The sequence below is a fragment of the Streptacidiphilus sp. EB129 genome (assembly GCF_041262645.1).
In the GTDB taxonomy this organism is placed as follows: Bacteria; Actinomycetota; Actinomycetes; order Streptomycetales; family Streptomycetaceae; genus Streptacidiphilus.
On the sequence record NZ_JBGCCS010000028.1, the window covers coordinates 57,128 to 103,195 of the forward strand.

At 72.1% G+C, this 46,068-nt stretch carries 44 protein-coding genes and 2 pseudogenes (1 of these 46 running past the window's edge); 27 read left to right on the plus strand and 19 right to left on the minus strand.

Annotated elements, in window-relative coordinates; genetic code table 11:
• From ABH925_RS27820 to ABH925_RS27840, 5 genes are all read left to right on the plus strand, one after another.
• Positions 1-275 carry the final stretch of a trans-aconitate 2-methyltransferase gene (locus ABH925_RS27820; protein WP_370152009.1) on the plus strand. The gene continues 526 nt to the left of window position 1, outside the view, so only the last 275 of its 801 coding nucleotides appear in the window; its start codon lies off the left edge, out of view; the stop codon is at positions 273-275.
• 130 nt (positions 276-405) lie between these two features.
• A complete protein-coding gene (locus ABH925_RS27825; protein WP_370152012.1) occupies positions 406-729 on the plus strand; it encodes a WXG100 family type VII secretion target in 324 nt (107 codons plus the stop codon).
• 102 nt (positions 730-831) lie between these two features.
• Complete coding sequence (locus ABH925_RS27830; protein ID WP_370152015.1) at positions 832-1,797, plus strand: hypothetical protein; 966 nt, start codon at positions 832-834, stop codon at positions 1,795-1,797.
• A gap of 83 nt (positions 1,798-1,880) precedes the next feature.
• Positions 1,881-2,699: a hypothetical protein gene (locus ABH925_RS27835; protein WP_370152018.1), complete on the plus strand. Its 819-nt coding sequence runs from the start codon at positions 1,881-1,883 to the stop codon at positions 2,697-2,699.
• Between the two features lie 199 nt (positions 2,700-2,898).
• A complete protein-coding gene (locus tag ABH925_RS27840) occupies positions 2,899-4,227 on the plus strand; it encodes a lipase family protein (protein ID WP_370152021.1) in 1,329 nt (442 codons plus the stop codon).
• 197 nt (positions 4,228-4,424) lie between these two features.
• Here ABH925_RS27840 and ABH925_RS27845 read toward each other — a convergent pair whose 3' ends face one another.
• Entirely contained in the window at positions 4,425-5,153 is a 729-nt protein-coding gene (locus ABH925_RS27845; protein WP_370152023.1) for a trans-aconitate 2-methyltransferase, read from the minus strand.
• 139 nt (positions 5,154-5,292) lie between these two features.
• Entirely contained in the window at positions 5,293-6,132 is an 840-nt protein-coding gene (locus ABH925_RS27850) for a helix-turn-helix transcriptional regulator (protein ID WP_370152026.1), read from the minus strand.
• Between the two features lie 412 nt (positions 6,133-6,544).
• Here ABH925_RS27850 and ABH925_RS27855 point away from each other — a divergent pair, with 412 nt between their 5' ends.
• Positions 6,545-7,645: a metallophosphoesterase gene (locus ABH925_RS27855; RefSeq protein ID WP_370152107.1), complete on the plus strand. Its 1,101-nt coding sequence runs from the start codon at positions 6,545-6,547 to the stop codon at positions 7,643-7,645.
• A 96-nt stretch (positions 7,646-7,741) separates the two neighbouring features.
• Positions 7,742-8,701 (plus strand): prolyl aminopeptidase, encoded by a 960-nt coding sequence (gene pip, locus ABH925_RS27860; RefSeq protein WP_370152028.1) that lies wholly within the window; start codon positions 7,742-7,744, stop codon positions 8,699-8,701.
• A gap of 105 nt (positions 8,702-8,806) precedes the next feature.
• On the opposite strand, the gene ABH925_RS27865 is transcribed toward pip, so the two are convergent.
• From ABH925_RS27865 to ABH925_RS27875, 3 genes are all read right to left on the minus strand, one after another.
• Positions 8,807-9,715: a geranyl diphosphate 2-C-methyltransferase gene (locus tag ABH925_RS27865; protein ID WP_370152030.1), complete on the minus strand. Its 909-nt coding sequence runs from the start codon at positions 9,713-9,715 to the stop codon at positions 8,807-8,809.
• Between the two features lie 18 nt (positions 9,716-9,733).
• On the minus strand, positions 9,734-11,005 hold the full coding sequence (locus tag ABH925_RS27870; protein WP_370152110.1) for a family 2 encapsulin nanocompartment cargo protein terpene cyclase: 1,272 nt from the start codon (positions 11,003-11,005) through the stop codon (positions 9,734-9,736).
• A 394-nt stretch (positions 11,006-11,399) separates the two neighbouring features.
• Positions 11,400-11,978, minus strand: coding sequence for a LysR family transcriptional regulator (locus ABH925_RS27875; RefSeq protein ID WP_370152031.1), 579 nt, complete (start codon positions 11,976-11,978; stop codon positions 11,400-11,402).
• 148 nt (positions 11,979-12,126) lie between these two features.
• Here ABH925_RS27875 and ABH925_RS27880 point away from each other — a divergent pair, with 148 nt between their 5' ends.
• On the plus strand, positions 12,127-12,660 hold the full coding sequence (locus tag ABH925_RS27880; RefSeq protein WP_370152034.1) for a YcxB family protein: 534 nt from the start codon (positions 12,127-12,129) through the stop codon (positions 12,658-12,660).
• Positions 12,657-12,875, plus strand: a pseudogene (locus ABH925_RS27885) (alpha/beta hydrolase-fold protein); the annotation flags it as partial. The gene ABH925_RS27880 and the pseudogene ABH925_RS27885, both read left to right, overlap by 4 nt.
• Positions 12,876-13,441: 566 nt before the next feature.
• Here the strand turns inward: ABH925_RS27885 and ABH925_RS27890 are convergent.
• Positions 13,442-13,945: a hypothetical protein gene (locus ABH925_RS27890; RefSeq protein WP_370152036.1), complete on the minus strand. Its 504-nt coding sequence runs from the start codon at positions 13,943-13,945 to the stop codon at positions 13,442-13,444.
• A 202-nt stretch (positions 13,946-14,147) separates the two neighbouring features.
• Here ABH925_RS27890 and ABH925_RS27895 point away from each other — a divergent pair, with 202 nt between their 5' ends.
• The gene (locus ABH925_RS27895; RefSeq protein ID WP_370152040.1) at positions 14,148-16,511 is read left to right on the plus strand and encodes an ATP-binding domain-containing protein; all 2,364 of its coding nucleotides are present in this window, start codon (positions 14,148-14,150) and stop codon (positions 16,509-16,511) included.
• 75 nt (positions 16,512-16,586) lie between these two features.
• Here ABH925_RS27895 and ABH925_RS27900 read toward each other — a convergent pair whose 3' ends face one another.
• Complete coding sequence (locus ABH925_RS27900; RefSeq protein WP_370152043.1) at positions 16,587-16,805, minus strand: hypothetical protein; 219 nt, start codon at positions 16,803-16,805, stop codon at positions 16,587-16,589.
• A gap of 190 nt (positions 16,806-16,995) precedes the next feature.
• On the opposite strand from ABH925_RS27900, the gene ABH925_RS27905 reads away from it, so the two are divergent.
• The gene (locus ABH925_RS27905; protein ID WP_370152046.1) at positions 16,996-17,568 is read left to right on the plus strand and encodes a hypothetical protein; all 573 of its coding nucleotides are present in this window, start codon (positions 16,996-16,998) and stop codon (positions 17,566-17,568) included.
• Between the two features lie 309 nt (positions 17,569-17,877).
• On the plus strand, positions 17,878-18,051 hold the full coding sequence (locus tag ABH925_RS27910) for a hypothetical protein (RefSeq protein ID WP_370152049.1): 174 nt from the start codon (positions 17,878-17,880) through the stop codon (positions 18,049-18,051).
• A gap of 80 nt (positions 18,052-18,131) precedes the next feature.
• On the opposite strand, the gene ABH925_RS27915 is transcribed toward ABH925_RS27910, so the two are convergent.
• The 3 genes from ABH925_RS27915 to ABH925_RS27925 form a co-directional block, all read right to left on the minus strand.
• Positions 18,132-19,577 (minus strand): glyceraldehyde-3-phosphate dehydrogenase, encoded by a 1,446-nt coding sequence (locus ABH925_RS27915; protein WP_370152052.1) that lies wholly within the window; start codon positions 19,575-19,577, stop codon positions 18,132-18,134.
• Between the two features lie 117 nt (positions 19,578-19,694).
• A complete protein-coding gene (locus ABH925_RS27920) occupies positions 19,695-21,245 on the minus strand; it encodes an ATP-dependent DNA ligase (protein ID WP_370152054.1) in 1,551 nt (516 codons plus the stop codon).
• 181 nt (positions 21,246-21,426) lie between these two features.
• Positions 21,427-23,034, minus strand: a complete 1,608-nt coding sequence (locus ABH925_RS27925) for a phytoene desaturase family protein (protein ID WP_370152057.1) — start codon at positions 23,032-23,034, stop codon at positions 21,427-21,429.
• 187 nt (positions 23,035-23,221) lie between these two features.
• Here ABH925_RS27925 and ABH925_RS27930 point away from each other — a divergent pair, with 187 nt between their 5' ends.
• Positions 23,222-23,917 carry an SHOCT domain-containing protein gene (locus ABH925_RS27930; protein WP_370152059.1) on the plus strand — a complete coding sequence of 232 codons (696 nt, stop codon included), beginning with the start codon at positions 23,222-23,224 and terminating at the stop codon, positions 23,915-23,917.
• Between the two features lie 19 nt (positions 23,918-23,936).
• Here ABH925_RS27930 and ABH925_RS27935 read toward each other — a convergent pair whose 3' ends face one another.
• The 3 genes from ABH925_RS27935 to ABH925_RS27945 all read right to left on the minus strand — a co-directional run bounded on the left by ABH925_RS27935 (position 23,937) and on the right by ABH925_RS27945 (position 25,263).
• The gene (locus tag ABH925_RS27935; protein ID WP_370152062.1) at positions 23,937-24,197 is read right to left on the minus strand and encodes a hypothetical protein; all 261 of its coding nucleotides are present in this window, start codon (positions 24,195-24,197) and stop codon (positions 23,937-23,939) included.
• A gap of 143 nt (positions 24,198-24,340) precedes the next feature.
• The gene (locus ABH925_RS27940) at positions 24,341-24,586 is read right to left on the minus strand and encodes a hypothetical protein (RefSeq protein ID WP_370152064.1); all 246 of its coding nucleotides are present in this window, start codon (positions 24,584-24,586) and stop codon (positions 24,341-24,343) included.
• Complete coding sequence (locus ABH925_RS27945; RefSeq protein WP_370152067.1) at positions 24,586-25,263, minus strand: RNA polymerase sigma factor; 678 nt, start codon at positions 25,261-25,263, stop codon at positions 24,586-24,588. The genes ABH925_RS27940 and ABH925_RS27945 overlap by 1 nt, the downstream gene beginning before the upstream one ends.
• Before the next feature lie 200 nt (positions 25,264-25,463).
• Here ABH925_RS27945 and ABH925_RS27950 point away from each other — a divergent pair, with 200 nt between their 5' ends.
• Positions 25,464-26,597 carry a lactonase family protein gene (locus tag ABH925_RS27950; protein WP_370152070.1) on the plus strand — a complete coding sequence of 378 codons (1,134 nt, stop codon included), beginning with the start codon at positions 25,464-25,466 and terminating at the stop codon, positions 26,595-26,597.
• A gap of 170 nt (positions 26,598-26,767) precedes the next feature.
• Here the strand turns inward: ABH925_RS27950 and ABH925_RS27955 are convergent, their stop codons facing one another.
• Entirely contained in the window at positions 26,768-28,219 is a 1,452-nt protein-coding gene (locus ABH925_RS27955; RefSeq protein ID WP_370152072.1) for a membrane dipeptidase, read from the minus strand.
• Positions 28,220-28,236: 17 nt separating this feature from the next.
• Here ABH925_RS27955 and ABH925_RS27960 point away from each other — a divergent pair, with 17 nt between their 5' ends.
• The 4 genes from ABH925_RS27960 (at position 28,237) to ABH925_RS27975 (ending at position 31,562) form a co-directional block, all read left to right on the plus strand.
• Complete coding sequence (locus ABH925_RS27960; RefSeq protein WP_370152112.1) at positions 28,237-28,989, plus strand: NAD(P)-binding domain-containing protein; 753 nt, start codon at positions 28,237-28,239, stop codon at positions 28,987-28,989.
• Between the two features lie 119 nt (positions 28,990-29,108).
• Complete coding sequence (locus tag ABH925_RS27965) at positions 29,109-30,209, plus strand: hypothetical protein (protein WP_370152075.1); 1,101 nt, start codon at positions 29,109-29,111, stop codon at positions 30,207-30,209.
• Positions 30,209-30,988, plus strand: coding sequence for a L,D-transpeptidase family protein (locus ABH925_RS27970; protein WP_370152077.1), 780 nt, complete (start codon positions 30,209-30,211; stop codon positions 30,986-30,988). The genes ABH925_RS27965 and ABH925_RS27970 overlap by 1 nt, the downstream gene beginning before the upstream one ends.
• A 13-nt stretch (positions 30,989-31,001) precedes the next feature.
• Positions 31,002-31,562 carry an isochorismatase family protein gene (locus ABH925_RS27975; protein WP_370152078.1) on the plus strand — a complete coding sequence of 187 codons (561 nt, stop codon included), beginning with the start codon at positions 31,002-31,004 and terminating at the stop codon, positions 31,560-31,562.
• A gap of 120 nt (positions 31,563-31,682) precedes the next feature.
• Here the strand turns inward: ABH925_RS27975 and ABH925_RS27980 are convergent, their stop codons facing one another.
• The gene (locus tag ABH925_RS27980; RefSeq protein WP_370152079.1) at positions 31,683-31,904 is read right to left on the minus strand and encodes a hypothetical protein; all 222 of its coding nucleotides are present in this window, start codon (positions 31,902-31,904) and stop codon (positions 31,683-31,685) included.
• A 275-nt stretch (positions 31,905-32,179) separates the two neighbouring features.
• On the opposite strand from ABH925_RS27980, the gene ABH925_RS27985 reads away from it, so the two are divergent.
• Both ABH925_RS27985 and ABH925_RS27990 read left to right on the plus strand, forming a co-directional pair.
• Positions 32,180-33,808, plus strand: coding sequence for a sigma-70 family RNA polymerase sigma factor (locus tag ABH925_RS27985; RefSeq protein WP_370152081.1), 1,629 nt, complete (start codon positions 32,180-32,182; stop codon positions 33,806-33,808).
• 578 nt (positions 33,809-34,386) lie between these two features.
• Positions 34,387-34,650 carry a hypothetical protein gene (locus tag ABH925_RS27990; RefSeq protein ID WP_370152082.1) on the plus strand — a complete coding sequence of 88 codons (264 nt, stop codon included), beginning with the start codon at positions 34,387-34,389 and terminating at the stop codon, positions 34,648-34,650.
• Between the two features lie 17 nt (positions 34,651-34,667).
• On the opposite strand, the gene ABH925_RS27995 is transcribed toward ABH925_RS27990, so the two are convergent.
• A complete protein-coding gene (locus tag ABH925_RS27995; protein ID WP_370152084.1) occupies positions 34,668-35,468 on the minus strand; it encodes a LysR substrate-binding domain-containing protein in 801 nt (266 codons plus the stop codon).
• A gap of 56 nt (positions 35,469-35,524) precedes the next feature.
• On the opposite strand from ABH925_RS27995, the gene ABH925_RS28000 reads away from it, so the two are divergent.
• Positions 35,525-35,917, plus strand: coding sequence for a DUF5997 family protein (locus ABH925_RS28000; RefSeq protein ID WP_370152085.1), 393 nt, complete (start codon positions 35,525-35,527; stop codon positions 35,915-35,917).
• Between the two features lie 201 nt (positions 35,918-36,118).
• Here the strand turns inward: ABH925_RS28000 and ABH925_RS28005 are convergent, their stop codons facing one another.
• Positions 36,119-36,286, minus strand: coding sequence for a hypothetical protein (locus tag ABH925_RS28005; RefSeq protein ID WP_370152087.1), 168 nt, complete (start codon positions 36,284-36,286; stop codon positions 36,119-36,121).
• Between the two features lie 105 nt (positions 36,287-36,391).
• On the minus strand, positions 36,392-37,366 hold the full coding sequence (locus ABH925_RS28010; protein WP_370152090.1) for an ArsR/SmtB family transcription factor: 975 nt from the start codon (positions 37,364-37,366) through the stop codon (positions 36,392-36,394).
• Positions 37,367-37,513: 147 nt separating this feature from the next.
• Here ABH925_RS28010 and ABH925_RS28015 point away from each other — a divergent pair, with 147 nt between their 5' ends.
• Positions 37,514-38,026: a hypothetical protein gene (locus ABH925_RS28015; RefSeq protein ID WP_370152092.1), complete on the plus strand. Its 513-nt coding sequence runs from the start codon at positions 37,514-37,516 to the stop codon at positions 38,024-38,026.
• A 262-nt stretch (positions 38,027-38,288) separates the two neighbouring features.
• Positions 38,289-41,114, plus strand: a complete 2,826-nt coding sequence (locus tag ABH925_RS28020) for a BTAD domain-containing putative transcriptional regulator (RefSeq protein WP_370152095.1) — start codon at positions 38,289-38,291, stop codon at positions 41,112-41,114.
• 419 nt (positions 41,115-41,533) lie between these two features.
• Here ABH925_RS28020 and ABH925_RS28025 read toward each other — a convergent pair whose 3' ends face one another.
• Positions 41,534-42,418 carry an alkaline phosphatase family protein gene (locus ABH925_RS28025; protein WP_370152098.1) on the minus strand — a complete coding sequence of 295 codons (885 nt, stop codon included), beginning with the start codon at positions 42,416-42,418 and terminating at the stop codon, positions 41,534-41,536.
• Positions 42,419-42,740: 322 nt separating this feature from the next.
• On the opposite strand from ABH925_RS28025, the gene ABH925_RS28030 reads away from it, so the two are divergent.
• The 4 genes and pseudogenes from ABH925_RS28030 to ABH925_RS28045 form a co-directional block, all read left to right on the plus strand.
• The gene (locus ABH925_RS28030) at positions 42,741-43,676 is read left to right on the plus strand and encodes a 1-phosphofructokinase family hexose kinase (protein WP_370152100.1); all 936 of its coding nucleotides are present in this window, start codon (positions 42,741-42,743) and stop codon (positions 43,674-43,676) included.
• Between the two features lie 9 nt (positions 43,677-43,685).
• Positions 43,686-44,519, plus strand: coding sequence for a ketose-bisphosphate aldolase (locus ABH925_RS28035; RefSeq protein WP_370152102.1), 834 nt, complete (start codon positions 43,686-43,688; stop codon positions 44,517-44,519).
• A 138-nt stretch (positions 44,520-44,657) separates the two neighbouring features.
• The gene (locus ABH925_RS28040; RefSeq protein WP_370152105.1) at positions 44,658-45,608 is read left to right on the plus strand and encodes an SIS domain-containing protein; all 951 of its coding nucleotides are present in this window, start codon (positions 44,658-44,660) and stop codon (positions 45,606-45,608) included.
• 224 nt (positions 45,609-45,832) lie between these two features.
• Positions 45,833-46,068, plus strand: a pseudogene (locus ABH925_RS28045) (hypothetical protein); the annotation flags it as partial.

The following is a 46,068-nucleotide window of genomic DNA, read 5'->3' on the forward strand; positions in this document are numbered from 1 at the left end:
CGGACATCGGCTGGGTCACCCGCTATCCGCAGCTGCTGCGCGATCTGGGGCTGGTCGAGGTCGGCGCGGAGGTCCTGATGCCGCCGCTGACCGTCGACGCGCCCGTCACCGCCTTCTGGAAGGGCACCTGGCTCAGCATGCGCGACGCGCTCGAATCCGGCTCCGCGCTGGAACCCGGCGAGCTCGACACGGCGCTGGACTATCTGTCCTCGCCCGCCCTCGCCGACCTCTCCCCGGGCATGATCACCGCTTGGGGCCGCCGCCCCGGGCCGTGAACGGCGTGAAGGCCATATGACGGTCAGTCAATCATGGGATCCGCAGGTCAAGCCCGATGGGGGGCGGGACTACGCGCAGATCAACTTATGTATGATCAGCTGATCGCAGTTGCACGGGGGAGGAACAGCGGTGGGTCTGCTCGGAGACGCCTTGAATGTGGCAAAGGACGCCGTACTGGCGCCCGCAGAGGTCGCGCACGCAGCGCTGACCGAGATGTTCGGCGGCAGCGACGCCGACCTGCAGAAGATCGCGAAGCAGCTGAGCGAACTCAGCCAGCAGATGGACACACTGAGCGGGAACATCACCGCGGCGGTGGAGAAGCTCACCTGGCGCGGCCCGGCCGCGGACGCGTTCATCAGCTACGCGCAGGCCAGGGTCAAGGAGACCAAGGGCGTGGCCGACGACCTCGCCGCGCTCAGCAAGTCCGTGACCCGCTTGGCCGACGTCTACTGATGCCGACCCGGCACACACCTGGCGCGACCCGCACGTTCTCGATGCCCTCCGCGCCTTCCACAAGCTCCACCAAGCAGACGATTCAGGGGGATTCGGCTCGGCATGAGTAGCGACGAGTACGAGGTTGAGCTGGGCGAGCTCACGGTGATCTCGCAGGACTTCCAGTCGATCAGCAGCCAGATGGGGCAGCTCAACAAGCAGCTCAGCCAGATCGCCGGCACGATCGCGAAGGCCGCGGCCTTCGATCTCGAATCGAGCACTCTGCTCGGCCTCCCCGGCGTACTGATCGCCGGCCAGGTGCTTGAGGACGTCAAGCAGATCTCCGCCGAGTCCGCGCGGCTGCACTCGGACCAGCAGAAGCTGGTCAAGGGCCTCGCCGATGACGCCGAGAAGCTCAAGGCCGTGCAGGCCGAGTACGCGGCGACGGAGGAGAAGATCAAGGCCTCGTTGCCCAAACCCCCACCCGAGAAGCCCGTCCAGGGCCCCACCGGCGGCGGCACGGGCGGCGGTGGCGGCGGCACGGGCGGTAGCGGGGGCGGCGGGACCAGCGGCGGCGGGAGCACGGGCGGCAGCGGCGGGGCTCCGAACGGGACGACGAGCAGCGCTCATGCGATCCCGGTCTCGCAGGTGACCTTCGGCGGCAAGGGCTCCTACCCGGGCGGCCAGGCGGCGTGTGAACAGTCCATCAACGAGGCCCTGGACAGGATGGGCATCACCGATCCGACCGCGCGGGCGAACTGGATGCGCGGCATGCTCACCATCGCGTCCCGCGAGTCCGCATACAACTCGCCGATGTACCAGGTCAATACGACCGACGTCAACGCCCATGGAGCGCTGATGCCGGACGGCGCACCCGCCGACTGTTCCCGCGGTGGCTGGCAGTGCATCCCCAGCACTTTCGCGGCCTATCACCAGCCGGGCACCTCGACCGACATCTACGACCCGGTGTCCAACTGCTGCGCGTCCATGAACTACATCATGTCCCGCTATCACGTCTCCGCTGACGGCTCGAACCTCGCTTCGAACGTCCAGCAGGCCGACCCCGGTCGGCGTCCGCGCGGGTACTGAGAGCACGGACTGCCGCGGCGCGGCACGGAGACCACCCATCCCCGAACCCCCCGAACCCCACCAGACGAGGAAGAGTCGACTCCGTGCCGCGTTCCCTCCCCCGCACCTGCGCTGCCGCAGCCACAGCCGCCGTGGCACTGATCGCGCTCGGCTCGCTGACCGGCTGCGGTCCCACCACCAGCCAGTCGGGTTCGGCGGCGGCTTCGGCGGGCCCCAGCGGCTCACCGAGCCTGCCGGCATCGAGCACCGCGCAGCCGGGAGTGAGCACGTCCACCACCACCGACTCGCCCTCCCCGACCTCAGCCGCCGCGTCCCCCGGCCCCGCCGGGGGGCGGGCCACCGGGCTTCCGGCTTCCGTCTGGATGGCGGCCCGCAGCATTCCGCTGGACCCGGACTACCACTGGACCGCCCCGGCCGGCATCGCACAGGGCGTCAGCAACCCGACGTTCGCGTTCGAGCGGCTCTGCCACGCGACCCGCGACCCCTCCAACGACCTCTCCGACTGGCACGGGCCCGCCGCTCAGGCCCAGTTCGGCACCGGCAACAGCAGCGGCGGCGACTGGCAGGGCCAGCAGACCGTCATCCGCTTCCCCGGCACCAGCAGTGCGGCAGCGCAGCTCTCCTGGTCGCTGTACCAGGGGCTCCAGCAGGAACTCAACGCCTGCGGCAGCAGCGCGTCCGGGGCGAAGGTGAAGCTGACCAGCAGCGGCACCCAGGACCTCGCCGCAGTCGTCACCATCCCGCAGCCCGGCGGCGGCACCATCACGCTGCACCAGTACCTGGCCCTCACCGGCACAACGGTGGCCGAGCTGGCCGTCTCGTCCCAGCACCCCTCGCACTCCTGGTCCGCCCCGTCGGACACCTCGGTGCTCGCAGCGCTCCAACTCGGCCTCCAGTCCTAGCTGCAGGCCCGCACCACCCGCCCATGGTCCAGCCGGCCGGCATGCCCCCCGCCGGTCCGGTGACGCCCCTCCCCTGCCGTGCCCAGCCTTCACAAAGTCCCCACACGATGCATTGTCATCACTCTGTACGAATGTTTTACCTGTCGGTAACTTACTCGTCAGTCAGGAGTGTGACCCGCCTCACGCCTTCGGGGGAGCCATGAACAGAAGATCCGTTCGACGACTGGCCATCGTCGCCGTCACCGCCATGGCGGTGACCGCCGCCCCGTGCGCCGCGGCCGTGGCGGCAGGCAGCACCACGGGCGATGCGTTCTACAGCTACAACGGCAGCGCACCGCTCTCCTCCCTCGCCCCCGGCACCGTGCTCAAGACGCGGACGCTGCAGTACCACATCGAGGGCATCGCCACTCCGGTCACCGCGATCCAGCTGCTCTACCGCACCACCGACGCCCTTGGCCGACCGGCCGCCAACGTGACCTCGGTGGTGCGCAGCATCACCGGCAACCACACCAAGGCCGTGTCCTACCAGTCGTTCTACGACTCCCTGAACCCGCAGGACGGACCGTCCCGGGCCATCGCCGGCGACGTGACCCTGGGCGGCACGATCGCCAACTTCGAATCCGTGGCGCTCTCGGCGCTGTTGCTGCAGGGCTACAACCTCGTCATCCCGGACACCGAGGGCCAGTCGGCGGACTTCGCGGCCGGACCGGAGTACGCCACCAACACCCTGGACTCGATCCGGGCCGCGATCAACTCCCCGTTGACCGGCATGGACGGCGGGACCAGGTTCGGCCTGATGGGCTACTCCGGCGGCTCCATCGCCACCGACTGGGCGGCGGCGCTCGCCCCGAGCTACGCGCCCGACGTCAACAGGAAGCTCGTCGGCTTCGCCGAGGGCGGGGTGCTGGTCGACCCGGCGCACAACCTCAAGTACGTCAACGGCTCCCTGGTCTGGTCCGGCGTCATCCCGATGGCGCTCATCGGGGTCTCCCGCTCGTACGGCATCGATCTGACGCCGTACATGAACAGCTACGGCGTCCAGATCTACAACGGACTGCAGCACGGCTCGCTCCTCGACGCACTCGGCCACTACCCCGGCCTGACCTGGCAGAAGATAGCGAAGCCGCAGTACGCCAACCCCGACTCGGCGACCGCGTTCGTCGAGGCGGTGAACAGGATCAACCTGGGCTCGGCCCCCACCCCGACCGTCCCCGGCTACCTCGCCCAGGGTAACGGAGGCGTGCTGGAGGGAACTTTCGCCAACCCGCCCGGCATCGGCACCGGCGACGGCGTCATGGTCGCCGGCGACGTGCGCGCGCTGGCCAACCAGTACTGCGCCACCGGCGACAGCGCGATCACCTACGAGCAGTACAACCTGCTCAGCCACATCGGAACGGCGCCGGCCTGGGCGCTCAAGGCGGCGTCCTGGCTCAACGACCGGTTCGCGGGCAAGCAGGCCCCGTCCAACTGCGGACACATCCCGGCAGGCAACTCGCTCGCGCCGGAGCAGGCCGTTCCCCCGTCCTGACGGGTGGCTGGGATCTCGGGGGGGTGACTGCTGGTCAGGCGCGGACGGTACGGCCGCTGCCCTGGACGACGCAGCAGGCCCGCGCGGCGAGAACCGGGGCGGCGCTGTCACGGCGACGCCCCACCCGTGCCGCCCCACCCGTGCCGCCGGGACCGGAGCAGCACCCCCGTCGTTGCCGGCACGGGGCGCCGGGGGCGTCACACAGTGCGTGCGAGGTGGACGGTGATGTCGGCGGCGAGCTCGACCGTCTCCGGCAGAACCTCCCCGATCCGGCGGAACACCTGGTCCCGCTCCACGGCCGGCAGGACCAGATAGGCCGAGATGGTCGAGAGATGACCGAGGAAGTCACGGGCACTCATCGTCAAACGCCGTTCGAGCACCGACTGTTGAACGTCGGTGAACCAGTCGGATCGTTGCAGCTCGGTACCCGGCCACTGCATGTCCTGCTCCGCCGGCGTCCCGTCCGGGGAGGGGATCTCGTCGCTCTCCAGGAACGGCGCCCGTGCCGCGCGAACAGCTTCCTCCACGGCCGGGTCGGCCAGCCGGACCGGCCCGCCGAACGAGGCGAACACACCACCTGGCTCCAGCAGCGCGGCCACGCGTGACCACCGACCCTCCGGGTTCGTCCAGTGCAGCGCGGCTGCCGCATACACCAGCCCGTACCTCTCGCCCGGTCGCACCTCCTCGAACGCGGCATGCACCGTCCTGACGTTCGCCGACACGTGCTTGCGCAGTTCGTCGAGCATCGCCCGATCAGGATCGGTCGCAGTGACCGTGGCCCCCGACTGAGCGAGCAGGCGGGTTGCCTTGCCCGTCCCGGCGCCGATCTCCAGGGCGGTCCGAACCGGACGACCCGCGTACGCCAGCACCATGTCGAAGAGTTCCACGGGATACCCCGGCCGGAACCGTTCGTATGCTTCCGCCATCGCTCCGAAGCTCAGTGCACGACCAGACATGCCGAGCATCCTGACACGAGCGGCGCCGTCCTTGCCTGGTCTTTTCGCCGCGCCGGGCGCCGAGGGCGAGCACGCCGACCTCTGGTCGGTTGCACCCGGCGGTGGTGCGTCACTGCGCGAACTGCTGGGTGCCGAGGGTGGCGAGCAGGGCGAGTTTCTCGTGGCTCTCGCTGCCGGGGGTGGCGGTGAAGATCAGCAGGGAGTGGGTCCGGTCGGGGTCGAGCAGGAACTGGCAGTACAACTCCAGGGGGCCGACCTCGGGATGGAGGAACCGCTTGCGGTCGGTATAGCTCAGCCCGACCTGGTGCTCCTGCCACAGTTCGGTGAACTCCTCGCTCAGGCCGGTCAGGTTCTGGGCCAGGCGCGCGGCGGCCGACTGCGGGCCGTGCTGGGCCAGGACGGTGCGCAGCAGGGCGACGTGGACGCGGCCGTGGTGGGCGTGGTCCTCGGCCGGGTAGAGGCGGCGGGCGGCGGGGTCGGTGAACCAGCGGTGCACGGCGCTTCTGGCGGGGCCGGTGAAGTGCGTCTCGTCACCGAGCAGCGCGGTCGCGAGCCTGGTCTGTGCGAGGGTCTCGCCGAGCGGGCCCATGATCTGCGCCGGGGTGTCGTCGAGCCGGTCGAGGACGCGCATCAACCCGGGGCTGATGTGCTGCGACCGCAGCGCCCGCTCGGGCGCGCCGTGCCCGGCGAGCCGGAACAGGTGGTCGCGCTCGTCCAGGGACAGTCTGAGCCCGCGCGCCAGTGCGGCCGCCATCTGCGGGGACGGCTGCGGGCCGGCCCCGCGCTCCAGGCGGGCGTAGTAGTCGGCGGACATGCCGGACAGCTCGGCCACGTCCTCACGGCGCAGACCGGCGGTGCGCCGGCGGGCACGCACCGGCAGGCCGACGTCCTCGGGGTGCAACGCATCGCGTCGGGTACGCAGGAAGTGCCCGAGCTCGTCGCTGTCCATGACCCTCGCTCCTTTCAGGCTGCGGCACCGGTCCCGGTGCCCGGGATCCACTATCGGTGGCTCCGAGCCGGGTATCCACGGTCTGGCGTTCCGTGGTTCGGCGCGTCCTGTCTCCGGTGCGGGTGCGGCGCCCCGCTGCGGGTGCCCGATGATGGAAGTCGGCAGGGCAGCGGATGTGAGGGGCAGCGCAGTGACAGACAACGAATCCCACGGGTCGGAGCCGGTCGCACGGAAGGCCCGAGGTACGGAAACCGCGGTGCTCCGGCCCCCGGCCGAAGAGTCCCCGGCCGGCGTTCCGGCCGGCACCACGGCCGGCGCCGGGGCGGCACCGGTGGCGAACGGCGGGGGGACGAACGGCGGGGGCGCCGGGCGGGCCCTGCGGCGGTGGCTGGGCGGGTTCGTCGTCCTCGCCGTGCTCGTCTCGCTGTTCTTCCTGCCCTGGTGGACGCTGTTCGCCGCCACCACCGACTGGCCGTTGCCGGTGGTCCTGGTCGGCACGGTCCTCTTCGCCGGGGCCCTGCTCGCCTTCCCGGTGCTGATGGTCATGGGGCACGGGCGCAGGCGGCAGGACCGGGCGGCACGCATCGCGGACACCACCCTCGGGGTGGTCTGGGTGCTGTTCGCCTGGTCGGCGCTGGGCGGCCTGCTGCGGCTGGTGCTGATCGCGTTCGGCGTCGGCGACCCGGCCCGGTCCCGGATCGTGGCCCTCGCCGTCGCCGTGATCGCGACCGGCCTGCTGGTCTGGGGGCACAACGAGGCCATGCGCCTGCCCCGGGTGAAACGGCTGGACGTCACCGTCCCCCGGCTGGGCCGCGGCCTGGACGGCACCCGGGTCGTCGTGCTGGCCGACACCCACTACGGCCCGATCGACCGGGCCCGGTGGTCGGCCAGGGTCGCCGAGGCGGTCAACGAACTCGACGCCGACGTCGTCTGTCACGCCGGCGACATCGCCGACGGCACCCTGGACCAGCGCCGGGGGCAGGCCGCGCCGCTCGGCACGATGCGGTCACGGCTGGCGAAGGTGTACGTCACCGGGAACCACGAGTACTTCGGCGAAGCCCAGGGATGGCTCGACCACATGGGCGAGCTGGGATGGGAGCCGCTGCACAACCGCCACCTGGTGGTCGAGCGGGGCGGGGACAGCCTCGTGCTGGCAGGGGTGGACGACGTGACCGCGGCTTCCTCCGGGCTGGCCGGACACCGGGCGAACCTGGACGGCGCGCTGGCCGGGGCGGACCCGGACCTGCCGGTCCTCCTCGTCGCGCACCAGCCCAAGTACGTCGGACAGGCCGCCGGCGCCGGGATCGACCTGCAGGTCTCCGGGCACACCCACGGCGGGCAGATCTGGCCGTTCAACTTCCTCGTCCGGATCGATCAGCCGGTCGTGCACGGCCTGAGCCGGCACGGAGAACGGACCCAGCTCTACACCAGCCGGGGCACCGGCTTCTGGGGGCCGCCCTTCCGGATCTTCGCACCGAGCGAGATCACCCTGCTCACCCTGCGGTCGGCGTAACTCGGCCCAGCGCGGCCCAACTCCCCATCATGGGCGGCGAACCGGAGTTGCCCGTTGCGGAGTTCGCTTGCGCACTCTCCCGTAGCATCGACGGTTATGGTTGATCTCTACCCTCCGACGGACCCTTACGACACTGGATACCTCGACACCGGAGACGGCAACCGCATCTACTACGAGCAGCTCGGCAACCCTGAAGGCAAGCCTGCCCTGAACGTCCACGGCGGCCCGGGGTCGGGCGCGCCGCGGCGGCCGACCAGGGCCTGGGACCCCGAGCGCTACCGCGTCATCCGCTTCGACCAGCGCAACTGCGGTCGCAGCACCCCGCACGGCAGCGACCCGGCGGCGGACATGAGCCTGAACACCACCCAGCACCTGATCGACGACATGGAGCGGCTGCGCGAACACCTGGGCATCGAACGGTGGTTGCTGAACGGCGCCTCCTGGGGCTCGACGCTCGTCCTGGCCTATGCGCAGCAGCACCCCGAGCGGGTCAGCGAGATGGTCATCCCGGCGGTGACGACGACCAGGCACGCCGAGGTCGACTGGCTCTACCGCGGCGCCGGGCGGTTCCAGCCCGAGGCGTGGGACCGGTTCCGCGACGGCGTCCCCGAGGACGAGCGGGACGGCGACCTGCTCGCGGCCTACGCGCGGCTGATGGAGAACCCCGAGCGGGCGATCCGGGAGAAGGCCGCTGCCGACTGGCTCACCTGGGAGGACGCGGTCATCTCCAACGAGCCCAACGGTGTGCCCGGCATGTACAGCGATCGCGAGGTCGACGAGCAGATCGCGTTCGTGCGGATCTGCGCCCACTTCTTCAGCAACGGCGCCTGGCTGGAGGAGGACCAACTGCTGCGCAACGCCCACAGGCTGGCCGGGATCCCGGGGGTGCTGGTGCACGGCCGGCACGACATGGGCAGCCCGGTGCAGACGGCGTGGGAGCTGGCGAAGGCCTGGCCGGACGCGCGGCTCCACATCATCGAGGACTCCGGTCACGCCGGAAGCGACGCGCTGGCGCAGGTGGTCCGGACGGCCATCGAGGAGTTCAAGAACCGCTGATCCTCGGCGGCGTGGCGGTGCCGGGCGCCGCGTGGACCGCACCGGTCAGCCCCGGCCGGGGGTGGTGGCCCCGCACCGCTGCGGGGCCACCGTCCGAAGCGCCGGTCAGACCCGGTCGGCGGCGATCAGCAGGTACTGGAAGGAGCCGTCCCGGTACGAGTTCAGGAACGCCTCCTCAATGCCGGTGACCAGCGAGGAGGTGGCCCGCAGCTCCCAGTAGGGCAGGGTCGCCGGGGTGAGGTCGATGATGGTCTGCGGCACGAGGCGGTTGTCGGCCATGGCCCGCAGGTACTCCCTGCGGGAGTGGATGTTGCACTCGAAGTGCGCGTTGATCAGCGACACCCACTTGGACGGCTGCCCGTAGACGGGGTTCCAGCAGCCGGTGATGGTCACGTACCGGCCGCCGACCTCCAGGACCCGGGAGTGCTCGGCGAACAGGTCGTGCAGGTCCACGTACATGCTGGACTCGTTGTTCCACGAGGCCGCCGCCTGCCCGGTCTCGAAGGGCATGTCCAGCATGTTGCAGACCCGGGCGCGGACGGACTGGTCGATGCCGGCCCGGTGGGCGCGCTGGTTGGCGAAGTCGGCCTGCTTGGCCGAGAGGGTGAGGCCTTCGACCCGGCACCCGAACCGCTGGTGGGCCATGATCATGGAGCCGCCGCGGCCGCAGCCGGCGTCCACCAGCGTGGCGTCGCGCGGGACATGGCCCAGGTGATCCAGCAACAGGTCGGCCTGCGCGGACTCCAGTCGGTGCAACTCGGCGATCACCTGCTTCTCGCGATCACCGTCGCCGGACGCGGCGATCGCGGCGCGGTCGACGTCGCCGATGCCGTAGTGGTGGTGGTAGAGGCCGTCCACGTCGCCCAGGCGCAGGTTGACCGGGCGGGCCTCCTGGTCCCAGTAGCGGGCGATGTCGTCCTGGTACGGCGTCGCGGGGCCGGGGATGGCGGTGGCGGAGTTCGTCGCGGTGGTCGTGGCGGTGTTCGTCGTGGGGGTGAAGTCCGTTGTGGTCATGGTCGGTCAGCTCCTCGGCTACCAGAAATCGGGCAGGCTGTAGCGGTAGGTGTTGGTGCAGTGCCAGTGGTGGTTGCCGTCGACCCAGGCGGCCATGCCGCGCAGGAAGCGGACCACTGGTGGTACGGGGTGGGCGGCGGCCACGGCAACTGCGGCGGCCTCGAACGCGTGCATGAGTTCGTTGTGGACCTCGACCGCCTTCAGGTACGCCTCACGGTCGGTGCACTCCTCGCGCTCCGCGATCACCACTGGCAGGTTCAGATGCCGGCCGGGGGCGGCGAGCTCCTTGGTGTACGAGTACAGGTCGTTGACGATGGTGGTCGCGTTGGATCCCAGCGCGATGACCTGCTGCATGGCGGGCAGGGCGTGGAGATCGGCGGGGAGTTCGTATCCGTCGACGGTGTCGGTGATGGTGGGACAGGGGCGGAAGTTGTTGAACTGGCGCATCGCCAGGTACTCCCACACCTCGGGGAGGTGGTCCGTCTCGGCCCAGGCCGCCTCGGCGAGGTATCCCAGGTGCAGGCGGGCCATGTCGTGCCGGTAACGGTCCGCCTGCGAGGGGGTGGCGGCCTGGGTGAAGTACTGCATGGCGGAGCGGTAGGCGCGCCGGGGGGCGTCCGCGTGCAGCGATGCCTCCCAGTCCGGCCGGTACTCGTGGGTGGTGTGCAGCGGGTCGAGGGCGGTGTGCGCCAGCAGGAGCCGTCCACCGAGGCCGACCGGCGAGCCCCCGTGGTCCTCGCAGTAGCAGTCGTCCAGCGCGTTCTCGGCCGCCATGAGCCGGGTGGCGATCATCAGGTGGTCGACGGTGGGGGCTTCGGGGTGGCAGGCGACCATGTAGCGGCCGAGGTCGAAACCGTCGAACTGGTCCTCCCATTCCGGTGGGAAGAGCTGGACCTCCTCGACTGCCCACTGCTTGATCCGGCCGCCCACCTCGGCCACCCGCTCGGGGTCGGGATCGGGCACCGGGTGGTGGTACAGGCCCGGAATCGGCTCTCCCGCCCCGGGCGTCCCCTCATCTGCCCCGCCCGGTGCGTCTCCTGCCTCGCCCGGCTCGTCGGACCGGAGCGGGAACAGGCTCGACGTACCAAGACCGCTCGGGCCGCGCAGAATCCGCTCCATCGCGGTGGTGTTCACGACTGCACCGCTGCGGCCTCTCGACCGCGGCGGGGCACCAGGGCTGGCAACCGCAACCGTACTTCGACGGCGAACCCGGCCTGGGGCATTGACCACTCCTTGTACGTACTGAGGCGGACCGGGAGGCCCGGTGGCTTCGATCTGCCTGGGAGGCAGCGGAGTTGACTACTCACCCAGGAATCTTGACCACGAGCGCGGCCCGCAATCCCCATCGACGCAGCGCATCCGCGCACAAGGGCGGCGCACTTTCACCGAGGGCTCCCCTCGGCGCTCCGCTATTGCCGTGCCTTTCGCACACGTATCCGCAAGGAATGACAGATGCTTTCGAATGCCCTTCGAAAAGTGGGCTGCCGGCTCCGCTCACCCCTGCCGGCACGCAACTCGCGGGCGTGCACCGCGTACAGCACCGTCCAGCCGGCGGCCCCCGCACCCAGCGCGGCCAGGGTGTCCTGCAGGGAACTGTGCGGAGGGCCGGACACGGGCTGGAACCCGGCGTCACGGCAGGCACCCATGACCAGGTCGACCAGCGGCGGGTTGCTCCGACGATCCGTCAGATAGAGCGGAAGCTCGGCGAGTTGGTTGAGCTCGACGTCGCCGGCGTCGGCCAGGGGTGCCGGGCGGAGAGTGCCACCACCAACTCCTCCTGCCACACCGGGATCAGCCGCACCCCGTCCGGCGCCTCCAGCACCCCGCGCACGAAGGCCGCGTCCCACTCCCGTTCCGCGACCCGTCGCAGCCGCTCCCCCGGCGCCGCCGACGCCAGCTCCACCCGGGTGCCGGGGGCCGTGCGCTCCAGAGCCTCCAGTACCCGCTCCAACCGCTCGCCCATCCCCCCGCTGGTGCCGACACGCAGCACGGCCTCGCGGGTGGTGACGAAGTCGCCGATCGCGGACCGGGCTCGCCGCTCGGCCGCCAGCACCTCACGGGCGCCGGGCAGGAAGGCGGTTCCCGCCTCGGTCAGCCGCACCCTGCGGGACGAGCGGTCGAACAGCGTGACGCCCAACTCGCGCTCCAGGCGCCCGATCTGCTGGCTGACGGCCGACTGCACGATCATCAGCCGTGCAGCCGCGCGGCCAAAGTGCAACTCCTCCGCCACCACCACGAAGTACCGCAACTGACGAAGTTCCATGGCCTCGACCGGATCGTGAACAGGGGCTTCCCCACCCTACGGCAGGCATCGAGGGTGCCGGCGGACCGTCCCCGCCGGCCTTGATCCGCCCGCCCGGCTGCTGCGAGGATGCCGCTTCCTCACTCGATCGGATCCGGAAGGGACACGCGTGAACCTCGCCCTGTCCTACGAACTCAGCATGGACGAGTTCAGACGCGCCGTCCTCGCCATGACCCGCCGGCCGCGCAGGGTGCTGTGGACGGCAACCGCGGTCACCTTCGTCGTCGGCGCCCTGCTCCTGGCGTTGGACGCGACCATCCTGGGGAGCGTCTTTCTCGCCGGGGCGGTGTTCTACGTCTTCCTGCTCACCGTCCGCACGGGTGCGAACGTGAGGAAGCAGGCAGCGCGCGTGTGCAGGCCCACCCGAGTGACCCTCACCGAGACGCACTGCACCTTCGAGAACGATCTCGAACGTGGCGAGATCACCTGGGCGGCGATCGTACGGGCCGAGGAGACCAGCGCCTGCTTCCTGCTCTACCGGGCTCCCCGGATGGCGAACATCGTCCCCAAGCGCGCCTTCACACCGGACCAGCTGGCCGCGTTCTCCGCCTTCCTCGCCGCCCGTGCCGCCGACTCGGCACACGGCCGACCAGCGGCCACCGGACCGAGGGCCACCGGTCAACGCACCCGTCGCATCGTGTGAACCCGGGTTCGCCGCAGGGTCAGGGCGGCGGCCTGAAGGGCTGGTACGCCGACTGGCAGATACAGAACACCGCCCTGGGCGCGGCGAACTGGGAGACCTTCCACTTCAACGAGGTCGTCCCCTTCATCGACGCCAACCTGCGTACCGTCGCCGACCGGAACCACCGGGCCGTCGTCGGCCTGTCGATGGGCGGCTACGGGGCGCTGCACTACGCCGAGGCACGTCCCGACCTGTTCGGCCATGTCGCGTCCCTGTCCGGCGGCATCGACTTCGGCATGGCGGAGATCCGTGCCGCCGTCCTGGCCACCGAACTCAACCTCACCGGCGCGTGGTGCGCGGTGAGCACCTCCGGTACCGGCCAGTGCACCGGCTACGGCGCCTATGTCGACAGTGACGCGATCTTCGGCTCCCCGTACCCGGTGTTCGGTGCGGACCACGTCTGGAACGAGGTCAACCCCGCCGCCTCGGTGAACCTGGCCAGGCTCACCGGCACCGACATCGCGCTCTACACCGGCAACCAGGGCCGATCGACCACTACACCGAGATCGCCACCGCCAACGTCAAGGCCGGCCTGGACCAGCTCGGGATCCCCAGCCGCGTCGTCGACTACGGCAGCGGATCGACGCTCCCCCCTACCTGCGACGGCGGACACGACTACGGCTGCTGGGCCCCGGCCCTCGCCGACTACATTCCCCGGCTCCAGGCCTCGTTCGCCGCGTCGAGCTGACCCCGCCACCACACCGCGGGACCCGGCCTCCGGGTCCCGCGGTCCCGTCCCATCTCAGTCCCCGCTCGAACTCCCCGGCCGCCTCTTGCGGTTGGGGCGACGTGGGCGGACGAGCGTGTCGAGTGCGCCCACGGCCGCTCGTAGGTGCGCCGGGCCGCGACGCGACCGGTCCCCCGCGCACCACCAGCAGAGCCGCCCGTCGGCGTCCTCCCGTGGATGCATCCCCAGGTCATGCTCCGGGCAACACGGCCACGCCTGCCACAGCCGCTCGACGACGGTCTCCTGCGCGGCGTCGGCCACGACCGCCAGTGCCTGGGCAGGGTCGTCCGCCGAGTCCGGGAACAGGCAGTTGCCGTCCCACTCACCGTTGGCCAGTGCGACGTGGACGTTCTCCAACTCGTCGGCGGCGTACGGCGGAAGGGCCAGCAGTTGCAGGGGCCGCTGCTCGGGAAGGGTCACCGCCAGGTCCCGGTTGAGCAGGGCGAGAGCCTGGTCCCACAGGGGATACTCGCCCGGCAGGACCCAACGGGGCTCGGGGCGGTCGAAGTGAGCGCACATGGCGTCCATCCTGCACCGCGGAAGGCCGTGCGCCCGCGGAATTTCTTCCGTGCCCCACTCGCGTCAGCCGGTGGCCAGGAAAGGGGAGTACCCGCTCCTCTCCACTTCTAATCTATAGTGCACCCGGGGGCTTGCGGCAAGGCCCGGGTCGTGCCGCACAATCATCGACCGAGGCCGGAATCGACCGAAATGAGAGTCAGCCTTGGTCCCCACATCATCGTCCTCGTCCGAACTCAACGCAGTTGTCGATGACAGCTGGCGGGCCGCAGAGCTCCGGGCCGAGAACGAGTACGTAGGCAAGCTGTACGAGCGCCTGGAAACCCAGCGCGAACTCGCGAAGGCCCGGCTGCGCGAGATCCATCTCCAGGACAGGGGCGGAACGCTCCAGTCCCGGATGGAGCGCGACACGCTGGAGATCCACCACACCCGCCGGCTGTCGGAACTGTATGCCGCCGAGTACGGGCTCTGCTTCGGCCGGATCGAGAGCTCCGACGGTGGGCGACAGTACATCGGCCGGATCGCCCTGGCGGACGACGACCACGAGCCGCTGCTCACCGACTGGCGGGCCTCGGCCGCGGAGCCGTTCTACCGGGCGACGCCCGCCGCGCCCGGCGGTGTCTCGGCGCGACGGCACCTGCGCAGCAAGGGGCGGACCATCGTCGACTTCGACGACGACGCCTTCAGCCTGAACGCCCTGGCGGGCCGGGACAGCTCCGAGCTCAGTGGCGAGACCGCGCTGCTCGCCTCACTCACCGCGGCCCGGACCGGGCGGATGGGCGACATCGTCTCCACCATCCAGGCCGAGCAGGACCGGATCATCCGCTCCGAGCTCGGCGGCGTGCTGGTCGTCCAGGGCGGTCCGGGGACCGGCAAGACCGTGGTCGCCCTGCACCGCGCCGCGTACCTGCTCTACACCCACCGGGACCGGCTGGCCCGGCGCGGTGTGCTGGTCATCGGGCCGAACACGACCTTCCTGCGCTACATCGACCAGGTACTCCCCGCGCTCGGCGAGAGCGAGGTCGTGCTGAGCAGCATCGGCGCGCTCTACCCGGGCGTGACCGCGACCGACACGGAGACGCCCGAGGCGGCCGCCGTCAAGGGCGACGCACGGATGGCGCGGGTCCTCGCCGCCGCCCTGGACGGCCTCCGGCAACTGCCGGAGGAGTCGTGGACCATCACCGTGGGCAGAAGGTCGGCCCACCACGAGGAGCTCACGATCGGCCGGGCCCTCTGCGAGCGGGCCCACGCCGCCGCGCACAGGACCGGTGAACCGCACAACGCGGCCCGACCCGCCCTGGTCGAGCAGCTCTCCTCGGAGCTGGCCCTGCGGATCGCCAGGGACCGGCGCGCCACGGGCCAGGGTCCGAGCATGGACCTGGACGACGTGGCGAACCTCGCCGACGCGCTCGTGGACGAGCCCGACTTCCAGACCCTGGCCGAGAAGCTGTGGCCGCAGCTGAGCCCGGAGCAGTTGCTCGCCACCCTGTACGGCTCCCCGGAGCTGCTGGCCACCGCCATGCCGGAGTTCTCCGAGGCCGAACGCGCCGCCCTGCTGCGCGCACACCCGAAGCCGGACCCGAACCCGGACCAGAGCCCGGAGGCCACCGCCTGGACCACTGCCTGGACCACCGCCGACGTTCCACTGCTCGACGAGGCCGCCGAACTGCTCGGCCCGCTTCCCGACAGCACATCGTCCCTCCGGGCCGAAGCCGCCGCCGAGGCCGAGGAACGGGAGTTCGCGAAGCTCGTCCTCGACGACTTCGGCGTGGGCCTGGTCGAGATGGACGCCGAGATGCTGGCGCGCCAGTACCGCGGCGAGAAGGCCTACCGGTCCCTGGCCGAGCGCGCGGCCGAGGACCGGACCTGGGGCTTCGGGCACGTGATCGTGGACGAGGCGCAGGAGCTGTCGCCCATGGCCTGGCGGCTGCTGACCCGCCGCTGCCCCGGCCGGTCCATGACGATCGTGGGCGACCTGGCGCAGACCGGCGCGGCGGCCGGGCTGAGCTCCTGGGGTGAGGCACTCGACGAGTACACGGCGGGACGCTGGCGCACGGTGGAACTCACCGTCAACTACCGGACCGCGGCCGAGATCATGCGGGTCACCGAGGGGGTCCTGCGGGCGCTCGACCCGGCACTGGCCGCCCCCACCGCGGTACGCAGCGGCGGGACCCGTCCGTGGAGCCTGCGGATCCCCGAGGACCACCGCGGACCGGCGCTGCGCGCCGCTGTCGAGAAGGAGGTCGCGGCGCTGGACGGCGGCCGGATGGCGATCCTTCACGCCCCGGCCTTCCCGGTCGAACTCATCGACGAGCTGGCCGAGTTGGACGGCGTCACGGTCGCCGACGGTCCCTCGGCACTGGACTCGCCGGTCGTCCTGATGACGGCCGCCCAGGCCAAGGGACTTGAGTTCGACGCGGTCCTGGTCCTGGAGCCGACGGAGATCCTCGCGGCGCACCGCCACGGCGTGAACGACCTCTATGTCGCGCTGACGCGCGCGACGAAGAGCCTCGGCGTGCTTCACAGCCGGGAGTTGCCGGAGATGCTGGAGGGCCTGGACGCCCGCTGACCGGGAAACGGGTGTGGGTGCGGTGGAGCACAGACGGCGCCCGCACCCGGTTCCGGTCCCGGAGCAGGGGTGGTGTCACCCCGGGTCCGCCGGGGCCGTGGTGAACCTGGCCGGGGCGTAGGCGGGTTGCTGCCGGCGGTAGGCGTGGGCGAGATGGTGCTGCAGCCGGAGGTGCCGGAACTGGTAGACCGCGCCGGTCTGGCGCAGCACTCCCCGCTGGTAGGCGTCGTCCAGGAAGGCCACCGTGTCCCAGGGCAGCTTGCCGGTCAGCGGCAGCCAGAGGCGGGTCTGCACGACCCACTGGCCCCAGGCGGTGAAGGCGGCCGCGTAGCAGCACGCTCCCCCCCAGGCCGCCGATGGCCCCGATGACGAGCCCGTCGGGCAGGTCCCAGCTCATCGGACCCAGGAAGGTCTGCAGCACGGCGACCACCGGGAAGCCGGCGAAGGCGACGGCGAGGGTGAGCAGCGGTACCAGGGTCAGCGTTTGGCGGCCGACGGTCGCCCGGTTCGCGGAGAGCAGGCCGACCGGGGTGGCGGCGGTGGCGGTGTCGAGAGGCGCTTCGAAAGCGGCGACGAGCCCGAAGACCAGCCCGGCGGCCGAGCCGAAGATCAGCCCGAACGCGAGCATGTTGATGAGGGTGCCCTCGATCACCGCCGGATTCGTCAACGGGAGACCGTCGTACAGTCCCCGTTCGAGCATCGTCGCGCAGGGGGTCCCCACACCCATCACGCTGCCGCCCAGCAGGACGAGGCCGAACCGGGCGGCGAAGGCGCGGCCCGGAGCGCGGGCGACGCCGTCATGGCGGCCCGACAGCCGGAGGCGTACCCGGGTGGGCTCGATGACGCCGCCGCCGAACGCGAGCATCACCGCGTACACGGCGCCGAAGGCCAGGCCCGCGGTCGGTCCGATCAGGAGGCCGTCCAGCAGTCCCTGGCCGGGGCCCGACGAGAAGATGGCGGACGCGGAGGCGAGCAGGCCCACCAGCCAGTCGGACAGGGTGACGCAGAGGGCGCAGGCCAGCACCGCCGTCAGCACGCGGGTCGAACGCCGCAGTGATTCGCCCAGTTGCCACCAGGCGAGGTCCTGCTGGTCCCGGTCGAGCCGGACCAGGTGCTGGGCGAGGTAGCCGAGCCAGTGCCGGGCACGCTCCGGGTCCCAGGTCCGCGTGCTGCCCCGGCGGCCGCCGACCGGACGTTCGCGCACGCGACGCCGGTAGACCGTGGTGATGAAGCCCGCCAGGAGATGCTCCTCCAGGGAGTGCTCGGCCGGGAACCGCTCGGAGTCGAGCAGTTCCCTCGGGTCGCGGCCCGGCGTCTCGCTGTACGGGGTGCGTGCCAGCGTGACCATCAGGGGCGTGCTCAGGACGTGGGCGAGCCGGACGCTCGCCCCGGTGCGCCCGGCGCGCAGTTCCACGAGCACGGCCTCCCACACCGGCCCGGCGGGGACGGCCGGGACGGCGCGGCCGTCGCTGCCGCCGTCGCCGGACCCGTCACCGCCCCCTCCGCCTCCGCGCGGTTGTGCGTGCAGACCCCGTACTGAGCCGGGGCCCCGTCCGGACTGACGGTCACAGCAGTACGGCCCGCGCCGTCGGGCGCGGGCCGTACCGGGGGGATCGACCGCTACACGGCGGGGACCGGGTAGGTCGGGTACTCCACCCCGGAGACGTGCTGGACGACGCGGATGACCTGGCAGGAGTAGCCGAACTCGTTGTCGTACCACAGGTAGAGGATCGCGTTGTCGCCCTCGACCTTGGTGGCGCCGGCATCGACGATCGACGCGTGGCGCGAGCCGATGAAGTCGCTGGAGACCGCGTCGGGGGCGCTGATGAAGTCGATCTGGCGCTTGAGCGGCGAGGTCAGCGAGACGTTGCGGAGGTAGTCGAGCACCTCTTCGCGGTTGGTCTCGCGCGCGAGCTGCAGGTTGAGGATCGCGATCGAGACGTCCGGAACCGGCACCCGGATCGAGCTGCCGGTGATCGGCGCCTTGAGCTCGGGCAGCGCCTTGGCGACGGCCGAGGCGGCGCCGGTCTCGGTGATGACCATGTTGAGCGCCGCCGAGCGGCCGCGGCGGTCGGAGCTGTGGTAGTTGTCCAGCAGGTTCTGGTCGTTGGTGTACGAGTGGACGGTCTCCACGTGGCCGCGCAGCACGCCGTACTCGTCCGCCATCGCCTTCAGCGGCGGGACGATCGCGTTGGTGGTGCAGGACGCGCAGGACAGGATCTGCTCGTCCGGCTTGATCGTGTCGTGGTTCACGCCGTGCACGATGTTGGGGACGTCGCCCTTGCCCGGCGCGGTCAGCACCACCTTGGCGACACCGGGACGGAGGTGCTTCGAGAGACCCTCGCGGTCGCGCCACCGGCCGGTGTTGTCGATGAGGATGGCGTCGTTGATGCCGTACGCCGTGTAGTCCACCGATGTCGGGTCGTCGGAGTAGATCACCGTGATCTCGTGACCATTGGCGATGATCTTGTTGTTCGCCTCGTCGACGGTGATCGTGCCCTGGAACTGGCCGTGGATCGAGTCGCGCCGCAGCAGTGAGGCGCGCTTGACGATGTCCTCGCCGCCGCTGTTGCGCACGACGATGGCGCGCAGCCGCAGGCCGTTGCCCGAACCGGCCTTCTCGATCAGCAGGCGGGCGAGGAGGCGGCCGATCCGGCCGAACCCGTACAGGACGACGTCGCGCGACTCGCGACACTCCAGCTTGTTGGCACCGGTGGCGCCGATGACCGCCTCGGCGGTGAACTCCTGCACCGACAGGCCACGGTCGTCGTTCTTGTACGTCGCGGCGAGCATGCCGATGTCGATCTGCGAAGGGCCGAGATCGAGCGTGGTGAGCGCCTGCAGGAAGGGCATCGTCTCGGTGACCGAGAGCTCCTCGCCGTCGATCTGGCGGGCGAAGCGGTGGGTCTTGAGGATGCTGACCACGGACTTGTTCACCAGGGAGCGGCTGTGCAGCAGGACCGTGACGTCCCTCTCCCGGTGCAGTCTGCCGATGATCGGGATCATCGACTCCGCGATCTCCTCGCGGTTCTTCCAGTCCGTGAACACGTCGTCATTGACAGTCACAAGGTCCATCTTTCGAGCTAGGCGATGGTCACATGGTAGCTTTCCGGCCAGTTTGGCCGTTCACGCGGTCCCACCTGAGCGCCGATGCCCGGCTCCGGCGCGTCTCGCCCGCAGCGCTCACAGGTCCTCCGCCGCGAGCGCCCGCACCGTGGCGACGGTGTCGGCCTCCTCGGGCCCCTTGTCCTCGCGGTACCGGAGCACCCGGGCGAAGCGCAGCGTCAGCCCGGCCGGGTAGCGGGGGCTGCGCTGCACTCCGTCGAAGGCGATCTCGACGACGAGCTCGGGGCGCACCCGGACCACCCAGTCGTCCCGCCCGACCTCCCGGGCCAGCAGCTCCCTGGTCTGGAAGGTCAGCAGCTCGTCGGTGAGTCCCTTGAAGGTCTTGCCGAGCATCACCCACTCCCCCGTCCCCTCCGGCAGGTCCGGGGCGCCGTCCGCCCTGGCGCCGAGGTGCAGGTTGCTGAGCCATCCGCGGCGCCGCCCGCTGCCCCATTCGGCGGCGAGGACGACCAGGTCGAGGGTGTGCCGGGGTTTGACCTTGATCCACCCCGCTCCCCGGCGCCCGGCCGAGTAGGGCGCCTCCGGATCCTTGACCACGACTCCCTCGTGGCCGTGCGCGAGCGCGTCGTGGAAGAAGGCACGGGCGGCCTCGTCCTCGCCGGTGACCAGCCGGGGCACCCGCAGTTCCTCGGGCACGGTGGCCGCCAGTTCCTGGAAGCGGTGTGCGCCGGGCGAGTCCAGCAGGTCGGCCCCGTCGCGGTGCAGCAGGTCGAAGAAGAACACGCTCAGCGGGACCTCGGCGCGCAGCGCGTCCGCGTCCTTGCGCGAGGCCGTGCGCGCCGCGGTGACCTGGAAGGGCCGGGGCTTGCCCTCCGGCGTCAGCGCCAGGACCTCACCGTCCAGGACCGCCGAGCGCACCGGCAGGGCGCGCACCGCCTCGACGATCTCCGGCACCCGGGAGGTGATGTCGTCCACTCCTCGCGTGTACACGCCGACCCGGTCGCCGTCCCGGTGTACCTGCACCCTGATGCCATCGAGCTTCCACTCCAGCGCGGCGGGTCTGATCCGTTCGAGCGCCGCCGAGACGTCGGGCGCCGACGCGGCGAGCATCGGCCGTACCGGCCGTCCGAGCTCCAGGCCGAAGGCCCGCAGCGCGGCGGAGCCGCCGTCCATCGCGGCATCGGCCACCGCCGCCGCGGAACCGCGGAACATCAGCGCCCGGCGGACCTCCGCCACCGGGACCCCGGCGGCCTTGGCGACGGCGTCGCCCATGACGGCGTCGAGTGCGCCCTGCCGCAGATCGCCACCGAGCACCCCGCGCAGGAACCCCTGCTCCACCGCCGTGGCACGCGAGAACAGCTCGGAGAGCAACCGGGCGCGCCGGTCCTGGGAGCCGGTTCCCTCGACCTGGGCGATGGCGCGCAGGGCCTCCTCGGTCTCGGCGACGCCCAGGCTCGGACGGTCCGCCGGGGGCGGCAGCTCTCGCAGCGCCGCGGGCCCGACCCCGACCCGCATCCGGCGGGACTCCCCGGAGAGCAGCACGACCGCCGCGTGGCGGTCGGCCTGACCGAGTCCCCGCAGCAGGTCGGCGAGCAGGGCGACCTTGGCGTTGCGGGCGGGCTCCGCGGCCACGACGTGGGACACCTCGGCGACCCCTTGAAGCAGCATGGTCCCATCGTGACCGACCGGACCGGTCCCCGCCCCTGCGGCGGTCCGCGGAGTCACGCCGGCCCGACCGGCTCCCACGTGCTGCTCGGGACGGACGCCCGGGTCACCTCCTTCGACAGCGCGTAGGCGCGCCGTCACCGCCGTCACCCCGGCCGCCGTCACCACCGGGGCCCGGTCGGGGTCAGCGGCCCAGTGCCGCCATCGCGGCGTTGTGCCCCGGGATGCCGCTGACACCGCCGCCGCGCACCGCGCCCGCCCCGCAGAGCAGGACGTTGGCGTGGCCGGTCGCGACACCCCACCGACCGGCCGCGCCGTCGTCCGCGTACGGAAAGGCGAGGTCGCGGTGGAAGATGTTGCCGCCGGGCAGGCCCAGGTCCCGTTCCAGGTCCAGCGGGCTGCGTGCCTCGATGCAGGGGTTGCCGTCACCGTCCAGCGCCAGGCAGTCCGCCAGCGGCTCGTCCAGCACCGCGTCCAGTTGCGCCAGCACCGCCGCGAGTGCCGCCTCGCGCACCGCGTCGTGGTCCCCGGTCGCGAACAGCCTGGCCGGCAGGTGCAGTCCGAACAGCGTCAGCGTCTGGTAGCCCTGCTCGCGCAGTTCCGGACCGAGGATCGACGGGTCGGTCAGCGAGTGGCAGTACAGCTCGGAGGGCGCGACCAGCGGCACCACCCCCGACTCGGCATCCCGGTACGCGTCGGCCAACTGCCGGTAGGACTCCGCGACATGGAAGGTCCCGGCGAAGGCGGCGGCCGGGTCCACCGAACGGTCGCGGAGCCGGGGAAGGCGCCGCAGCAGCATGTTGACCTTCAGCTGGGAGCCTTCCGGATCGGGCCCTGACGGCTCGTCACCCAGCAACCGCTCCAGTTCCCGGGGCGAGGCGTTGCACAGCACCTGCGCCGCACCCACCCGCAACTCCCGCTCGCCGTAACGGAAGTCGACCTCGGCCCGGCTCCCGTCGGTGCGGACGGCGGTCACCTCACCGCCCGTCAGCAGCTCGGCACCGGCCGAACGGGCGGCCGTGGCAAGGGCGTCGGTGACCGCGCCCATCCCACCCACCGGGACGTCCCAGTCCCCCGTGCCGTTGCCGATCACGTGGTAGAGGAAGCAGCGGTTCTGCCGCAGCGAGGGGTCGTGCGCAGAGGTGAACGTCCCGATCAGCGCGTCCGTCAGGACCACCCCGCGCACCAGGTCGTCGGCGAAGGCGGCCTCTACCGCCTCGCCCAGCGGCCGCTCGAACAGAGCCTCCCAGGCCGCGTCGTCACCGATCCGCTTCCGCAGTTCCTCCCGCTGCGGCAGCGGATCGGTGAGCGTCGGGAACACCGCCTCGGCGACGCGCTGCGTCCGCCCGTAGAACTCCCGCCAGGAGGCGTACTCCCGGTCCGAGCCGGTGACGCGGCGGAACGACTCGGCCGTGCCGGCCGGGTCGCCGTGGTCCACCAGCAGCCCGTCGGCCTGCCCGTCCCCGCGCAGCACGGGCGTGTACGAGGAGATCCTGCGCCGCCGCAGTTCCACGCTCAGGCCCAGATCCGCCATGATCCGCCGAGGCATCAGGCTCACCAGGTACGAGTACCGCGACAGCCGCGCGTCCACCCCGCCGAAGGCCCGGGTCGACACCGCCGCGCCTCCGGTGTGGCCGAGCCGCTCCAGCAGCAGCACGCTGCGCCCGGCCCGTGCCAGGTACGCGGCGGCGACCAGCCCGTTGTGGCCACCGCCGACGACGACCACGTCGTAGCTCGACCGCACGGTCCCCGACCCCACGCTCTTCGACCCCACGTCCAGCGGTTCACTCATACGGCAGTCCTACCAGCCCGGACCACCGTTTGCCGAGGGGTCGCCGGCCGGCCGGCCGAGTCGGGACCGCCGCCGATCCGACACCATAATGCGTGTCGCGATCCCCTATCCTGGCGCCGCATCAGCACCCGCTCCCTCCAGCGGCTTCTCCCACAGGCGGCCGTCAGGCTGCAGGACGGCAGTCGACATGACCGCAAACCGGATCTCACTCGTCTGCTGGCTGGTCTTCGGCGTGATGTCGCTGGGCTTCCTGCCGATCAGCGTCGGGATCATCGCCATCCACGCCCTGCCGGTCGCCGTCCGGGCGGTGCTGGTGGCCGTGGTGATCCTCGGCCTGTGGTGGGGACCGTTCGGGTACGCCATGTACCTCACCATGGCGGTGATCAAGAACGGCGACCCGCGCCTGCTCAAGCGGGGCGTCCGCGGCACCGCGGTGGTGCTGTCGGGCAAGGCGACCAACGAGGTCATCCAGAGCGGCGAGTTCGCCTGGGAGGCGCCCCGCGTCTACAAGTACCGGCTCAGAGTCAGCATCTCCGGCAAGAACCCGTACGAGACCGACTGCAGCGTCTGCGCGACCGGGATCACCGAAGGCACGACCGTGGACGTCGCGGTGAGTCCGCGCAACCGCAAGCGCGTCGCCATCGACCTCACCCGGCTCCGTGCGGAGGCCGAAGCCGCCCGGAGCCGTGGCGTGCGCCCGTTCCAGGGCATGTCCAAGTCCGATGTGCGCGCCGCCTTCACGACCCTGGCCGCTCCGACGTCGGCGGGCTCGTCGAACACCGAGCGGCTGGAGCAGTTGGCCAGGCTCGGCCGACTCCACGCCACCGGCGTTCTCACCGACGCGGAATTCGCTGCTGAGAAGGCCCGAATCCTGGCCGGCTAGGCACCCCCTGGATGAGCTGCTACTGGCCGGACGCAGCCCAGAGCGCCTCGGCGTCCGGCTCCCGGCCCTGCTGGATGATGGCGGTCTGCCAGACCCGCACGAGCAGCTTCGCCGGCGTCTGGGGAGGGTTGTGCACCCGCGCCTGCTTGCGCAGCTCAAGGATGTGCCAGGCGTACTCCTCCGCCGTCCCGTCGAACGGGAACGGTCCACCCGCGGGCTGCTCGGGGTGTTCCTTCCCGGTGACGTCGGTCATGATCGAGAACCAGAAGTAGTTGGGCACTGCGTCTCCCAGGGTGTCGCGACACCACGCGTCCATCTCCAGGGAAACCCGGATCGAGCACATGCGCGAGGCGACGGCTCGTGCCCTTCTCAGCCGGTCGGGATTCTCGCTACCGTGCGCAACCGCACGGTAACTCGCAGGTCCTACGGCAACGGCTGCGGTGGGCGTGGGACGTCCGGGGCCGTCACTGCGGCGAGCAGGCCCTCGAAGTCCTCGCCGCAGGGGCCGCAGGCCAGCAGGTGTGCCGCGACTCCGGGGTAGCGCTGCTCGACCTCCTGGCCGGCGGCCAGGAGGTCGACGTAGACGTGAAGGACCTCCAGCGCCCCCGCGCACCCCACATCGCGCGGATCGGTGCGCAGGAAGCGGTCGAGCTCGGGCCAGTCACTCATCATCGCCTCACCTCCCGGGTCAGATACCCGTTGGCCACCAGGTTGGCGCGTAGCTTACGGCGCGCGTCGAAAAGCGCCTTGTAGACGGCGTTGCGGTTGGTCTCCAGTGTCACGACGAGCGCGTCCAGCGGCACGCCGTCCAGCACCAGCGCGGAGAATATCCGGCGCTGATGGGTGGTCAGTTCCTGCTCCACCGCCCGGTGCAGCGCAGCGACGAGGCTGCGCCACTCCGCCTCCCGCGCGGGGTCGAGACCGAAGGTGTCGGGCAGCCGCTCCCAGTCCTCGCTGTCCATCCGCGCGTCCGGCGTCCGCCAGAAGTGGCGGCCCAGTTTGGAGGACACCTCCAGGATGACGAACCGGTACGCCCAGGTGGTGAAGCGGCTCTCGCCGCGGAACTCGCCGACCCTGCGGGTGATCGCCAACAGGGCGTCGGCGGCGGCCTGGTGGGCCAGATCGTCCAGCTCGGGGCCGGTGATCTGCTGTCCGCCGGCTGCGGCGGCACGGCGTTGCAGTTCACGGCGCGCGATCCGCAGGAGCAGCGGGTGCAACCGGTTCAGGGTCCGGTCCCGTTCCGGGCCGGCGGCCCGGGTGAGTCCATCCACCCATGCGTCGGAGTCCTGGTCGGGTGCCGTGACCGAGGTGTGGGGGTCGTCCGCCCCCGCGTTCGCTTGACCCATACGGCGACCCTAGCCGGGCTCGACGCGCGCCGGGGCGCCGGAACCGTGCTTGCCAGCGTTCGGTAACACCTGCCCGGCCGCCCGACCCTGACGTCCGGGGAGATGTTACGGGCCGCGAACGTGCCCGGGACCGCGGGTAAGAGCCGCCCCCGCCCGCGGCACCAACACAGTGTTCACCCACCGCCCAATGAGGAGCACTCATGCGATTCACAGTCCGCGCCGCATCCCTCGGCCTCACCACCGTGGCTGCCGTGGCGGCGTACACGGTGCCGGCCTTCGCCGTAACCGCCGCCCAGGGCCACCGGCCGTCCTCGGCCCCGGTGTTCGTGCAGACCGACAACACCGGCGGCAACACCGTGGTCGCCTACGACCGCGCCGCCGACGGGACACTGCACCAGGCCGGCAGCTACAGCACCGGAGGGCTGGGCGGCGACCTGCCGGGCACCGGTCCGGACCACCTCGCCTCCCAGGGCGCCCTCAGCTACGACGCTCACGCCAAGCTGCTCTACGCGGTCAACGCGGGCAGCGACACCGTCACGGTCTTCTCCGTGCACGGCGACCGGCTGGTCCGCGAGCAGATCATCTCCTCCGGCGGAAGCTTCCCGGTCAGCGTCACCGCCCAGGGCGACAAGGTCTACGTCGCCAACACCCTTGCCGGCGGCTCCATCCAGGGCTATCTGCGGGTCGGGCACCGCCTGGTCGAGGTGCCGAGCTGGAACCGCGCCCTGGCGATCAGCCCCGCCCCGGCCGCGTCCGCGAACACCGTGGGCCAGGTCGGGCTCACCCCCGACGGCTCCCGGGTGGTGGTGACCACCAAGGGCGCCGGAAACAGCATCGAGGTGTTCCCGCTCGGACGGTACGGGACTCCGTCGGCACTCCCGGTGGTCAACACCGTGCCCGGCACCGCCCCGTTCGGCCTCGCCTTCGACGCCGCGGGGCGCCTCGCGGTCGCGCAGGCCCGTACGAACTCCGTCGCCACCTACCGGGTCGGCCACGACGGCACGCTCACCGCGGTGGCCCAGGCGCCCACCGGTCAGACGGCGACCTGCTGGATCCTCGCCACCAGCCACCGGCTGTACGCCGCCAACGCGGCCAGCGCGAGCGTGACCGGGTTCCAGGACAGCGGGCACGGACTCACCGCGATCAGCAGCACCGGGACCGACCCGGGCGCGGTGGACGCGGCGGCGTCCTCGGACGGCCGCACCCTCTACGACCAGACCGGCATCAACGGCATCGTGGACGAGTTCCGGGTGAACCCGGACGGCACGCTGACCCCGGTCGGGTCGGTCACCGTCCCCGGCGCCGTGGGCGGAGAGGGCATCGTCGCCCTGTGATCCCCGGCCGTCGGGGTACGCGGTGGTCCACACGCCGCGTACCCCGACGGCCACGCCCACGGCCACGCCGACGGCCACCCCGGCGCAACGGGCGGGGACGGGCGCGAGGTCGGTACCGGCGCGGACGCGGGCGGGCACGCGGTTCAGCCTCCCCGGAGCGAATCGCCGCGTCAGGCCGCCCAGATCCGCTCGGCGTAGGCGAGGAAGTTGACGCCCATGACCTTGGCGATGCGCCGGTCGGTCCAGCCGCGCCCTTCGAGCAGGTGGATCAGGCTGCGGAACTGGTCGACGCCGCGCAGGTCGAGGACGAAGGGGAGGGTGTCCGCGCGTTCGCCCGCGGCGCTGACCCCGGCCGCCCGGCGCTCGGCGACGTGCGCGGCGAGGCGCTCCCGATAGGCGTCCAGGTCGTCGATCGCGGTGACGGGCCCGTCGGTGCCGATGCCGACGTGGTCCTCGCCGCAGACGTTCACCGCGTGCACCAGGTGCTCGACGACGTCCTCGGCGCGGGCGTGCCCGGTGGTGCTGAGGAAGGGCATGAAGTACACGCCGACGAAACCGCCCCGGTCGGCGACCAGCCGCAGTTCCTCGTCGGTCTTGTTGCGCGGGAGGTCGGCGATGGCCCGGCAGCCGGTGTGGTTGACGGAGACCGGCGCGGTGGAGTGGCGGACCGCGTCCAGGCAGGTGCGCTCACCGCTGTGGGAGAGATCGACCATGAGCCGCCACTCGTTGAGGCGCTCCACGACCTCGCGCCCGAACGGCGTGAGCCCGCGGTTCCCCGGCGCCATCGATCCGTCGCCCAGCCCGTTGGCCTGGTTGTACGTCAACTGGATGACACGAACCCCGAGTTCGCCGAACAGGTCGATCCGGTCCAGGTCGTCGCCGACCGCGACGGCGTTCTGGAAACCGTAGACGACGCCGATCCTCCCCTCCTCCCGGGCGCGAGGGATGTCGGCCGCGGTCCGCACCTTGAGCAGGTCCCGGGCGTTCTCGCCCGGCGCGGCCGGGAAGACGGCGGCATGCGCCCAGACGCCGATGCCCTGCCGGTGCGCCTCGGCGGTCAGGGCCGCGACGGTCTCGGCCGGCAGATCGGCGTAGATCTTGATCGCGGAGGCGAAGGTGCCACGGGCCATGGCCACCGCCAGCGGCAGATCGGTCTCCGCGGTGATCGCTTGCATCCACGGCACGGCTCCAGGGGTGGCGCCCTGGCTGACCCGCCAGGTGCGCGGGTCCTCGAAGAAGCCGGGCCCCGCCGTCAGCGCGGCGTAGCAGATGTCCGGGGCGGCGATCTCCCCCACCAGCGCGGCACGGGCGATGTCACCGACCTGGCGCAGGTCGTCGACCATGTCACGGGTGGCGGTGACGCCGCCGAGCAGGTCACGCCGCAGAACCTGCTCCGCCAGCGGCCGGTCGGGCGGGGTGGCGATGTGCTGGTGCGTGTCGATCAGCCCGGGAATGACGAAACGGCCGGTCAGGTCCTCCAGTTCAGCACCCGGGTGGTCGCCGGGGAGGACCTCCGCGTCCGGGGCGACCCGCACGATCCGCTCCCCGTCGACGACGACGGTGGTGGCCGGGCGGGCCGGGCCCCCGCTGCCGTCCATCAGCGTGGCCGAGCGGTACAACACGACCGCCGGGCCTGGGCCTGGCCGCCAAGCTCGTCACCGTCTTCCGCGACCCGGCACGGCCCGGGCGCAGCAGCCATCGCGGGGTGGTCGTGCTCTTCGACGAGGTGGACGGCCGCCCCGTCGCGCTGCTCGACGCCGAGCCGCTCACCGCGCTGCGCACCGCGGCCACCGCCACCGTCGCCATGCGCGCGCTGGCCCGCCCGGACGCCCGGCGGATCGCGGTCATCGGCACGGGCGTCCAGGCCGCGGCCCAACTCGCGGTCCTGGCCGCGCTCGACACCCCGGCGGAGGCCGTCGTGGCGGGCCGCGACGCCGATCGCGCCCACGCTCTGGCGGCGACCTGCCCGGGGGTGACCGGAGCGCCTTCGATCGAGGCGGCGGTGCGCGGAGCGGAGGTGGTGCTGTGCTGCACGGGCGCGCGGACGCCCGTGTTCGACCCCGCCTGGCTGCGCCCGGGCGCCCATGTGAGCTCGATCGGCGGCTCCGACGGCCCCGAACTGGACGCGGCCGTCCTGCGCGGCGGCTCCCTCTTCGTCGAGTGGCCGGGAGCGGTCACCTGCCCGCCGCCCGCGGGCGCGCACGAACTCCAGGGGCTTGCCGAGGACGACGCCGTCCTGCTGGGCGCGGTCCTCTCCGGCCGCCACCCCGGCCGCCGGAGCGACGACGAGCTGACGGTCTTCAAGTCGACCGGCCATGCCGCCCTCGACGTGGCCGCGGCCCACGTGGCCGCCGCCACGGCCCGCCCTGGTCCGACCGACCGGCAGAGCTGAGCCGGCAGAGCCGATCCGGCGCAGAGTATCCGATTGGTCGCAATAAGTAGCTGATGGACCGATTTGCGTCATACGGTTTTCGGAGTTGCGGACTCATCCCTCTCCGAAAGGAACCCCTCGTGACGTCTCCTCATACGTCGCCCCGTCGCAGAACCACCGCCCGCCTGCTCACCGCCGCCGCGCTGGCCGCCCTGCCCGCGCTGTCCCTGGCCGCGCTGCCGGCTTCGGCGAGCGCCACCGGCGTGCGTGCCCCGGCCTTGCATGCGTCGCACCACGGCGGTCAGCCGCAGACGGTGAACGTCCCCATGACGATGAGTGGCTTCACGCTGCCCTCCCAGCTCCGCGCCGGGTACGTCACCTTCGCGACCTCCACCTCGGACTCGGCGGGCCACACGCTCCAGGGCTTCCGCCTGAACACCGGTGTGACGCAGAGCCAGGCGATCAAGGACCTGCAGCAGGCCACCTCCACCACGCCGTCGGTCGCGGCGACCGGGATCGCGGCCGCGACGCGGGACGTCCTGGCCGTGGGCGGCGCCATGGTGGACCCGCTCACACCGGTCTGGGCCACCCTCCCGCTGACCGCGGGCACCTACTACTTCATCGACTTCAACCAGCTCTTCGCGCCGGGCCAGCAGGTGACCGTGCACACCCTCCAGGTCACCGGCACCTTCGACAGCGACGTTCCGGCCCACGACCAGGAGATCATCCAGACCTCGGTCAACGGACTGCCCCGTTTCAGCTCCCCCTCCTCGCTGAACACCAAGGGCACCATCCTGATCTCCAATCAGGCCGACGAGATCCACGAGGCGGTCTTCGAACGGGTCAACCCCGGTGTGACCGACACCGCCGTCCAGGCGTTCTTCGACGCCACACTGCACAACCAGAAGCCGTCGGGCATCCCCTTCGCCGAACCGGGGATGCGCGGCGCGGCGGCCATTTCGCCCACGCGGATCGAGCTGCTGCACTTCTCCCCGCCGGCCGGGAGCTACTCGCTGGAGTGCTTCGTCCCGGACGACAAGACCGGGGTGCCGCACGCGTTCCTGGGCATGCACCAGGTGGTGGCGCTGAGCACGGTCGGCGGAGCGGTGGGCGCGGGTGAGGGCGGCGGCTCTCACGGCGCCAGCGTGCCGGAGCTCGCGCTCGGAGCCGTACTCACCACCGGGGCCCTGCTCGGATGTGTCGCCCTGCTGCGACGCCGGCCCGACCGCGTACGTCCCTGATGCGCCGGACCGCCGCCCCCGTCATCGCCGTGGCACTCGGGGCGGCCGTCGCGGCCACGCTGCTGTCCGGGGGCCCCGCCCGGGCCACGCCGCCGCACTTCCCGGTGCCCGTCGCCCTCGGTGACGCCCGCCAGGTGATCACCGTGCTGGCCGACGGCACCCACGCCACCGTCACTGCCTGGCAGGGCACCGCCGCCGGCTGGGTCGAGCTGTTCAGCACCGGCGAGGCCCGCATCGGCTCGCACGGCACCACCGACGGCGCGACCCGCCACCAGGGCACCGGCACCACCCCCACCGGCACGTACACCATCACCCGGGGCTTCGGAATCGGCCAGGACCCCGGTACCGCCATGCCCTACCACCAGGTGACCGGCGACGACTGGTGGGTCGAGGACCCGCAGTCCCCGTACTACAACCAGATGCGCACCGCCGCACAGGGCGGATTCCCGCTCACCGAAGCAGGCGACCGGGGCAGTGAACACCTCGTCAGCTACCCGACCCAGTACAACAACGCCCTGGTCATCGACTACAACATGAACCCCGCCGTCCCCGGCCGCGGCGCCGGGATCTTCCTGCACGACCTCGGACCCCAGCGCGGCCCGACCGCCGGGTGCGTCGCCCTGCCGGCCACCGTGATGACCGAGGTCCTGCTCTGGATCGACCCCTCCCAGCACCCCGTCATCGCCATCGGCTCAGCCACCCGCGCGGACGAGTCCGACGGGAACGGCCCGCTGTCAGTGGGTGGGTCTATCGTGCGTGAACAACGGAACCCGACGTGACCCAGGGGAGACCATGACCACACTCGACAATCGGCCGAACACCGCCCTGCTCGTCATCGACGTGCAGAACAGCGTGGTCAAGGCGGCTCACGAACGGGACACGGTTGTCGCGAGCATCGGCAGCCTGGTCGAGAAGGCGCGGCACGAGGGGACACCCGTGGTCTGGGTCCAGCACTCGGACGCGGAGCTGGTCAGGGGAAGCGACGACTGGCGGATCGTCCCCGAGCTGACTCCGGGCGACACCGAGCCGCTGGTCGAGAAGAGCTACGGGGACGCCTTCGAGGACACCACCCTGGAAACCGTGCTGTCGGGTCTCGGAGTGGGGCGGCTCGTCGTCGTGGGCGCGCAGACCGACGCGTGCATCCGCTCGACCCTCCACGGCGCCTTCGTCAGGGGGTACGACGCGACCCTGGTCGGCGACGCCCATACGACCGAGGACCAGACGTCGTGGGGGGCGCCGCCGCCGGCCCAGGTCATCGCGCACACGAACCTGTACTGGACCTACCAGAGCGCACCGGGGCGGACCGCCGGGACGGTCGGGACCAAGGACGTCGACTTCGGCGGCACAGCGTGAAGGCAGCACAGGCTGAGGGCAGCACGGTCTGAAGGCAGCGCGTCGGCAGCGGGTTGTGAAGGCAGCACAGGCTGGAACGCGGTGCGACGGGAACGGGGACCGCTGAGGCGGCGGCGGCCGCTACAGGCAGGTCATCTTGGTGTAGGGGCTGGCGATGCGCTTCGTCAGCACGCCGAAGTCGACCAGGACAGCTACGCCGTCCTCGACATCGGTGACCCGGCCCAGGCCGTAGACATCGTGACTGACCCGGCTACCGACCTCAAAGTGCTTGGACGGCGGCTCGACAGCAGCTTTGAAAGGGCTGGACGGCAGGTGACGCTTGGCCATTCTCATGTTTGTCATTACCTGCAGTATGCCCGAAAACCGCTCCACAGCGGCTACCGCGTCCACGTGACGTAGTCGCCCTGCCGGTACGCCGAGGCGGCCCCGCCGCGCGGAACGCCGGTTCCCCGTGCCGGACCTCAGGTCAGGGGGGCCGGCCGGAGCGAAAAGGCCGGCCCCGGTTTTCGTTATCGGCACCCTCCCACCAGGTCTCCTGCGCACCGGGGGCGGTCGTCGGCACGGTGCCCCAGTAGCTGCGAGGATCAGCGACGTTCTGACGAGTAAGAGGACTGCGGATGCGCGTGGAAGTGGGAAGCGGAGCGGAGTGGGTCGCCGCCGCGCAGGCGGGTGACGCCGGGGCCAGGGAGCGGCTGATCGCCGACCATCTGCCGCTGGTCTACAACATCGTCGGCCGGGCGATGAGCGGCCACCCCGATGTCGACGACGTGGTGCAGGAGACCATGATCCGCGTCATCGGAGGCCTGGACCGGCTCCGCGAGCCCGCGTCCTTCCGGTCCTGGCTGGTGGCGGTGGCGATGAACGAGGTACGCCGGCGCTGGTCGGCCCGACGGGACGCGCCGGTACCGGGACTGGACGAGATGATGGCGGAGGTCTCCGACCCGCACGCGGACTTCGTGGATCTGACGATCCTTCGGCTCGGCCTGTCCGGGCAGCGCAGGGAGGTCGCCGAGGCCACCCGCTGGCTGGACGAGCAGGAGCGCGAGCTGCTGTCGCTATGGTGGCTGGAGACGGTCGGCCGGCTCACCCGCGGCGAACTGGTCGCGGCGATGGGCCTGTCACCGCAGCACACCGCGGTGCGGGTGCAGCGGATGAAGGAGCAACTGGAGGTCGGCCGCATGGTGGTACGGGCGCTCTGCGCCGACCCGCGGTGCTCGGAGCTGTCCGAGCTGACCTCCGGATGGGACGGCCGCCCCGCCGCACTGTGGCGCAAGCGAATAGCCCGCCATGCCCGGACCTGCACCCTGTGCTCCGGGCACCGGCGTGGTCTGGTTCCGGTCGAGGGTCTGCTCGCAGGCCTCGCCCTCGTACCCCCGCCGTCCCACCTCACCGCATTCGCCCAGCTCCCCCACCCGGTCCACCCAGTCCACCACCCCGTCCACCCGGTCCACCCCGGCCACGCGAGCCACCCCGGCCAGGCGAGCCACCCCGCCAACGCCAGCTCCCCGAGCCACACCACCCACCCGAGCCACGCCGGCCACGCCACCCACGCCGGCCACCTCACCCAGAACCCCGGCGCGGCCCACCCCGCCCCGCCCCGCAGGCCGCACGGCCGCCGACGCGGCGTGCGGCGGCCGGTCCAGGTCGCCGGTGGGCTCGCGCTCACCGCGGCCGTCCTCGGCCTCGGGTACTCCTTCCTCGGCGCCGGCCCGGCACCCGGCCCCGACGCGGCGCGCTCCGCCCAGCAGCCTCCGGCGGCGAGCACCGCACCCCCGCCGCCGCCGACCCCGACCGCCGTGGCGACGACGGCTCCACCGGCCACCCACCCCGCCGCAGCCGGTCCCAGCCGGTCAGCCGTCCCGAGCAGCCTCGAACAGCAGCTCATCGAGTTGATCAACGTCCGGCGGAGCAGCAGCGGATGCGCGCCGCTGCGCATCGATCCACGGCTGCACCGGGCCGCCCAGGGACACTCCGACTCCATGGTGGCCGGGAACTACTTCGACCACGTCGACCCGCAGGGCGGCAACGCCGACAGCCGGATCACGGCCGCCGGGTACCAGTGGAGCATGTGGGGCGAGAACCTCGACCAGGGCACCAGGTCGCCGGCCACCGTCGTGCGGGACTGGATGGACGGGGCGATTCACCAGCAGAACCTCCTCAACTGCCAGTACACCGACGCCGGTGTCGGCACCGCCGCCGACTCCGGCGGCCTGGTCTGGACCCTTGACCTCGGCAGACCCGGCTGACAGATCCCGCGTGCGGGTCCGGCGTGCCGAAGGCGGCGTACGGACGCGGCCGCGGGGGCTCCAGAGCGCGGCCGGCGTCACCGTGCCGGGCACTGTCCGGGGCCCCAGGTCCGGCGGCATACTTCCAGGTGCCGACACGCGGTGTGGCGGCACACGGGGGCGGCGATGAGTGATGCCTGGCACATGTTCGCATCGGGTCTGGAGCGTCGGCGGAGACGTTGGTCACGGGGAGTGGGGCGCACCGTCACCGCGCTGCTGTCGCTGACCGGCCTCGGCCTGCTCGTCAGCGGCTGGGACGGCCGCGTCGGTCCGCCGGATGTCCTCATGGCAGCCTCGCTGCCGTGCTTTCTGGCCGCGCTGACCTGGCGGGTGTGGCGCGCACCGGAGGACGACCTGCCGGAAGGGATCCGGCTGCGCCGGCGCTCGCGGCGGATCGCACTGCGCCTCTCGTCGCTGTCACTGCTCGGCGCGACGCTGGAACTGCTGGCCCGCTCGTACTGGCAGTGGCGCGGCAACGGGTCCGGGCTGCCGACGGGCCGGTACGAGCACTTCGGGCAGCTGGCCCACGCCAGACGGACGTGCTCGACGCCAGGTCCGAGTTCCAGTTGCTGCTGCTGGACGGCGCCGGTCGTCGACTGGTCACCATGCCCGCCCTGGGCTTCCCTGAGCGGCAGCTCCGCGAGCTCGCCGCGGCCGCCGGACTCGACTACACCACCCACCGCTTCCTCGAAAGCGACTGGGACCTGGGCGTACCGCTCACCCAGAGGCTCTTCCCGCGCCGTCGGGGCCACCTCCGGATCCGGCTGCGCCGGGGACTGTGGGGCCCGAATCCGACGCAGTGAGAACGCGTGGGCAGGCTTCAGGAACGGCGTCCCGGCTTGCCGCGCCTGCCGGTGGCCGGGGTGCCCGAACCGCTGCGCTTGCGCCCCCCGGCCTGCTTGCCGGCGGCACCCTGCCGGGGCTTGCCGGTCGTCGCGCCCTGCTTCTGCTGAGGCTTCGGCTGCTTCTTCCGCTGCTTCTGCTCCTGCTTCGGCTGCGTGGCCGCCGGGGTACGCCCCCGCGTGCTGTTGGCGGTCCGGCCGCGGACGATGCCGATGAACTCCTCGACCAGGTCGGTGGTCCTGTCCTCCGGCCAGGACAGCGCGACCTGCGACTGCGGTGCGTCCGGGACCGGCCGGTAGGTGAGGTCCTTGCGGTGGTGCAGGCGGGCGAGCGACTGCGGGACCACGAGGACCCCCACCCCCGCCGCCACCAGTTCGATGGCGTCCGCCGTGGTGGCGGGCCGCTCGATCGCGGGCAGTCCGGGGCGGGTCTCCCATGCGAGCGTGTCGTCCAGCGGGTGCAGGACGATGAGGTCGGACAGCTCCGCGGCGGCCACCTCGGTCGCGGCGGTCGCCGGGTGATCCGTCGGGATCACGACCACCGTGGTCTCGGTGTAGAGCGGGATCGCGCTGAGGCGGGTCCGATCGACCGGCAGGCGTACGAGCCCGGCGTCGGCGCCCCCGTCCAGCAACAGCTGCCCGCCGTCGGCGGCCGCCACGCCGATCAGGGCGAGCGGGACGTCAGGCAGCCGCTCCTTCCAGACGCGCACCCATTTGGCGGGCGTCACTCCGGGCACGTACGCGAGCCGGAACGAGGCGGGTCCTTGCGTTTCTGTCACGCGGCCAGGCTACCTGCCGTGATCAGCACAGGTTCTCGCTCGCTACCCTTGACCCCATGACCTCGCTCAAGCCGAAGACGACCCAGACCATGAAGCCCGCGACCGCGGCGAAGAAACTCGGTGTCTATCTGGGGGCCACCCCCGCCGAGTTCCAGGAGGGCGTCGTCTCCCGCGAGGAGCTGAACGCCCTGCAGGCCGAACCGCCCACGTGGCTCGCGGACCTGCGCCGCAACGGCCCGCACCCCCGTCCGGTCATCGCGGCCAAGCTCGGCGTCTCCATCTCGGGTCTCGCGCGCGGCGGCGTCACCGACGCGCTCACCACGGCGGAGATCGACGAGCTGAAGGCGGAGAATCCGCTGTGGCTCCAGCACGAGCGCGCCACCCAGGCCGACGTCCGCAAGGAGGCGCAGCGCATCAAGGAGAAGAGCCAGGAGAAGCCCAGGAAGTAGCCGGGCTCCGAGGGCGGCGGATCTCCCCTCAGACCCGGGCTCAGACACCGGGCCCTGTCACCGTCAGTGACCAATGACGGTGAGGACGACGACCATCACGATCGCGAGCACGGCCAGGGAGATCCAGGTCCGGCCGTAGCTGAGCCGGGGTCCGTGGTGGCTGTGGGTGCGCATGGCGGCCGCCAGTGTCCGGAGTGACGTTCACTGACCGGGGAGGGCGTTCGCGCCCGAGGCGATCACCAGCGCGATCACGACCAAGGCGAAGATGACCCACAGGACGGCGCTGCTGCCGACCGCCGGGCTGCCGCTCCGGTGGCTGTGGTGGCCGCGGTGGAGGAGTCCAGGGCCGATGTGGAGATGGTGCGACATGGCGGCCTCCGTACTGGCGTGGCACCCCCATTGTCCCCCGGCCCGGCACACCCGCACCCCCTCGCCGGAAGCCGTGCGCCACCACCGCACCCGCCCTGGGCAGCCCTAACAGTTCGCGGTGGCCGTGCCGGCCTGCAGGAGGCGGCTGCCGAGGGCGGTGCAGACATGGCGGACGGACTTGCCCTCGCGCCGGGTGGTGATCAGCCCGGCCGCGCGGAGCGTGCCCGCGTGCTCGGAGACCGAGGGCAGGCTGATGCGGAGTTCCCGGGCGATGCCGGTCGTGGTGCACGGCGTGGTGAGCAGATGGAGGACGTGGGCCCGGGTGGGGCCGAGCAGGGCGGACAGGGCGTCCGGATCCGGGGTGCCGCCGGCCATCGGGAGGGGCGTGAGCGCGGGATAGAGGATCAGCACCGAGCCGTCCGGGTGGCGGCAGCAGAGCGGATGGCTCATCCCGAACGCGCAGGGCATCAGCGTCAGCCCGGTGCCCGCGAGATGCAGGTCCCTGGTGTGCCGGTGCGGGACGCACCACACGGTCGCCTCCCAGTGCGAGCCGGGGAACAGACCGGCGAGGGTCTCCTGGAGACCGCGCTCCGCCAGCAGGCGGCTGCGCCAGGCCACGTCGCTGCTCACGGCCTGGCGGACCCTGGCCCAGTCCGGTTTGAGCAGCGTGTCGTGGGCGGCGCGCACTGCGGTGGTGAGGGTGCGCCAGGCTTCGCCGTCCTGGTCCGCCAGGTCGGTGATCCACGGGGTGACCCGGCCGTGCGTCGCGCCGAGCCGCCGCAGTTCGGAGGAGACGAACGCGCGGGGTGCGGAACGGATCAGGTCGATGCCGTCCTCAAGGCCCTCGCTGATCGGGTCCAGGAACAGCGGGCCCGTGCCGTCCGGCGGCACCAGGTCCAGCAGCGGCTGCGCCGAGGAGACCAGCGCGGCGCGCGCCGTGCGCCGCCAGCGGGTGAACGCGGTGCCTGCGTCGGTCCGCCTCAGGTGCGCCATGGCCAGGGTGAGTTCGAGCAGCGGTGCGGGATCGGACGCGAACCGGACCCTGAGCAGGTCGTCGACCGTGAAGTGCACACGCAGCATGCTCGCCTCCGCGGGTTGGCGTACTGACGTTCTATCGCATACGGACGACGGGCGTGGTGGTTTCGGGCTCCGCCGAAACCATCGCGGCGGGCGACCGGGCCGTTCCAGGATCGATGCACCGGAAACCGATCCAGCTGAGGAGCCGTCATGCGCGTGCAACGTCTGTTCTCGGTCGTACTGGCCGTCGGGGCCCTGGCGACGGCAGCGCCCGCTGCCCAGGCGTGCGCTCCCTCCCCCTGGCAGCCGTACCGCACCAGCCCGTTCGTCGACGAGGCGGGCACCACCTGCGCGTTCGAGGTGAAGGGCGACATCGTCGTCGACCAGGAACGGATCAGGACGCTGGCGACCGGCCCGAACGGCGCGCCGACCGAGCAGGAGATCACCGGTCCGCTGACCATCCGCTTCACCAACACCGCGAGCGGCGCCTCGGTGACCCGGGACCTGGCCGGTACCGGCTGGCTGTACTACCACTCCGACGGGACCCAGACCTGGGTGGTCAGCGGTCACATCAGTCTCGGCATCCACGTCGGCAACCCCTACGAGTCGCCCGGGGAGTGGGTGTACGACGGCAGAACGGTCCTGGAGACCCATCCCGGCGTCGGTCCGCAGGTGCTCTCCCACCAGGGCGCCACGGAGAACCTGTGCACCGTGCTCGGCTGACCGGAAGCCTCTGACCGGGACGCTCCCCAAGCCCGGCGCGCGGCGGTCACGGGGTGCCGCCGCGCGCCGCCACCGTCCTCGTCGGGTCGTGTCCGGGCCCAGCGACCCCGGACCTGCCCGGCGGGCCGCGTCCCCGGTCGGCTGCCCGGCGTGGGCCTCCACTCCTTGATCCAAACGTGTCAATCCCGTCGGCCTGTGCCTACACTGCCGCTACAGCGAACGCAGTGCCAGGTGGGCCCGGCTGTGACACGGGGGGTGGGGTGTGGACTTCCGGCTGCTCGGTCCCCTGGAGGTCAGGGACGACGAGGGCGAGCCGCTGCGCGTGCCCGAGGGCGGAGCGAGGACCCTGCTCGCGGCGCTGCTGGTCCACGCCGACACGGCGGTCTCCGGTGACTCGCTCGCCTGGTACCTCTGGGGGAGCCAGCCACCACGTCAGCCGCGCCAGGCACTCCAGGTGACGGTCACCCGGCTGCGCAAGTGCCTGGGCCCCGTCGGAGCCGAGCGCATCACCCGGGTCGGCGCCGGCTACCGCTTCGCGGTCCGCCCCGGCGAGCTGGACCTGCACCGCTTCGCCACCCTGCACCAACGCGGCTCCGCCGCGCACCGGGCCCAGGACTGGCCGGCCGCCGCGGACCTGCTGCGGCGGGCCCTGGAGTGCTGGCGCGGACAGCCGCTCGACGACGTGGCGGGCGAGCCGCTGGCGCTGGAGACCGTCCCGGCCCTCCGGGAGCAGCGCTTCGACGCGCTGACCGGCCGGATCGAAGCCGATCTCGCGCTGGGACGGCACGGTCGGCTGGTCGGCGAGCTGGCCCGCATGGTCGAGGACGAGCCGCTACGCGAGCAGTTCCGCTGCCAGCTCATGCTCGCCCTCTACCGCAGCGGGCGGCGGGCCGAGGCCCTCGACGCCTTCCAGACCGGGCGCCGCCTGCTGGTGGGACGGCTGGGAATCGAGCCCGGCGCGGAACTGCGCGAGCTGCACCAGGCCGTCCTCGCCGACGATCCCGGGCTGGCCTGGAGCGCACCGCCGAGCCCGGCGGCAGCCCGCGACGCGGCCCCGGCGGCTGCCGGGGACCGGCTCCGCCCGGCCCAACTACTGGCCGATCTCCCGGACTTCACCGGCCGGACGGCTGCGGTGGAGCGGCTGGAGGCGCTGCTGGCCAAGGCCGCCACGGAGCCGGTCGGCGGGCCGGTGGTGCTCTCGGCGATCGACGGAGCGGGCGGCATGGGCAAGACGTCGCTGGCGGTGCACGTCGCCCACCGGATGCTGCACTACTTCCCGGACGGCCAGCTCCAGATCGACCTGCACGGGGTCGGCGGGGCGCCGGCGGATCCCGACGACGTGCTGGCCCGGTTCCTGCGCGGCCTGGGCGTGCCCCCCGACCGGATCCCGGCGGACCCCGAGGAACGCGGAGCGCTGTACCGGAGCACGCTGGCCGGCCGCCGCGTCCTGGTCCTGCTGGACAACGTCAGGGACGCGGCCCAGGTGCGGCCGCTGCTGCCCGGCTCGGGGGGCTGCTCGGTGCTGATCACCAGCCGCAGCTCGCTGCCCGGGCTCGACGGAGCCTGCCGGCTCACCCTGGACGTCCTGGAGCAGGACGAGGCGCTCGCGCTGTTCACCCGCATCGTCGGCAGCGACCTGGCCGACGCGGAGCCGGAGGCCGTCGAGGCGGTGCTCGGGGTCTGCGCCGGGCTGCCGCTGGCGATCCGGATCGCCGCCGCGCGCCTCATCGCCCGGCCGGGCTGGACCGTCAAGGACCTGGCCGAGCGGCTGGGCGACGAGCGGTACCGGCTCAGCGAGCTGACGGTCGAGGACCGGGCGGTGCGCGCCTGCTTCGCGGTCAGCTACCGGGACCTGCCCGCGGATCAGGCCCGGGCCTTCCGGCTGCTGGGCCTGTGCGACGGGCCCTCGATCGGCGTCCCCGCCGCGGCCGCGCTGCTCGCACTGCCCGTCGCGGCCACCGAGCAGTTGCTGGACGCCCTGGTCGGCGTCCACCTGCTGCAGCCGCGCGAGAACGGCCACTACCGGCTGCACGACCTGCTGCGCGTCTACGCGGCCGAGTGTGCCCAGGCCGAGGAGCCGCAGCAGGAACGGGACGCGGCGACGGGCCGGATGCTCGGCTGGTACCTGCACACCAGCGCGGCCGCGTCCCGGGTGCTCAACCCCAACCGTCGGCATGTCGTCCTCGACCCGCCGGAGGCGGACCGGCCTGCCCTGGAGTTCGCCGACTTCGACCGTGCGCTCGCCTGGTGCGAGAGCGAACGGGCGAACCTGGTGGCGGCGGTGGCGCAGGCCGCGCGCGCCGGGCGGCACGAGATCGCCTGGAAGCTGCCGATCACCATGTGGGACCTGTTCAACCTGCGCAGCCAGCACCAGGACCGGATCGTCTGCAACGAGATCGCGCTGGACGGGGCACGGGCGACCGGTGACCTGGAGGCGACGGCCTGGGTGCTCAACACCCTGTCCAGCGCCTACCAGGCGGCAGGCAGGCTGACCGAGGCGTCGGGCTGCCTGTTCCAGGCCCTGGAGATCCGCGGCCGGCTGGGGGATCTGCGCGGAGAGGGCTCCTGCCTGATCAACCTCGGCTATGTGCAGATCGAGATGGGCCGGCCGGCGGAGGCGGTCCCGATGCTGGAACGGGCACTGGAGATCTTCCGCGGGCTCGGCGTTCGGGCCGCCGAGGCGGTGTCGCTGATGAACCTCGGTGAGGCGCACAAGCAGCTGGGAAACCTCACCACCGCCCTCGGCCACCACCGGGAGGCGCTCGCGATCAACCGGGAGACGGCTGACCGGTTCACCCTCGGCAGGGCGATGGCCAACGTCGCCGACACCCTGTGCGCGCTGGGCCGGTTCGACGAGGCGGCGGAACTCGCGGCGGAGGGGCACACGACCAACCAGGAGGCGGGGAACCGGGTCGACGAGGCCATCGCCCTCGACGTGCTCGGGCAGATCCACGCCGCCAGGGGCGAGGCGGCGCCCGCCGTACGTCACTGGCGGGACGCGCACGCCATCCTCACCGAACTCGGCCACCCCCGTGCCGTCGATGTGGGCGCGCGCCTCGCCGACTCCCCCAAGCCCCGTCCGAACTGACGCACCGGCCCCTGGCGGACTCCCCCGGGCGGACTCCCCCTGACGCACTGGCCTCCCGAGCGCACTGACCCGCCGCCGGACGGGCCGAACGCCTGCCGGCCGGACCCGGCAGTTGCCGGCAGGGCTGCCGGAAACGCCCTCAGCCGCCCGCCCGGCGGAGCGGGAGCTGCCGGCGTGGCACCTGCGGTGGGGACGCGGGTACGGCCGCGACCCCTTCCGCCGTCCGGAACCGGGGAGCGAGGCCGGTTGTCGGACGATGGTGCACAGCCCGATCGCGCCGGACCGGTCACCGTGAAATCGTCCACGGTGACCGCCCCCGTGCCGGCGCGATCAGGATGACTTCATACTGCCCGGCCCCGCTTACACTCCGCCTACACTCCTCCCTGCAACCGCCGGCCCGGCATGAGGAGCGGCGGGCACTACGGGGCGACGAGCACCCCCGCCGGGGTGAACGGCCGCCCGTCCAGGGTCCAGTGCGGATCGGGGACGATCTCCAGCGCCGCGTAGACGTGCGCGGCCACGTCGACGTGACGCACCTCAGCCACCGCTGCGCCCGGCTCCAGGCCGGGCCCGCAGGCGGCGACCCAGGCGGTCCGTTCCACCGGGGTGCGCCCGCCGTGCCCGCCCCGGTCGACATGGCCGTGGTCGGTCACCACGATCACCGTCCACTCCTCGTCGGCGTAGCCCGGCCGCGAGCGCAGCGCCTCCAGCAGCCGGCCCAGCCGGGCGTCGGCGGTCTCGATCGAGCGCCGGTACTCCTCGCCGCAGCCCAGGAAGTGCGCGGTCTCGTCCACCGCGCCGAGGTAGACGAAGGTCGCCTGCGGGTCGTCGTCCCCGGTGAGTACGGTGACCGCCTCGGCGGTGGCCCGCTCGTCGCAGACCTCCCACTCCTCGGGGGTGTCCGCCAGCGGGGCTATGTAGGAGAGCCGGCCCGGCGCCGCGAAGAGCGGCCCGCCCTGACGGGCCAGGAAGAGCGGCTCCCATCCGCCCACCGCGAAGGTGCGGCGCCGGTGCACCTCGGCCAGCCGGGTGGTGAAGTCCGGGAACACGTCGAGCCGGTTGCCGCCGAAGTGGTTGCCGTAGACGCCGTGCTTGGCCACGGTCACCCCGGTCACGATGGTCGCCCAGCACGGCCCCGACATGGTCGGGGTGGCCTCGTCCACCTCGACCGGCGCCAGGAACCCGGCCGCCGCCACCGCGTCCAGGTGCGGGGTCGCCAGCTCGGGCAGCAGGTCCAGGCGGACTCCGTCGATGCCGACCACCAGGACACGGCGGGGGCCGGCGGGCCAGAGGCTGGACGACACAGGGGGCTCCGATCAGTCGGGGGCTGGGGAAATGCTGCAGGGCAGACTAACCGCCCACCCCACCCGCCGATCCCGGGTGCCCGCCCTCGGCCCGGTGACCACTGGCAACCCGGAACAACTGTTCGCACTCCGGCAACCGGCTGTTCGCCCCACCGCCGCGGCGCGTACCAACCGCCGCGCCCTCGGCACCGTCTCTCATGATTGCGCATTACTGCTCTTATGAGCTATGAATAGCGCAGGTTCAGTCAGTTTTGATGAACGCCTCGCGCACATCAGCCAGCGCACATCAGCCAGCGCACATCAGCCAGGAAGGAGGAGGGCCGTGATCCTCACCGTCACCCTCAACGCCGCGGTCGACGTGACCTACCGGCTGGACCGCATCCACCAGCGGGGCAGCAACCGCGTGGAGGCGGTGGCCCAACGGGCGGGCGGCAAAGGCGTCAACGTTTCCCGCGTGCTCAGCGCTCTCGGGCACGAGACCGTGGTCACCGGCCTGGCCGGCGGCCGCAACGGCGAAGCCCTGCGCGAGGATCTGCGGGCGTCGGGACTACGCGAGCAGTTGCTGCCCATCGGGGCGGAGACCCGCCGCACCATCGCCGTCGTGGAGCAGGCCGAGGGCGACACCACGATCTTCCTCGAACCCGGCCCCGCCGTCTCCGGCACGGAGTGGAAGAGCTTCCTCAGGCTGTACGGGGGTCTGGTCCCGCAGGCCTCCGCCGTGGTCCTCTCCGGCAGCCTGCCACCCGGAATCCCCCGCAACGCGTACGCCGTACTGATCCGCCTCGCCCGGATCCACGGCATCCCGGCGGTGCTGGACGCGGACGGCGACGCGCTGCGCAGCGCGCTGGCCGCCAGGCCGACACTGGTCAAGCCCAACGCCCGGGAACTGGAGCAGGCCTCCGGCACCGCGGACCCGCTCGCCGGAGCCCGCGCGCTGCGCGCCGCCGGCGCGCAGGCGGTGGTCGCCTCGCTGGGCCCGGCCGGTCTGCTCGCCTGCACCGCGGAGGGCACCTGGCAGGCACGCCCCCCGGAGCGGATCGCGGGCAACCCCACCGGCGCCGGCGACGCGGCCGTGGCCGCGCTCACCGCGGGTCTGGTCGCGGGAACGCCGTGGCCGGACCGCCTGTGCCAGGCCGTGGCCCTGTCGGCGGCCGCGGTGCCGGCACCGCTGGCCGGCGAGTTCGACAGCGCGGCCTACGAGCGCCTGCTACCGCTGGTGTCGCTCCGCTCCATCCGTCCCGTCCCCTCCGCTCCCTAAAGGACAACCATGCCCCTGACAGGAACGGGCGCCGTCGTGGCGCCCGCGTCGGCAGCCGGCCGCGGCGTCGGCGCGTTCAACGTCATCCAGCTCGAACACGCCGAGGGCATCGTCGCCGGTGCCGAGGACGCCGGTGCTCCGGTGATCCTGCAGATCAGCGAGAACGCGGTCCGCTACCACGGCAGTGTCGCGCCGATCGGCGCGGCGGTCCTCGCCCTGGCCCGGGCCGCGAGCGTGCCGGTCGCGGTCCACCTGGACCACGCCACCTCGGCCGACCTGGTCCACGAGTGCGTCGGGCTCGGCTTCTCCTCCGTCATGTTCGACGCGTCCACGCTCGACTACGCCGACAACGTGAAGGCCACGGCAGCGGTGGTGCGGCACTGCCACGCGGCCGGGGTGTGGGTCGAGGCCGAACTCGGCGAGGTGGGCGGCAAGGACGGCGTGCACGCCCCGGGGGCGCGCACCGAACCGGCCGAGGCCGTCCGGTTCGTGGACAGCACCGGCGTGGACGCGCTGGCCGTCGCCGTGGGTTCCTCGCACGCCATGCTGACCCGCGACGCGGTACTCGACTTCGCGCTGATCACCGCCCTGCGCGGGACCGTGCCCGTCCCCCTGGTCCTGCACGGCTCCTCGGGTGTCAGCGACGCCGACCTCGCCCGCGCGGTCGACGCCGGGATGACCAAAATCAACATCGCCACACACCTGAACACCGCGTTCACCGCCGCGGTGCGCGCGCAGCTGACGGTGGACCAGCAGCTGGTCGACACCCGCAAGTACCTCGGCCCCGCCCGTACCGCGGTCGCGACCGAGGTCTCCCGCCTGCTGCGGCTGCTGGCCCGCTAGGGCGCCGCCCAGACCAGCGACACCAGCCGTCCTGCACGGAAGCGCTCGGATCCGGGCATACGCATTGCGTACTGCCGATCCACGACCGCACTCGACACATCGCCGATCAAGCCCACCCCCTTTCCAAGGAGTCACCGCGTGTCCGCTGCCACATCCGACCGAAGCTCCCGCACCACCGTCGAGATCGCGTCCCAGCCCGCCTGCTGGAGGCGGGCGGCCGAGACCCTCCCCGCCCACACCGCCGCCCTGCCGCGCAGAGGCGAGCGGGTGGCCGTCGTGGGCTGCGGCACCTCCTGGTTCATGGCCCAGGCCTACGCGGCGCTGCGCGAGAGCGGCGGCCACGGCGAGACCGACGCCTTCCCCGCCTCGCAGTTCCCGCACCGGCGCCGGTACGACCGGATCCTGGCGATCTCGCGCTCGGGCACCACGACCGAGGTGCTGGAGGTGCTCGGCAGGGCGCGCGGCACGGTGCCGACCGGCGCCATCACCGCGGACCCGGCCACGCCCGTGATGGGGATTGCCGACGCGGTGTCGGTCCTCGACTTCGCCGACGAGGAGTCGGTGGTGCAGACACGATTCGCCACCACCGCGCTGGCGTTGCTCCGCGCCCACCTGGAACTGGAGGACGCCCGCCCGGCCGGTCTGCGCACCGTCGCCGAAGCGGCGCGGGACGCCGAGCGCGCCATCGCCGTCCCGCTGGCCGCCGAGGTGCTCGGCGCCGAGCAGTTCACCTTCCTCGGCACCGACTGGACGTACGGGCTGGCGCTGGAAGCCGGCCTGAAGATGCGTGAGGCCGCCGGCGCCTGGACCGAGGCGTACCCGGCCATGGAGTACCGGCACGGCCCGATCGCCATCACCGGCCCCGGGCGCGTCGCCTGGATGTTCGGCGCGCTGCCCGAGGGTCTGTCGGGCGACATCGCCAAGGTCGGCGGCACCCTCGTGGCCGACTCGCAGGACGCCGCCGAGGACCTGGACCCGCTCGCCGACCTGATCCGGGCTCAGCGGCTGGCGGTCGCCATCGCCGAGGCGCGCGGCTACGACCCGGACCGCCCGCGCAACCTGACCCGGTCCGTCGTCCTGGAGCACTGAGTCCTGGAGCACCGAGCCGCCGGAGCGCGGCAAGTCGCAACGGTTCCATAACGTGGCCTGGACGCGTCCGCTCACCACGAGCATACTTCGAGCAGCTTCAATGCTCATATCTGCTCTATCACTGTGATACTCAAGCAATTTCGAGCAGACTTACCTGGTCTGCGCCGAGTCCCCCCGTCGGGTCCCCCTCCGAGGCCCGCGTGTCTAAGGCGGTCAGTACCCCCATGCGTCGACACGTCATCATCGCGGCCGTTCTCGGCCTCAGCACTGCGCTCACCCTGTCGGCCTGCGGCTCGTCCTCCGGCAGTTCCGCGTCCAGCTCCGGTGGTGGTTCCACGACGATCAAGTTGTTGGCTCCGGATTACGGGACGGCGGGGACGGCGAACTCGTCGCAGACGTATTGGCAGGGGATCGCGGACGCGTTCCATGCGGCGCATCCGGGTATCACGGTGCAGGTGCA

What these genes read in the sequence shown, in the direction of transcription:
- ABH925_RS27830 (WP_370152015.1), top strand. Translation starts at nt 832, where the DNA reads ATGAGTAGCGACGAGTACGAGGTTGAGCTGGGCGAGCTCACGGTGATC.
- ABH925_RS27840 (WP_370152021.1), top strand. Translation starts at nt 2,899, where the DNA reads ATGAACAGAAGATCCGTTCGACGACTGGCCATCGTCGCCGTCACCGCC.
- ABH925_RS27845 (WP_370152023.1), bottom strand. Translation starts at nt 5,153, where the DNA reads ATGGCGGAAGCATACGAACGGTTCCGGCCGGGGTATCCCGTGGAACTC.
- ABH925_RS27850 (WP_370152026.1), bottom strand. Translation starts at nt 6,132, where the DNA reads ATGGACAGCGACGAGCTCGGGCACTTCCTGCGTACCCGACGCGATGCG.
- pip (WP_370152028.1), top strand. Translation starts at nt 7,742, where the DNA reads ATGGTTGATCTCTACCCTCCGACGGACCCTTACGACACTGGATACCTC.
- ABH925_RS27865 (WP_370152030.1), bottom strand. Translation starts at nt 9,715, where the DNA reads ATGACCACAACGGACTTCACCCCCACGACGAACACCGCCACGACCACC.
- ABH925_RS27875 (WP_370152031.1), bottom strand. Translation starts at nt 11,978, where the DNA reads ATGGAACTTCGTCAGTTGCGGTACTTCGTGGTGGTGGCGGAGGAGTTG.
- ABH925_RS27890 (WP_370152036.1), bottom strand. Translation starts at nt 13,945, where the DNA reads ATGTGCGCTCACTTCGACCGCCCCGAGCCCCGTTGGGTCCTGCCGGGC.
- ABH925_RS27920 (WP_370152054.1), bottom strand. Translation starts at nt 21,245, where the DNA reads ATGCTGCTTCAAGGGGTCGCCGAGGTGTCCCACGTCGTGGCCGCGGAG.
- ABH925_RS27925 (WP_370152057.1), bottom strand. Translation starts at nt 23,034, where the DNA reads ATGAGTGAACCGCTGGACGTGGGGTCGAAGAGCGTGGGGTCGGGGACC.
- ABH925_RS27930 (WP_370152059.1), top strand. Translation starts at nt 23,222, where the DNA reads ATGACCGCAAACCGGATCTCACTCGTCTGCTGGCTGGTCTTCGGCGTG.
- ABH925_RS27940 (WP_370152064.1), bottom strand. Translation starts at nt 24,586, where the DNA reads ATGAGTGACTGGCCCGAGCTCGACCGCTTCCTGCGCACCGATCCGCGC.
- ABH925_RS27945 (WP_370152067.1), bottom strand. Translation starts at nt 25,263, where the DNA reads ATGGGTCAAGCGAACGCGGGGGCGGACGACCCCCACACCTCGGTCACG.
- ABH925_RS27950 (WP_370152070.1), top strand. Translation starts at nt 25,464, where the DNA reads ATGCGATTCACAGTCCGCGCCGCATCCCTCGGCCTCACCACCGTGGCT.
- ABH925_RS27970 (WP_370152077.1), top strand. Translation starts at nt 30,209, where the DNA reads ATGCGCCGGACCGCCGCCCCCGTCATCGCCGTGGCACTCGGGGCGGCC.
- ABH925_RS27975 (WP_370152078.1), top strand. Translation starts at nt 31,002, where the DNA reads ATGACCACACTCGACAATCGGCCGAACACCGCCCTGCTCGTCATCGAC.
- ABH925_RS27980 (WP_370152079.1), bottom strand. Translation starts at nt 31,904, where the DNA reads ATGACAAACATGAGAATGGCCAAGCGTCACCTGCCGTCCAGCCCTTTC.
- ABH925_RS27985 (WP_370152081.1), top strand. Translation starts at nt 32,180, where the DNA reads ATGCGCGTGGAAGTGGGAAGCGGAGCGGAGTGGGTCGCCGCCGCGCAG.
- ABH925_RS28000 (WP_370152085.1), top strand. Translation starts at nt 35,525, where the DNA reads ATGACCTCGCTCAAGCCGAAGACGACCCAGACCATGAAGCCCGCGACC.
- ABH925_RS28005 (WP_370152087.1), bottom strand. Translation starts at nt 36,286, where the DNA reads ATGTCGCACCATCTCCACATCGGCCCTGGACTCCTCCACCGCGGCCAC.
- ABH925_RS28010 (WP_370152090.1), bottom strand. Translation starts at nt 37,366, where the DNA reads ATGCTGCGTGTGCACTTCACGGTCGACGACCTGCTCAGGGTCCGGTTC.
- ABH925_RS28015 (WP_370152092.1), top strand. Translation starts at nt 37,514, where the DNA reads ATGCGCGTGCAACGTCTGTTCTCGGTCGTACTGGCCGTCGGGGCCCTG.
- ABH925_RS28035 (WP_370152102.1), top strand. Translation starts at nt 43,686, where the DNA reads ATGCCCCTGACAGGAACGGGCGCCGTCGTGGCGCCCGCGTCGGCAGCC.